Source organism: Syntrophothermus lipocalidus DSM 12680 (genome assembly GCF_000092405.1).
GTDB classification, from domain to species: domain Bacteria; phylum Bacillota; class Syntrophomonadia; order Syntrophomonadales; family Syntrophothermaceae; genus Syntrophothermus; species Syntrophothermus lipocalidus.
The window spans coordinates 1727171-1784709 of record NC_014220.1 but is presented as its reverse complement, the minus strand read 5'-3'; the positions used below and the strand labels follow the sequence as shown (position 1 = coordinate 1784709).

The following is a 57539-nucleotide window of genomic DNA, read 5'->3' as shown; positions in this document are numbered from 1 at the left end:
ACTTACCGAACGTATTTCTACAGCTACGAAGGCAAGGTTATCTGGGGAATGACAGCCAGGATACTGGTGAGTTTTTTGGAACTTCTCAAGAAGTCTGAGACGGAAGGTTTGAAATAGGGTTGGGCGGCGTGTTTCCCAAGGGGATCCGCACATTTTCGATGGTGTGTAATAAGGGAAGGATGAACGGGAATCATCGGGGGGAGGTAAATGCTGGTTTGCCGTGTCGAGGCGCGAGGAGAGTCAAGGGAAAGACCCGTTCTTGATTCCGAGCTCAAGGATCTGATAGCTTTCTGCTGTAGCGGCTTGGAAACGAAGCTGGAGCTTCTTAAGAATGAGGACAGTACGGTAGTGATCAAAAGTATTGATCACAACAGATCATCTGAAGAGGAATTTTACTTTCGTTTTAAACTGGAGGAGGATTCGATTTTTCTCGCCAATCTGAAGGTACCGGCTAGCCGACGGAGAGAGGGAATAGGGACTTTCTGTGTCGAGTGGCTTAAGGGCTTGGCCCGGGCCCTCGGATTCAAACGCGTTGTTCTCGAGTCCTATCCATCTGCTGTAGGTTTTTGGGCAAAAATGGGCTTTGTACGTCAACAAGAGGAAGAAGATTTTTGATGAATAGGGCTAGTCACGGAAACAAATACAGACAAGAAAGGGAAGAAGGCTATTGCTAAGATGGGGCAGGTCAGTTCTGATTTCCGTTCAGTTTCTTACGAGACTCCCTGTGAAGATTAAAGACGAGGTGAAAGCGGGGGAGTTAGCCGGGGCGGCGGCTGTTTTTCCCTTAACCGGCTTGCTGATAGGAGCGGCCTTGCTCCTCATTTACTACTTGAGCCGGGTAATTTGGTCTCATGAAGTGGCGGTACTGTTGGCGTTGGCCGGATTGATAGGGTTAACCGGAGGGTTGCACCTGGACGGGTTGATGGATACTGCCGACGGTATCATGAGCGGCAAGAGCCGGGATAAGATGTTAGAGATAATGAAGGACAGCCGGGTAGGAGCGATGGGGGTTATTGCCTGTTTTGTGGTTCTGGCCTTCAAACTGGTTGCCTTAATTTTGCTTGAACCTGCTCATGTTTGCCGCGTCCTCATAGTCTTCACAGTGATTGGCCGGTGCTCGATGGTTTGGGCTCTGGCCTGTTTCCCTTACGCGCGGTCAGGACCGGGAACAGGACGTCCTTTTGCCGAAAACGTGACGGCAAAACACGCGATACTGGCGACGGTGATAGCATTGACTGTGGTGTGCGGAATCGCGGGTGTAACGGGATTAGCTCTGATCGGGGCCGGGGTTTTTTGTGGACTAGCCGTTGCCTGGTATCTGAACCGGCGGTTGAACGGTCTGACGGGGGATACTTACGGGGCAATAAATGAAGTGGCCGAGACGGCAGTGGTTCTTGCGGCCTTGGCTCTAGCAGAACACGGGTGGTTATCCTGGTTGTTATAAAAAGTGGCGGTTTTTGCAGGAAAAGTGTAAGGGTTTCTCTAATATATTAGTCATAGGGTGTACGATTCCGAGGGACGGTTTTGGACATGTTTGGGAAAGGGGTGGAGATTAGTTATGAAAAGTCTGAACATTTTCACCGTATCCGATTCCCTGGGGGAAACAGCAGAACGCATCGCTGTAGCATCGGCTTTGCAGTTTGACATCGAGCGAAAATTGACCCGTTTTGCCAGGATAGTCAAAAAGGAACAGGTAGACAACCTCATAAGGAGGGCGAGGGAGGCAGATGCGATCATCGTCTATACCATCGTCATTCCCGAGATTTCCCAGTATATGAAACAGCAGAGTCGTGAAATGGGGGTAGTCGCAATAGACGTGTTGCAGCCGTTGCTCCAGGCTATAAGCGACAAAACAGGTCTTCAACCAGCCTGCATCACCGGGTTAACGCACCAGATGGACGATGCTTACTTCCACCGCATGACGGCTATCCAGTACACATTAGAGCATGATGATGGGCAGAACCTCGATACCATTGGCGAGGCTGATCTTATTATTTTAGGGCTACCCCGGACTTCCAAAACTCCCTTGTCTATGTTCCTGGCTAACCTCGGTCTGAAGGTCGCCAACTATACTATAACCCGTGATTTTCACATTCCGAAAGAAATATTGGACCTACGCGGGGTTAAGCCGATGGTAGGCTTAGACCTGGACATCGACGCGCTTATCGAGATGAAGCGGGATCTGGTTCACCGCTTTGACCCGCCTCTGAACCTGGAAAGCGTCGATGAGGAACTGGAGCAGATTTTAGAAAACGCCTACCTTATCTTCTCCAAGTTAAAGTGTGAGGTCATAAACGTCACTTCGCGCAACATAGAGGAAACCGCGCACATTATAATGCAGAAGTTTAATTTCCGCATCAAGTGGTCTCACGCCAAGTTCGAAGATTAGACGCGGAGAATGTGAATTGTAAGCGAATAGCCCACCTTTGCGAAGGTGGGCTGTCTTATTAGTGCGCTATTTATTAAGTCAAGCTAACCGGTATCTATTTAACCCAGGGGCCGAAGGGCTTGCCGACCGGTAATACCACCTGGTTGTAGTGAGTGTTCAGTACAGAGGCTGCTGAACCGTAGAATGAGAAGATGGAGATCAAGAGTTCGGACCATGCTGCTAGCTTGTGCCAAGTTTCTCCTCCCCAACCCAGCGTGCTCATAAAGAGACCCAGGAACAACAGGTCGATAAGGAAGAAGATGATGAAGAGCACCTTGTTGGTCCCCATGGAGCCAATGGTCATATACACGGTGAAAATGAAGTAGCCGAGGAAAGCAAACCCCAGTTGCCTGATGTCACCGGTGGCAGCTACAGCTTGCCCGAACATGCCCATCTTTATCATCCAGGTCATGGCTACTCCGAACCAGAAGAAACCGTAACCGCAGAACGCGGTGGCTCCGAACGTGTTGTTGTGTTTGAAGTCGTATAAGCCGGCTACAAATTGGGCCAGTGCTCCTAGAAATATGGCCCAGGGCAGAACATAAGCAACGCTTCCAGTAGGCCCGCCGGTAAGGCCTAGCTTTTGGCTAGAGGCAACCAGAGTAACCATGGCAAGCCCTAGGAGTCCCAGGGCAGAGGGGTTACCGACTAATTCTTGGACATGACCTACTACTTTTACTTCTTTAACATCGTTGTTTTTCATTCGTGCTAGCGAACCTCCTTGCAAAGTTTAGGCTGAAATGGGCTTCCGTGGCTAATCGATATCACCACCTCCTAGTTAAACGCCCCCATAAAACCAATGGCCAAAGAGGCCTGGAAAATTAAGGGCATGAGAATCATTTCACAGCGGGATAATTTCGCCATAAGCGGAGAAAATCCTGCTCGATATTTTCCAATCTTTTGGGTATGGTTAACGGTAGGTGGTGGAAATGCGGGTAAACTCGTCCAAAATGTGTTTGATGGTAGCCAATTCTTCACTGATAAAGCTGACAAACTGAAGGGACTTGTCACCGGTTTCGGTGATAAACTGACAAAAGCCTAAAGCTGCGGTAAGAGGGTTTCTGATCTCGGTGAGGGCGTTTATAGCCAGCTGTCCGACCACCGTCAGGGTTTCGGCTTTGAGGAGAGTACGTTCTAAACGATGAGCCGGGGTTTCATCGGCGACGGTTACGATTATTTCCTTATATCCTTCATCAAGGCTCTGGGCTGTTACCGCATATGTGAGGTATTGGTTGTGGGTTTCGAAAAACAGAAACCTGGTCTTAGGAGCAGACTGAATACGGCTTTGCCGGGCTAGCTCTTTGATTTCATCGTAAAGCAGGCCCGGTGTTTCTAACTTCGATGCTAAGACGCTGCTGGTCCGGTTGCTGTACCTTATTTCCAAGTTGTCACCGTAGACTAGGACCCCAATGCATATGTTGTCGAGGACTCTAAACAGGTCCAACATCAGTGTTCCCCCGCCAAACCGCAGTCTTGTTCTTCAGAAGTGGAATAAGATACTCTCAGGCGGTAAACGGATTGTTGCCCATGGCCAGACTTGGTAATGATACCCAAACTGACCAGGTCTTCCAGGACCGATCTTACAGGTTCCGCATCGAGCCAAAGCCGACGAGTGAGCCCTTCCAAGGTGTCTCTCGTATGTGGATATTGCCTGAAAAGCGACAAAATTTCGATCTTAGCTATAGCTCTAGATAAAGAGTCGTTTTTTCCGACCTGCATGTCCAAACATCCTGCCTTTACTCTAGATATTTACTGCAAGAGACAGCAGACGCACACACCGAAAATTATTATACACCATCTGTCCAGTTCCTGCTAGGTTCTCCTAAAATTTATATAATTACTACAAAAAGTACTTCTAGTAGCAAAGTAATAACTCCAGCCTTAAGAAAGGAAACTCAAACAGATCCGGTTTAATGGATGGCGATGACCCTCCTAAGGACCCTTTAGTATACACTGCCTTGTATTCGGGAAAGACTACCTCATGAATATAAACCGAAGGAGGAAGGAAAATGGCCAGAAAAGGTCAGGTAGTAAGCAAGAGAGAGTTCTTAGGGGGAAAGGAGTTTGCCAAAGAACAGTACGAAGGATTGTTGGTAACCGCTGATCCTCGAAGTGGTAACCTGCAAATTGGGGTCGAGTTAGATGAAGACAGAGTTGTGGTAATAGACGAGGCCACAGAGCGGAATATCCGCGAACGTATTCAGAGCTTGGTTCCGCAGGTCCAGGATATCCAAAACAAATACCGGGCGGGTGCGGCAAGCAACAACTACCAGGAGTTATGGCTCGGTGAAGAGTAACGCCTCTGCCAGGCAGCGGTGCTACACGGTCCTCAAACCTGATTCGGCAGGAGCAAGAGTATTATACTCAAGATTAGATTTTACGGTAAACGAATTCTGGACTTAACCCCAGCTGAGACCCCGGAAGCAGTGTTGGCATTTGTTTCGCAAGTACGGACAGGCGGGGTAGATCGTGTGCTGGTGTGTACCAGAGGCGCAATTGAGACGGAAAAAATAAAGGACTTCTATGATTGAAGTCCTTTGTTTCCATGGTCGGGATGACTGGATTTGAACCAGCGACCTCCTGGTCCCGAACCAGGCGCTCTACCAAGCTGAGCCACATCCCGGTGACCATATATACGTTGTGAAACTGACACCTAAAATCTTATCACCGGGATTGAAGAAAATCAAGGGTGTTCACAAGGGTGGCAACCTGAGCACCCGATACCTTAGGGAAGCAATGAGGTTCTTAGGGGGATGGCTTATACGGTTAACGCCGAATTCTGGGACTGAAGGCGGAGCCTTCCCACGCGACCTGATGATTAATTTTGCAAGAATGGGGCTATCGTTATTGCCCTGTTTTGGTGCTACAGAAGCATCTTCGATACAGGCCACTTGCGCCGTTGCCCGGGTAAGGTCATTTTGGATGAAGTGAATGGTGGCGGTTAACTGGTTTTCCATCCTCTCTTGGCTCCCCCGGAGTTGCTGCCAGGTTATTTCAGTTTCGTACAGGTTTATGCATTCCTGCACGGTTGAAGCCCGTCCGGTTTCTAAGTAGGACTTGAACTTCTCGAGGGTTTCGGGTTGCCTGTATGCGGGGTGTATTTGGGAATTTTCAATGACTTCCAGGTACATTTTCAGCAGTCTGCTCGCTTTTTTGAGGTTTTTCCTGGCCAGCTTAATGTCTTCCTGGCTCTGGGTGAGCAGGGCCTCTCTATCAGTCTCCCACCTTTGCAAAGCTTCTTTATAACGGTCACACGCCTTTTCGTATTCCTTGTAGGCAATGTAGTATTCTTTGAGCCTGTGGTTATACTCTTCGCAGGCCTTTTCGTACTCCAGCTTTTTACGCCTGGTTACCAGTGGAATGTAATTTAGGATACGTCGTTCAGGCGGAGAAGGCTTGTCCGGTTTTTCTCCCGGTGGCTCCGGCTCTTTAGGGGTTATGTCCGGGTGACGAATAAATTTCATTCTTTCCCGTATGAGAGCTTTGTAATAACTCACCTTGTCTGACAATATTTTGAATTCATGGTGAGCGAGCAGGCACATTTCAATGTTCACCAAAGGTTCAGGCTTAGGCTTCATTATTGACTCCTCCCGCTAATCACGTTAATTTCTTGATGGATTGGTAGTGTTTGACCACTTTATCGTTGGGCAAGGGGGGCTCGGCTAGTGAACACAGGTACTGAAGGTCTGTCGCGTTCACACATTCGGTTGCAGGCGTGTAGGAGGTAAAGAAAACGGTGGTATTAGTCCTGGGGTAATAGTATGGACCAAGAACGGGTAGGAAACTGTTGTCCAAATTCATTTCAAGGTCTTCTTTTGCTTTCAGAACCTCGTCGAAAAACGAGACCCACGATGCGACAACCGGGTTTTCTGATTCCTGACAAGAAGCTTTTTCTTTGAGCAGGCGGTAGGTTTGAAATTCGATTTCTAGATCCCGATGATGGTGGTACTCTAGGATGGCCTCAGGAGGGTAGTTTTCAAAAACCGAAATATCATAACGTTTGAGCGGCTTGCCAATCAGGTGGCTGAACAAAGGTAATACCTCCTTTCTCCAGGTTAGGCATGTAAAGTATTTCTACAGATAACAAAAAATACCTGCAAGCAATGAAAAAATTTTTCGGCACAGGGGGACGGTTCTGTTGTGATCACTAAAAGTGATCACAACAGAACCGTCCCCCTGATCGCAGGTTTATAGAGGGAGAAACTTCCTTTATAATGGTTTCAGGATAACGATTTTGCAGTTGTGAGTTGAGGCCGATAGTTTCGAAAGGCAACATTTTTGTGACAAGGGGAGGCGAGCTTTTGCCATGGAGGTAAGGATACCCTGGTTTGTAGAGAAAATGAGAGATATCGATCCTGTGTTTTATCAACAGTTAAAAGCGGTTGTAGAACTGGCCATGACTCCCGGTGCCCTTGATGCTAAGACGAAATACCTGATTACCTTGGCCCTGGATGCGTACAAGGGGGCTCAGGAAGGGGTAAAAGTACTGGCGGCTCAGGCACGGGGAGCCGGTGCCACGGACATGGAGATCTGCGAGGCCCTGCGGTTAGCTTATTACGTTGCGGGGATGGATGCGGTCAAGACTTCGTTAGCTGCATTTCAAGATTAAGGTTGCTGGTTCCTGGGCAAAGCTATTACCGGAGGAGATAGGGATGAACAAAAACAGGAACACGGGTAAGGGCCCAGGTGCTAAGGCAAAACTGACTCCGGTAGAGAAGCTTAAACTCGAGATACTCGCGGAACTCGGTCTCCTGGAGAAAGTGGAACGTGAAGGCTGGAAGGCTTTGACTTTGGCTGAGTGCGGCCGGGTAGGAGGAATTCTGAACAGCCGTTTGAGAAGGATTTGACTAAAAAAAGCGAAACACAAAAATAACGAAACACAGGTGGTTCCATGCAAGGATTTGTGCATCTTCACACCCATTCCGAATACAGTCTCTTGGACGGGGCGGTACGTGTATCGTCACTGGTTAAAAGGGCCAAAGAGTTGGGTATGCCTGCATTGGCCATAACGGATCACGGTGTTCTCTACGGGGTAATCGATTTCTACAAACAAGCTAGAAAAGCCGGAATTAAACCTATTATTGGTTGCGAGGTATACGTTGCTCCGCGGCACAGATTCGACCGGACACCCAAGGTGGATGATGCTCTGTACCATTTGACTCTTCTCTGCGAGAACCAGGACGGATACCGTAACCTGGTGCAGATGGTAAGCAAGGCTTTTCTGGAGGGGTTCTATTACAAACCGCGGGTGGACAAGGAATTGTTAGAGCAGCACGGCCGAGGGCTCATAGCGCTCTCTGGGTGCATCGCCGGCGAGGTACCTGAACTGCTTCTGGCTGGCAATTATGAGGAGGCCAGGGCGGTTGCCGGCTATTTTCGAGAGGTTTTTGGTGAGAACAACTTTTTCCTAGAGGTCCAAGATCACGGTTTGAGCGAACAGCGGGTGGTTAATGAGGCTATGTGTCATTTGAGCCGGGAACTGGATGTGCCCCTAGTGGCGACCAATGACGTTCACTACCTCAACCGGGACGACGCTTTTATCCACGATGTCCTGCTCTGCATCCAGACCGGAAAGGTTCTTACGGACGAATCGCGGATGAGGTTCCCTTGTCCGGAGTTTTATTTTAAGTCAGGGGAAGAAATGAGCAGCTTGTTCGCTCATATACCCGAAGCGGTTACCAACACTGTGACCATTGCAGAAAGGTGTTCAGTTGATTTCGGATTTGATAGTTTTTGTCTGCCGGAATTCCCTTTACCGGAAGGAGCTACCGCCGAATCGTACCTCGAAGACCTTGCCTGGAAGAAATTGCGGGAAAGGTTTGCTCATCCCGGTACGAAAGTTATAGACCGTCTGAGGCTTGAGCTGGATGTCATCAACCGAATGGGGTTTGCAGGTTATTTCCTCATCGTACAAGACCTGGTGCACTGGGCTAAGAACAGGGGAATAAGGGTGGGGCCCGGAAGGGGATCGGCTGCAGGCAGCCTGGTATCGTATGTGCTGGGCATCACCGACATCAATCCCCTGGAGTATGGACTGCTGTTTGAACGTTTCTTAAACCCGGAGAGAATAACCATGCCGGATATCGACATCGATTTTTGTTTCGAGAAACGGGACCAGGTCATAAACTACGTTATCGAAAAGTACGGCAGCGATCGGGTGGCTCAGATCATTACATTCGGTACTATGGCAGCCCGAGCGGCCATACGTGATGTAGGGAGGGTTTTGGAGTACCCGTACAGCGAGGTTGACCGCATTGCCAAAATGGTACCGGCAGAACTGGGTATAAGTTTGGACCGGGCTCTTGAGGTCTCGGGCGACCTGGCAGAAGCCTACAAGAACGATTTTCGGGTGCGAAGGCTAGTGGATACTGCCCGGGCTCTCGAAGGTTTCCCACGGCACGCTTCGGTTCACGCCGCTGGTGTGGTTATCGGGCGAGAAAGCCTGAGCCGTGTGCTACCCCTGCAGAGGACCGCAGACGGGCATGTAGTAACCCAGTTTACCAAGGAGACGGTGGAAGAGATAGGACTTCTCAAGATGGACATCCTGGGATTGAGAACCCTGACCGTGATCGACCGCTGCCTCGATATCATCAGAAAGACCCGTGGCTACGAAATCGACATCGATCATATTTCTCTAGATGATCCTGATACCTACAGACTCCTATCGGAAGGCGATACCGTGGGGGTCTTCCAACTGGAAAGCGAGGGTTTGAGGCGGCTTTTGCAGGAGGTTCGGCCCTCCAGTTTTGAGGATCTCATCGCCATTATAGCTCTCTACCGCCCTGGACCCTTGGGAAGCGGTATGGTAGAGGACTTTGTTAACCGTAAACACGGGCGGCAACCGATAGAATACCTACACCCTAAACTGGAGCCGATTCTTCGCGAAACCTACGGGGTAATTCTTTACCAGGAACAGGTCATGAGGATTGCCAGCGAACTCGCCGACTTTAGCATGGGGGAAGCCGATGTGCTCCGCAGGGCTATGGGGAAAAAGAAACCGGACGAACTGGCAGCCCAGAGGAATAAGTTCGTGGAAGGAGCTTACCGCAACGGGATTGACAGAGAAACGGCATCATCCCTGTTTGAATTGATGGAGCATTTTGCCGGCTACGGGTTCAACAAATCCCACTCGGCGGCGTACGCGCTTGTCTCTTATCAGACCGCTTATCTCAAGGCGCACTACCCGGTTGAATACATGTGCGCCTTTCTCACCAGCGTCATCGATAACCAGGACCGGGTGGTCTACTATTTGAAGGAATGCAGGCGCATGGGGATGGATATCTTACCTCCGGACATCAACGAGAGTTTTGAGAATTTTACCGTAGCCGGAGGTAGGATCAGGTTTGGGTTGGGTGCGATAAAAAACGTAGGTATTAACGCGGTCAGATCCATAATCGAAGCCCGTAAAGAAGGAAGATTCTCTTCTCTCCTCGAGTTCTGCCTGCGGGTGGACCTGCGGCAGTTGAATAAGCGGGTCATGGAAAACTTGATTCTGGCGGGTGCTTTTGACTCGTTAGGACTCAAACGAAAGGAGGCCTTATCTCTACTGGACGAGTGTTTGGCCTTGGCTGTTGAGGTGAGGGCTGCTATGGACAGTGCACAGCCTTCTCTGTTTGTTGACGATGCCGCGGCCACGGTGGTTCAGGATCCTGTTCCCCGTTCGAAAGGGGAATTCAGTGTACAGGAGAAACTGAAGAAAGAAAAAGAAGTATTAGGCTTCTATGTTTCTCAGAACCCGTTGGAGGAATACCGCGAGGTGATTCCATATCTGATGTCACATGAGATCAGTGAACTTTCCAAACTCGATGAAGGCCAAGTGGTCCGGATCGTGGCTACGGTAACTGCTATGAAGAGGAGCCGAAGCAAAAAGGGGGAGCCTTGGGCTCGTCTGGTACTCGAGGATTTCACGGGGAAAGTCGAAGCAGTTGTTTTTCCTGCGGTTTACCGGCAGCATTACAGGCAGATAAAACTGGATACGGCTTTGGTCATTGAAGGGAAGGTTATCCACCGGGATGATTCGGTTGAGGTTGCCGTCAACCAGGTGTATCCCGTTTCTCACGAACTGAAGGAGCTGCACATCCAGGTATCGAACGCGGCTGGCACCGGGAACTCGAAGTCAGAATTGGTCAGGATTCTGGGAGGTTACTCGGGAGAAATACCAGTATACCTTCGGCTTTCAGCCAATAAAGTTATTCGTTTAGACAAGAACTTATGGGTACAGCCCAGTTTGGCTTTGAAACAGCAGCTATCTTCACTCTACGGCAGAGGAAACGTGTGGTTCAGATGAGAGGAGGCGAACGTATGGAGAGGGATTACGTTGGGGAAGATTATGTGATAATCAAGGCTTTGGAAAACGGCGTCACTATAATCGGTCTGACTCGGGGAAAGGAAACCAAGTTTCACCATACTGAAAAGCTTGACAAGGGTGAGGTAATGATCGCCCAGTTTACCGAGCATACTTCAGCCATCAAAGTCAGAGGGAAGGCAGAAATACTGACTCGTTTCGGTTTGGTTACCACAGAACTGTAGTTTGGGAAAAGAAATCAATCCAACCTCGGAAAGGGCCCCAAAGAAAGGCCAAGGAGGTGATGGGATGAAGAAGATCGCGATATTGACGAGCGGCGGCGATGCCCCGGGGATGAACGCAGCGGTGAGGGCTGTGGTTAGGGCGGGCATATACGCGGGATACCAGGTTTTCGGTGTTACCCGCGGTTTTCAGGGTCTGATAAACGGGGACTTCGTTGAGATGACCCTGGGGTCGGTAGCGGATATAATTCACCGGGGCGGGACTATCTTGAGAACCTCGCGTTGTGAAGAGTTTATGGAAGAAAAAGGGAGACTCCGGGGTTTAGAGGCTTTAAGGGATGCAGGCATTCAGGATGTCATCGGTATCGGCGGCAATGGCACGATAAGAGGACTTTATGAGTTCTCGAAACTGGGAGTAAATACCGTTGCCATTCCCGGAAGCATTGACAACGATATCCCCTACTGCGACATGTCCATCGGGTTTGACACCGCGGTAAACACGGTGGTGAGTGCCATCAATCGAATCCGGGACACGGCAACAGCCCACGAGCGCATTTTCATCGTCGAGGTGATGGGACGGGAATCCGGACACATAGCATTGACCGCCGGGCTGGCCGGCGGGGCCGAAAGCATACTTATCCCGGAGGTTCCATTTGACTTGGACCAGGTCGTGGAGAGGCTTAAGCAGGGGATGAAAAGAGGCAAGCTGCACAGCATAATCGTAGTAGCCGAAGGCTGTTGCGGCGCTTACCCGTTGGCTAGAGAAATCCAGGCCAAAACCGGCATGGATACAAAGGTTACAGTTCTCGGGCATACCCAACGGGGGGGTATGCCGAGTGCCATGGACAGGAACCTGGCGTCACGCATGGGTAAACGAGCAGTTGACCTTATCGTAGAAGGCAAAGGAAATATGATGACCGGCTACCAAGGGATGAAGATTGTTGATGTGCCTTTGGCTCAGGTCATCGAGGGCAAGAAGGATATTGACCTCGACATCTGCGAGATCGCTCGGATATTGTCTATCTAGTTTTGGAGCTTGAGAGAAACAGGTCTGGACAGGACCTTACGAAGTAAAAGGGGGGGACCCGCCTTGCGGAAGACCAAAATCATCTGTACCCTGGGACCTTCCACCGATGATTATGAGCGGCTAAGAGCTTTGATCACCAACGGCATGAACGTGGCCCGTTTGAATTTTTCACACGGCACTTATGATGAGCATGAGCGCCGCATCCGCATGGTGCGTGAGGTGGCGCGGGAACTGAATGCGGAAGTAGGGTTGATGCTTGATACCAAAGGGCCGGAGATCAGGACCGGGCCCTTGAAAGAAGGTAAGATAGAGCTGCGTCCTGGTCAAAAGTTCGTTCTCACCAACCGTCCGGTTGAAGGTAACGAAGACGAGGTCCAGATAAGTTACCATGAGTTACCTTCGCAGGTAAAAGCGGGTGACTGCATATTGATCGCTGACGGCGTCATCCAGCTGTCTGTTTTAGAGGCGAACGACACCGACATCGTCTGCCAGGTGGTTGCGGGAGGAGTACTCGGTGAAAGGAAAGGCATAAACCTGCCGGGTGTGAGAACCAACCTGCCTTTTTTGAGCCAGAAAGACATCGAAGACATTAACTTCGGCATCCAGCAGAATATGGATTTCATTGCTGCCTCGTTCGTAAGGACGGCCGATGATGTTTTGGATATCAGACGCATATTAGAGGAAAAGGGAGCCGACATCGATATAATCGCTAAGATTGAGAGCCAGGAGGGGCTGGACAACCTGGATGACATAATAAAGGTTGCTGATGGCGTCATGGTCGCCCGGGGAGACCTGGGGGTTGAAATACCTACCGAAGAAGTACCTCTGGTGCAAAAGGTTATAATCGAGAAATGCCGGGCTCAGGGTAAGCCGGTGATAATTGCCACCCAGATGCTCGAATCGATGGTAAACGTGCCGCGCCCCACCCGGGCCGAAGCGTCAGACGTGGCTAATGCCATATTTGAGGGGGCAGACGCCATTATGCTGTCGGCAGAGACCGCAGCCGGTAAATATCCGGTAGTTGCGGTGGAAACCATGGCGCGAATAGCCCGGCGGACGGAGATGGCTTTGCCCTATGAGAACATGCTGGCGGCAAGACGATTCGAAGGCAGGCGTACCGTGACCGATGCCATCAGTTATGCCACCTGTGCTACCGCTACCGACCTGGGGGCCTCGGCCATTGTTACTGCTACAAAATCGGGCCATACGGCGAGAATGGTGGCCAAGTACCGTCCCCGGGCTCCGATCGTGGCTACTACGCCTTCACCCGAAGTGGTACGCAAGCTAACTTTGGTATGGGGGGTATACGCGCTCACGGTCCCGGAAACCCACGGAACTGACCAGATGATAGAAACAGCCCTGGATGCCGCAGTCAGGCGAGGGCTAATCTCCCCCGGTGACCTGGTAGTCATAACCGCAGGTACTCCTGGAATCCCTGGGACTACCAATCTACTGAGAGTTCAAGTAGTAGGCAAGGTGCTGGTTAAGGGAACGGGTATAGGTAGCCGGGCCGTTACCAGTAAGGCGCGGGTGATACTGGATCCGGGCAAACCGGGCTCGTTTGCTCCGGGAGATATAGTGGTGGCAGTCGGAACAGACAAGGACTATATGCCGTTGTTGGAAAAGGCCGGGGGGATTATCACGGAACAGGGAGGCCTGACTTCTCATGCAGCCATAGTAGGTATTAACTTGGATATTCCTGTCATCGTTGGAGCCGCCGAGGCAACCCGTGTCATCCAAGACGGAGAAACCATAACCATGGATACGGCTAGGGGACAAATCTACCGCGGCCAAGCCCAAGTGCGGTAAACGGCGTTATTATTTAGACGCTGATTAACGCAGACTTTGATGAGTTTAACAAAAAGCTTAGCTTAAGGCCTTAGTTTGGTCACCTTTTGTCTCAGCACCTGGGTGATAATGGACGTTAAAGTCTCGGTGTCGAGATAACCAGTAGCCGCTAAGTGGTTTTTTTCTTGGAACTGCTTCACTGCCTCGGGTAAACTAGATGCATCGTAACCGAGATTTTGCAACATAGCCTTGACCTCTTTGACTTCATTTTCAGTCAGGACCAAAAGCTTAGTCGAGGCAAAGGCGTCGCTGGAACGCAGTGAATTCACGGTTTGTGGTTGGCCGTACCGGGATAGAGCAGAATACGAGGCCTTTTCTGCTATCGAGGAGGCGTTCGGGTCAGGCACCGAAGGTGCTTGATTTTCATCGGAATCTGCCGAATTGGTTTTAGCCGTGCCGGTGTCCGTGTAAGTCTTGCTTAGGTGAGGGACCAGGTACTCGCGAGTACTTATGAACCCCAGGGTTGTCCCTATGATCAGAGCAGAACAAATCATCAAGACCAAAAAAACGACTGTTCCCTTTTGCACCTCTCATCCCCTCCCGGTTTGACATCATTTTACTTGATTGGTTGAAAGCTTGGCAAACCTTTTCCTCATTCAACCTCTACCGCGAAGGCTAGGTGGTTGACTATTGCTTGCAGGTCAAACCGGTGGGGAGGAGTGGTGTGAAGAATGATTTTTCCTTCTTTTGGGTTGACTTGGGCGGGAAAAGCCAAGTGAGAGTATCCTTCCATGATCGCCATGAGAAAGTGAACGTTATCGGGGCTCACCCTCAGTTTAAGGGTATGCCCTGGCGAAGGATTAGGCTCGACCCTTGCTAGCCTGCTGTCTCCGCGATAACGCTTAGCCATTGCCAACCTCCCCGTGGTTTTGTCCCTATTCTATATTTAGCACCGGTACGATTTCAAGTATCTGGATTTCATTCAACCTTGGCTCACACACCGTAGCCCCGTTCTCACTTGGTGTCTTTTATCAACATCACCGAAGTGGCGTTGAACATGGCAAAAACTTCATCACCGGGACGCAGGCTCAGAGCATCGGCCGCGCCCGCCGTGATTACGGCTGTTACCGGTTGGTCGCCTATATCTATTACAACTTCTGTCATGCCTGAGCTTTCCTTTATGCTGGCCACTTTCCCGACTAGCTTGTTCGGGGCGCTGATTCTCACCAATATCTCCTCCTTCGTGAGTTTTCCCAGCATCATATCCGCCGGCAGCATGTCTTCGCCTATTATTTTTTGCAAATGCTCCAGTATATATTTCTTCTTTAACCGGGGAACGCCCGGCACAATTTGTCACGTGAAACCAGAGCGGGAGGGAAAGTAGGCCGTTATTGTGACCTGTAGGTACTAAGTATGGCATAATAATGCTGTGAAGTTTACGAAAAAGGTTACTTTGACGGAGGAGAACATTTCATAATATGAACCACAGAAAAAGAGTACTGGCTTCCATAAGACATCAGGCACTGGACCGGATTCCATTAGGGGAACTGGTTATTCCGGACGGGTTAGTGGAGAGGGCCTTTGGGGTAAAGCCTCGGGGCGATAGGGCCAGGCTTTGTTTGAGAAAAGAGTTTTTGGAAGAGTTGGGAATGGATCTGGTGGTGGTGGATGCTTCAAGGCAGATGACAGGAGATAGCATAGGTAGCAAGTCTTGCGCAGTCAGTGAGGTTGAGTTCTGGGCCCGTGAAAGCGACTTTTTTGTTTTCGTGCTTTTTGAGGGTGGTTTTACTAGGGCTTTGAATCTGTTCGGGTGGCAAGACTTTTTCCGGGTTCTGGCCAAATCGCCCGGGGACGTTGTGTCGGTCATCGGGGAAACCTGCCAGAGCTTGGAGGGCACGGCATTGGAGATGCTGCAGGCTGGGGCCGACGGTATTATCATCGGTGATGACATCGCTTATGGAAAGGGGCTTTTCGTAAGTCCCGAGCTTTTACGGGAGGTGTTGTGGGGACCTTTGGCCAGGATGATGGAGAGGATTAAGGTGAGGGTGGGGGCCCCGGTGTTCTTCCATTCGGAAGGCAACATTTGGCAGGCCTTGCCCGATATCGTTGGTGCAGGCTTTGACGGGGTACATTCTCTGGAGCCGAGTTCGGGCATGGACTTGGGGGAGGTACGAAGGGTTTTTGGGGAGACTTTGTGCCTGATGGGTAATTTAGAAGTTCAATACCTGTTGTGCCAGGAGGAATCCGATTTGGTTCGAGAGGTGACCGGCATATTGGAAGTGGTGGGTAACGGAGCCGGGTTCATCTTTAGTACAACCGGGGGGCTTATCGATGAGGTGGATCTGGTAAAGCTCAAGAGAATGTGCGAATTGGTTACGAGCTGGCGACCGAGCTGGTGAGGGCAGAATGGCAAAATACTACATAACCGAAGCTATAGTTTTAAAAAATCAGGATTTCATAGAAACCGACAAAATAGTAACGTTCTTTGCCCGTCGGGAAGGAAAATTGAGGGCGGTAGCCAAAGGCATTAAGAAACCGAACAGTTCTCTGCGAGGAGCGGTACAGCCTTTTTGTTTTTCATGCCTGCACCTTAGCCGCGGGCGCGAGTTGGATCTGATTACTCAAGGAAGGATCATCGAGTTTTTTGGGTATGTACGGGATGACATGGTTAAAACGTTACACAGCCTGTATTTGATGGAGCTGCTGGATAAAAGCCTGGCCGAGGCCGACCCGCACCCGGAGGTTTTCGATGCCACATTGACTGTTCTCCGTTGTCTGGAGGATGGACCGTTTTCTCCTCTGGCTGTTCGCTGGTTTGAACTGAAGCTAGCCCGAGAATTAGGATATGCGCTCGGTTTGCAGAAGTGTATACTTTGCGGTCGCGGAAAGGCGGTTGTTCTCAGCATCAAAGACGGGGGTGTTCTCTGCGACCGGTGTAATCGGGCGAGCACGGATAACCTTATTTTCGCATTGGATGGTGAGCTTTGGGCTTTGTTACGCGACCTGGAGCAGAAGGATGTTTCTTTCTTGCAAAGGGTGAAGCCGTCTGCTCGAGCTTTGCGGGTGGCTGAACAGATACTGGAAAGGCACCTCGAATACCACCTCGGGCACAGGTTTAACACCAAAAGCGTTATAAGAAACCTACTGGAGGATAAATAAAAAAGGGGTGCATACAACCCCTCAAGTTTGGCTATGGTGGCCGAGGTGGGATTCGAACCCACACGAGGGTTGACCTCACTTGATTTTGAGTCAAGCACGTCTGCCAGTTCCATCACTCGGCCGTCTGTCGATGATATAATTTGCGGCTTTTGCAACGACTATTATACCACAGCACCGCGTTTTTGCAAGGGCAAAGAAGGGAGATGCCAGAATGAAGGAAATGCGGAGGCTGAAGTAGAAAGCTTTGTTCGGCCCCGTAAATGAGCAGGCGTCGTGAGCGTCTGTGTGATTCAAATCTCAACAAAAGGTGGTTTAAGAACATTGGGTCAAGAACGTGTGATGATTATAGACGGGAACAGTTTGCTTTATCGAGCTTTTTATGCTTTGCCGCTGTTGCGTAATCGGCGCGGTACTTTTACCAATGCGGTCTACGGTTTTCTCAACATGCTGTCTAAAGTGCTATCGGAATACCAGCCTTCACATATCATAGTAGCTTTTGACAAGGACCGGAAGACGTTGCGCTCAGAAGAATATGGCGAGTACAAAATTCACCGACCGCCGGCTCCGCCTGAACTTAGAGAACAGTTCGGGATTTTGAGAGAGGTGTTAGAAGCTCTGAACGTTTCCTACATCGAAATGAGCGGTTATGAGGCAGATGACATCATTGGGACCTTGAGCGTCAGGGCTGGGGAGCAGGGTTTACCCTGTATTATCGTGACCGGGGACCAGGATGAACTGCAGCTGGTTTCACCGGGAATCGAAGTTTTGGTAACGAAAAAGGGAATAAGCGAAATGGAAAGGTACGATTTACAGGCTGTACACGGGAAATGGGAGGTCTCTCCTTACCAGTTGCCGGACGTAAAAGGTTTAATGGGAGACGCTTCCGACAACATTCCGGGTGTGCCTGGCATTGGCCGAAAGACCGCAATCAAACTGGTAAAGCAGTACGGCTCGCTGGAAGGAATCTACGCCAACCTGAATGAGATTACGCCCGTTAGGTTGCGGGAACTACTCACGGCCCACAAAGACCAGGCTTTTCTCAGCCGCAAGCTGGCAACTATTGTTAAGGATGTGCCTTTAGAAGTTGAATTCGAAAAACTGAGACGGCGACCTCCGCAGCGGGAACGGTTGGTGAGGGTTTACCAGGAGCTCGAGTTCAATTCTTTACTGAAAGATTTGGACAAGGATAAGCCGCCCGCCGAATCGCCTACAGGACCAGTAATCGTGGGGGATGCTGGCCAGGTACTCGACATAACCCGGGATCTAAGACCGGATGAAGAAGTTAGCCTGTATTTATTAGCCGACTATCACCACCCGATGTGGGCTAAGCCCAAGAGCCTTTTTGTCGCCAATGGCGAAGATGTTTATGTGTTCGAAATGGAGCAGGACCCGCGGGCTGCCTTGGAAAAACTGCGGGCGTTTTTGGAAAACGAAGAGATTGGGAAACTGGTGCACAACGGTAAGTTCATAGAAGTTGTACTCAAGAGGTACGGGTTGAAATTCGATGGCGTGCGTGGCGATACCTTGTTGTTGTCGTACGTGCTGGATCCGGGTTTTTCTGGGGAGACGCTCAGCGAACATCTTTTTCATTATCTGGGTGAAGTGGTCGATGAAAAGATGGATCCGGGCCTCGCCGTTCGTGGGCTGAAAAAACTACACCAAGTTCTGGAGGAAAAACTGGGGAGCCAGGATCTTGTAAACCTTTACAAGGTCGTTGAATTGCCGCTGTCTCCAGTTTTAGCCGATATGGAGTTTACCGGGATTAAGGTGGATCCGAGAATTCTAGCGGAGATTTCCCAGGAGTTAGCTCTCCGCATAGCCGAAGACCAGGCCCGCATTTACCAGGTGGCCGGGCAGGAATTCAACATCAACTCTACTCGCCAGCTGGGCAAGGTATTGTTTGAAGATCTGGGCCTGCCTCCGGTGAAGAAGACCAAGACCGGGTACTCGACCAGTGCCGAGGTGCTGGAAGAACTGTATGGATCCCACGAGATAATCGAACACATCGTCGAATACCGGACTTTGGCCAAACTCAAATCCACCTACGTCGATACGTTCCCCGGGTACATTCATCCCGAAACAGGAAGGGTCCATACGGTTTTCAAACAAGCGGTTACTGCTACAGGGCGTTTATCCAGTGTTGAGCCTAATTTACAGAACATCCCGATTCGCATGGAAGAAGGCAGACGTATCAGGAAGGCGTTCGTGCCGGGTGACGAAAACCATATCCTGCTCTCGTGCGATTACTCCCAGATCGACCTGCGTTCACTGGCTCATATGAGCGGCGACGAGAATTTAATCGAAACTTTTCGCCAGGGGATTGACATTCACCACCGAACTGCTTCCGAAATATTCAAGGTCCCCCTGGATCAGGTGACTCCGGATCTGCGGCGGAAGGCCAAGGCGGTGAACTTCGGCATAGTTTACGGGATAAGTGATTTCGGGTTAGCCAGGGGGACAGGGGTTACCAGGGAAGAGGCCAAGGCTTACATCGAGAGATATCTGGACAGCTACCCCGGGGTTCGCAGGTACATGCAGGAAGTAGTGGCCATGGGGCGAGAAAAGGGTTATGTTTCGACCGTACTGGGACGGCGGCGGTATCTTCCTGACCTTTTAAGCAGTAACCGAACGGTGAGGAGTATGGCGGAAAGAATGGCATTAAACGCTCCGATTCAAGGAACATCGGCTGATATAATCAAGCTGGCTATGCTGTCAGTATACAGGGAATTGAAGCGGCGTAACCTGCGTTCGAGGATGTTGCTGCAGGTTCACGATGACCTGGTTTTCGAAGTGCCGTTGGAGGAGCTTGAGGAAGTGGCCTTGCTGGTGCGAGACTGCATGGAAAACGCCTTTGAACTGAAGGTGCCACTGGAGGTAGAGGTCAAGGTGGGAGCCAACTGGTATGACATGAAACGGTGGGAAATCAGCAATGCCTGAATTGCCTGAGGTCGAAACCATCAAAAGATCGCTTGCGCCCATAGTTGGCAAGACGGTCACCGGTTTGATGGTGTTGAGATCGGACATAGTGAAACGATGCGATTTCGGGGTCAAAAATGCTGTCGGTTCCGAGATCATCGATGTTACCCGCCGGGGCAAGTACCTGGTAATAAAGTTAAGCTGTGCCCGCCACTTGGTGGTGCACCTGGGAATGACCGGGCGCTTATTGATGGTGGCGAGCAGCGAGCCAATAGCAGCTCACACCCACATGGTCATAAATCTAGAAGGGGAAAAAGACGTGCGTTACCAAGACCCTAGGCGCTTTGGCAACATTAGTTTTGTAAAGGATACAGGAGGTTTTTTTTCTTCCTTGGGACCTGAACCTCTAGACCCGTCATTTGGACCAGAAGAACTGGCTCGCCGGCTAAAGCGGCGGTCCGCTTCCATCAAGCCGGTTCTGCTGGACCAAGGGGTAGTAGCTGGCATCGGCAATATCTACGCCGACGAAATCCTTTTTGCCGCCGGCCTTCATCCAGCTCGGGGGGCTTCCGAGTTAAACGAGTATGAGATCAGCCGTCTTCATGCCGCGATAAAGGAGGTAATAACCCGGGCTATCGAATGCCGGGGGACGACTTTCCGCGATTACCGCGATGGGTTCAATCAGCCCGGGCAGTTTCAGACTCATTTGGCGGTGTATGGCCGATACGGTCAACCCTGTCCCAAATGCGGCCAGCCTGTGCAAAAGACCGTGATCGGAGGCCGTACCACCCATTACTGTGCGATATGCCAAGAGTAGCCTTCGCCCAACTACGTGCTGAAGGACACGCACCTGTTCATACTCCGGCCCATATAGTAACTGTAGCTGTTAACGGTTTACGGAACACGGGAGAGGGGTATGAGCGGGAATGGAATGGATGGCCATGACAATGTTCGCCTTAGCTTTGAGTTTAGATGGATTTGGGGCGGGAGTGGCTTACGGGCTAAGAAACATAGCTATACCCTGGCTTTCTTTAACAGTAATATGCTTGGCCTCGATGACGCTTGTCGCTTCTTCTATGGTACTGGGGCGTGGTATTGCTGTTTATTTGAGCCCCCATGTTGCAGGAGCCGTCGGAGCTGCTATTCTTGTCATAATAGGTGTGGGAATTATTATAGGAGCACTGAAACCGGTCAGGGACGAACGTAAGCAGAAAGATTATACTCTTCTTTGTTTGAACATCCGGCCTCTCGGTATCATTATACAGATAATGAAAGAACCTGGCTGCGCTGACTTCGATGCTTCAGGGGAAATAAGTGCGCGGGAGGCCTTTTTTCTGGGTTTAGCCTTGGCTATGGATGCGATGGCTGCGGGACTAGGGGTAGCGATGACCGGCTATAACATCGTCATCACAGCTCTTATGGTTGGTATCGCTGAGTTCTTGATGGTAAAGACAGGGCTTGTAGTAGGCAAAACCGTCACCAACGGGTTCTTGAAAAAAACGTCCACGGTGGTCGCCGGCTTGATACTTGTGTCTTTAGGTCTGTTGAAAATAGTCTAGGAAAGAGTGGTAGACATGAGGGTCATTGGGCTTACCGGGGGGATAGCTTCCGGTAAGAGTACCGTTTCCTACATACTCAAGAGTTTGGGCGCCGTGATCATCGATGCGGATAAAGTGGCCCGCAAAGTGGTGGAGCCGGGGCAACCGGCATGGCAAGACATAGTGAAAGAGTTCGGGCAACAGGTTCTTAACGAAGATATGACTATCAATCGCGAGGTCTTGGGAAAACTGGTTTTCAGCGACCAGAGTTTGCTGGCGAAGCTCAACCGTATAACTCATCCCAGGGTCATCGAGTATTTTAGAGAAGAACTGGCACGTATGGCGCGAGAAAACCCCGAGGCGGTGGTGGTATTGGACGTGCCGCTCCTTTTTGAATCAGGTATGTACCGGTTGGCGGACGAGATTTGGGTGGTTTGGGCGGATGAAAAGGTTCAACTGGAACGACTGATGGAAAGAGAGGGTTTTACCCCGGAAGAAGCCTGGCAACGAATAAGAGCCCAAATGCCTCTCGAAGAGAAAGCGAGAAGGGCTGATAGGGTCATAAATAATTCAGGAACATTGGATGAAACGGTTGAGCAGACCACCAGATTTTTCTACGAAACAATCTCTGCCCATGACGATAAGATTAAAGAAAAGAAAAGGTAGTGGTCGCGTGCCGAGGTTGCGTGCTATCCCCGGCCACAGGGTTGTCTTGCTATTGTGGCTGGTATTGTTTTTGTTTCTGATAATGGTCCTGTCTTTCCCTCAATGGGTTACTTTCTTTTATCCCTTACCTCACCGGGAATACGTGTTCAATTATGCCAACCAGTTCGGGGTTGACCCGTATTTGGTTTTTGCCATCATACGGGCAGAAAGCGAATTCAAAACCCAAGCCCAGTCGGCAAGGGGAGCCCGGGGCCTGATGCAAATAATGCCCGAAACCGCGAGATGGATCTCGGAACAGATGAACCGGACCGATTTTGAGGAAGAGGAGCTCGACAACCCCCAGGTTAACATCGAAATGGGGTGTTGGTACATCGCGGATTTGATACAGGAATTCGGGGGGCGTTTGCCACTGGCGGTTGCTGCATACAACGCTGGCCGTGGTAACGTGAGGAAATGGCTGGTAGAGGGTATCTGGGACGGGCGTAAAGAAACGGTAGACGACATTCCGTTTGCCGAGACGAAAAGGTACGTCAAAGTAGTGCTGACCGATTACGAAATATACCGCACGATATATTCAAGTCAGGGTTACAGATAAAGCGGAGACAGGGCAGGGCTTTTGGCGGCTTTATGTCACTAGGAATATATGGTAACCTCCTTTAATATAAATGGGTTAGGATTACGAGGGGGGTTATCCAGTTGTACGTTTCAAGCCGCCGGCTGTCAGTTGTTGGGGCGTTGTTAGGGCTTTTTCTCCTCTTGAGTTGGACATACTGGTCACGCAGCACTTACACGGTCAGTCTTCAGTCTAGACCTTTCATGGTGGGGATTGTTGGATATATCAAGACGTTAGACCCCGCTTTGGTAACTACTCACCAAGAAAAACTGGCGGCATCCACGATTTACGAAGGTTTGGTCAGGTACGATGAAAGCACGGGGACCATAAGGCCAAATTTAGCCCAAGACTGGAAGATATCTAGTGACGGGAAGGAAATCAGTATTACTCTTAAGAGAAATGTACGGTTTCATAACGGTAAAAGGCTCAAAGCCAGCGATGTTAAGGACTCCTGGGAACTGTCTTTTGACAAAACCAAGTGGGACAGGAAGTGGCTCTTCTTCCCTATAGCGGGGGCGAAAGAGAGACTTAACGGGAAAGCTAAGGAACTTGCAGGGGTCAGGGTAGTCGATGAAGATACCTTAAAAATCACCCTTGACCGTCCGGATGCTGCTTTTGTTTCTTCTCTGACAAATACGGTTTTTTGGATAAGGGATACCAAGGATCGAGGGCAAGTTCTGGCCGGAACCGGGCCTTTTAAATTCCAAGAATTAGCCAACGGTAAGGTGACGGTGACCAGGTACGACCGCTATCATCGGGGAAGGGCTAAACTGGGCGAAATCCAATTCATCAGTTATTCCGACGTAGAAAAGGCTTGGGCGGATTACACGGCGAAGAAGCTGGACTACCTGGATGAGGTGCCGCTAGCTAAAGTCAAAGAGATACGGACCAGTACCTATTACCACGGTCTGTTTACAGTGAAGCCCGTGCAAGCCATTTATGCTCTAGGGTTTAACGTTAATCGCGAACCGTTTGCCGATAACCACTATCTGCGGAGAGCGTTGAATTACGCTGTGGACCGCCAAACGATTATCGATAACATTAATGGTGGCCTGGGGGTACCGATGAAAGGAGCATACCCTATGGGGCTTGCGGGGTATGACCGGGGAATGTCTGGGTACGACTACGATCCGGAACGAGCCAGGGAGCTCTTGGAGGAGGCGGGATATCCAGACGGGCAGGGGTTACCTACTTTAACTTTGGTTTTCAATGAAAGCCCAGGCCACCGGAGGGTAGCAGAAGCGGTGGCGGCCCAGCTTGCTAACGTTGGCATCAGTGTGAAGTTGCAGGGCGTTACCTGGGAACAGTACCTGAAGGGCTTGACCAACTGTTCCTACCCGTTTTTCCGGTTGGGATGGGAGGCAGATTATCCGGATATCGACGGTTTTCTATATCCTTTGTACTACAGTCAAAACGTGGGAATCGGCAATTTTACTGGCTATTCTAACCCCCAAGTAGATAAGATAATCGACACCGCTCGGTCGGAAACGGTTAGCAGTCGGGAACGCCTGAACCTTATGAGGAGAGCAGAAGCCGTCATCGTGGACGATGCACCGATGTTGTGGCTTTACCAGCGGGAGGCTTTTAAGATGATAGGGAAGGAAGTGCGAGGCTTTAAACTGAATACCATGGAGATGGTAGATTGGCTGACTTTGGAACTCGAAACGGCTGGGAGCTAAACCGTCGTGCCAGCTCGAAAATACGGCCAGGCGCAAAGCCTGGCCGCTGTAACATTTGGGCGATCTAATCAAGTTCGAATCGGGGACACGTTAAGCTGGCTGGCCGTACTCGTATACAGGCACTTGAATAACTCTTTGAGCCTTTAGAGGTTTCTTTTTCATTTCGTCCAGTTCTTTAATAACTTCTGCGTCAAAGTATTGTTCTCCGCAGTTCTCGCAAACCCATGCCGGAACGTTTTCTACCAGGGTAAACGTATCACCCCACCAGTTCTCGACGGTAACAAGTTTTTTAACAGTTGGACTTCCGCATTGGAAGCACGTTGTCACCATTCTAATCCCCCTTTCTACGGGTACGCTCATCAATCCACTTTGAAGGTTCAGGGAAATATACCGTAATAATTATTAGTGTGCCCGATGGATCAAGCCCGCAAATGGCGTGCACCGGCTTACCCGGATCAATATACCCTAAGACTAGGCAGCTGTGTCCCCTGGCGTCCTGAGGGTAATCTTCAATAATGTCACCATGCGCGATGGCCATCACTACCTCGAGGTCCTTAACTTTTCTTTGGCCCGCCCGCACACGCGCATGTTTGGACATGGCCCAGTTTCCGCTTAATATTTTCTCCCTGATAAGGTTGCTGTCCATGAGCCTACCTTCGGTCTCTGCTAGCAAGGAGCAGAAATTATTTGCCCTACTTTTTTGCTCGATCATATCACGTCCGAGTGGCTAAAGTAAACAACACCACAAAAAGCGCCAGACGATGGCAGATGGTGGGGGCCAGGGAAACTTTGGAATGCCGAAAGTAGTGTTGAGCGACACAATCAGGTTAGATAACGGACCCATATATAAACAGTCGATATTATGATAGAAACCAGCATTAAGGGAAATCCGTACTTAAAGTATTCCTTAAAAGTGATTGTCAGCCCTTGCCTGGCCGCGATGCCCGCTACCACCAGGTTGGCGGAGGCCCCAATCAGGGTTCCGTTACCACCCAGGCAGGCTCCCAACGACAAGGCCCACCAGAGAGGGCCGAGGTCGGCACCGGAGAGTGTTCCCACGGATTTTAGCAGGGGAATCATGGTCGCCGTAAATGGGATGTTGTCCACAAATGAGGAAAACAGGGCCGATGTCCAGAGGACGGTCATGGCCATCACGTGGGGTTTGCCCCCAGTGAGCGCTATAGCTTGGTGAGCCAGAAACCGTATCACCCCTACTTTTTCCAATGCTCCTACGACGATGAACAACCCGATGAAAAAGAAGATGGTAGGCCATTCTACCGTAAGCAGGGCTTCTTCTGGTTCAAAGTCGGGCATGATCAACATCAGAAGAGCCGCTCCACCCAAAGCGATTGTAGCGGATTCTAAACCTAGCCATTGATGCAGAACAAAGGCGACTATAACCAGGCCCAACACCGTAAGGCTTCTTTTGAGCAATAAATAGTCTTTTATGTAATCGTGAGCGTCGCGCGAACCGAACTCCAAAACGGTCTGTTTCTTTTCCTCTGCCAGTTGGAGGTCTTTGCGAAAGATTACAGCACAGAGACCTAGGGTACACAGGAACACCACAACTATGACGGGGGTTAGGTTAAAAAGGAAATCCAGGAACCCCAGCCCCGCCCCGCTGCCTATCATTATATTCGGTGGATCTCCAATTAGGGTGGCGGTTCCGCCTATGTTGGAGGCCAAGACTTCACTGAATAGAAAAGGAAAAGGGTTCAGCCCCAGTTCATCGGTTATGGCGAAAGTAACAGGCACTATCAGCAATACCGTGGTTACATTGTCGAGAAAAGCAGAGGCGATGGCGGTGAGTGATGACAATGCAATCAATATTCGTACGGGATTACCTTTCGTTTTCTGAGCAGACCAGATAGCGAGGAACTCGAACAAACCGCTACGTTTGGTGATGCCGACGATAATCATCATCCCGACTAAGAGGCCAATAGTATTGAAGTCTATACTTCTCACTGCTTCGGCTTGGGTGACAATACCTAACCAGATAACTGCGCCTGCTCCGAGTAGAGCGGCGACGGCACGGTGGATCTTTTCAGAAACAATCAAGAAGTATACAGTGAAGAATATAACAACAGCTGCTCCTGTTTCCCAGTTCACGATGTTCGTCACCTTCAAGGTCATGATGCCATACCATGATGTCTATAGTATGTGAAAAATACGAAAAAGAAAAAGTGGCCATACCCTACACGGATAGCCACCGTCCTTGGCTGGTTATCGCAAAGCTCCTCTCATGGAGCTGGTATGTTCATGGTGTCGGAGGCGGGACTTGAACCCGCACGGTTGCCCATACGCCCCTCAAACGTACGTGTCTGCCAGTTCCACCACTCCGACACGATTTACTCAAGACTGGTTTCTGTACAAGTGTAATTTTAGACATCAAGCACTGCATTGTCAAGCGTAACCCGAGGCAGAAAAGATAAATCTCAATTCGATTAAATCTCAAATACCTCTGGTCACTCATGTTTTTAGTGTGTATAATTATAGCAAATGTAGGTTTCGCTGATGGACTGTAGCGAGTGAATATTCGACGATGTGACTTGGGTTTTGACCGAAAGGAGACAATCGCAGGATGGAGAGGGTGGTAGGCGATACCTGAAGTAGAGAATTCAACTTTTCTGCTGGAAGGTTGAATTTTTTCTTTTTTTACAGGATTTTTGAACTTCGGTAGGGAGGTTGTGAGACTGTGCCTATAACGGAGATGTTGTCCCGGAATGCCCGGATGTACCCGAATGATATAAGTTTAATCGAGCGGGATCCCGGTGTAGGGCTTCGACGCGAGATAACCTGGCTGCAGTTCGAACATATGGCCAACAAGCTGGCTCATGTTCTGCTGGCCGAAGGCGTCCGTAAGGGAGATAGGGTAGCTATTTTGATGATGAACTGTCTTGAATGGCTGCCCATTTACTTCGGGGTGCTAAAAACGGGGGCTTTGGCCGTACCTTTAAATTTTCGTTATACGGCGGCGGAGATCAAAAGAAGCATTGAGGCTGTAGAGGCGAGAGTCCTGATTTTTGGCCCTGAGTTTATAGAAAGAGTGGAGGCTATCCGGAATGAAGTTGGCTGGGTGGAGAAAATGATTTTTGTGGGAGAAGACTGCCCGGCTTACGCCTCGGATTACCGGGAGTTGTTGGAGAAGGCACCGGAAACCGATCCCGGAGTGATTATCGAGGACAGTGATGAGGCGGCCTTGTATTTCTCATCAGGGACGACTGGGATACCCAAGGCTATTATTCATCCCCATTCCAATCTGGTTTCAGCCTGTATAACCGAAAACAGACATCATCTGCAGACAAAGGAAGACACCTTTCTTTGCATACCTCCCCTTTATCATACGGGTGCTAAGATGCATTGGTTTGGTAGTCTGATCGTAGGGGGTAAAGCGGTTATCCTGCGCGGGGTGGAGCCTCGCTGGATATTGGAGGCTGTCTCAGAAGAAGAGGCAACAATCGTATGGCTTTTGGTTCCATGGGCACAGGATATTCTGGACGCCATTGAGAGCCACGAGGTTAACCTTCGCGATTACAGGCTTGACCAGTGGCGGTTGATGCATATCGGGGCTCAGCCAGTACCTCCCAGCCTTATCTATCGGTGGAAAAAGTATTTCCCCAACCAACAGTATGACACCAACTACGGTTTGAGCGAATCGACCGGACCCGGCTGCGTTCATCTCGGTATCGAAAACATCCATAAGGTTGGGGCCATCGGTATTCCTGGATTTAACTGGGAAGCCAGGATTGTGGATGAAAACGGGCGCCTTGTACCTCGTGGTAAAGTCGGCGAGTTGATAGTGAGGGGGCCCGGAGTGATGAAAGGGTATTATAAGGATCCGGAAGCCACGAAGAGTACCCTCAAAGATGGTTGGCTTTACACGGGTGACATGGCACGCCAGGACAAGGACGGTTTTATCTACCTGGTTGACCGCAAGAAAGATGTGGTTATCTCAGGGGGAGAGAATATCTACCCGGTCGAAATCGAAGATTTTCTGCGCACCCATGACGACATAAAAGACGCAGCGGTGATAGGAATGCCTGACCGCAGGCTAGGCGAGATCCCGGTGGCTGTCATCGAAGTGAAGCCGGGACGAGATTTGACAGAAGACTCTATACTTGCCTTTTGCGAAGCATTGCCTAGATACAAACGGCCACGACAGGTATTTTTCGATAAGATCCCGCGTAACCCGACGGGCAAGATTGAAAAGCCCAAACTACGGGAGAAATACTCCCAGGATGGCATCGCCCAGGTTATATGAAAGCTGGTACCACCGTTGATCTGAAGGAAAGAGCTGCCACAGGATCGGTTCCGTGGCAGCTCTTTCGTGTCTTGCGGTTTTTGAAGAGGAGTGTTAAGTGTTAAAATAAAGCAACGACCTTCGAAGGTTAAGGACCGGCAGAAGTCTTGGAAAGGGGTGTTCGTATTTTCATGAAAATGCAATTGTACGAAATGGGGAGAAAAGCGAGGGAAGCGGCCCGCATCTTGGCCACAGCTTCGACTTCTCAGAAGAACAAGGCCTTGATGGCCATGGCCCGGGCCCTCAGAGAGGAAAAAAGCGAGATCCTGGCTGCTAACGCCGTCGATATGGAAAACGGTCGCAAACAAGGATTAACTGCCGCGCTGCTGGATCGCTTGTTGTTGACCGAGGCCAGGATCGAGGATATGGCTGCGGGAGTGGAAGATGTAGCTTCGCTGCCTGACCCGATCGGCGAGGTTATAAAGATGTGGAGGCGGCCAAATGGGCTGGAGATCGGGCGGATGAGGGTACCTTTAGGGGTCATCGGAATAATCTACGAGTCACGTCCCAATGTGACCGCGGATGCAGCCAGCCTGTGTCTGAAAACGGGGAATGCGATTCTGCTTAGGGGTGGAGAAGAGGCTATCAATTCCAACCGGGCTATAGCTCGCATCATCGCCGGGGCAGCCCAGAATTGCGGAATTCCGGAAGGAGCTATTCAGTTCGTGGATAGTGCGAGCCGCGAAGATGCCATCGAGCTGATGCGCATGAATGAGTTTCTCGATGTTTTGATTCCGCGGGGCGGCAAAGGACTTAAAGAGGCGGTGCAGGCCAACGCGACGGTACCGGTCATTATGACGGGAATGGGCAACTGCCATACATATGTGGACGAGTTTGCCGATGTAGAAATGGCGACCCGAATAATCATAAACGCCAAGACCCAGCGCCCTTCAGTCTGCAATGCTACCGAAACCCTACTTGTACATGAGAAAATTGCGGAAAAGTTTCTGCCGGGGGCGTGCGCGGAATTGCTCCAGCGAGGGGTAGAGTTGCGGGGTTGTGAACGGACCCGGGCTATCGTACCGGGGGTAAAGCCGGCTACCGAACAAGACTGGGAGACCGAGTATTTGGACCTGATACTGGCCATTCGCGTGGTTAACAGCCTGGAAGAGGCGATAAGTCATATTAACCGCTACGGCACCATGCATACAGAAGCCATCGTTACCAAGGATTATGACAACGCTAGGCGGTTCTTGGCTGCAGTGGATGCCGCCTGCGTTTTCGTGAACGCCTCCACCCGATTCACCGACGGTTTCCAATTCGGCTTTGGGGCTGAGATGGGGATAAGCACCCAGAAGCTGCACGCGCGGGGGCCGATGGGGCTGGAAGAGCTGACAAGCACGAAATTCATAGTCTTTGGCAGCGGGCAGATAAGGGAATGAGCACGCGGATTTAAGGTGCTCTGCTGGCGTATGAAGAATATAGGAGGTGGATGTCGTGTTTCTTAATTCTGTGGCCCAGTACATCGCCGAGCACCAGGCGGTTCTTTGGGCTGTCATCGTTTGGAGTGTTGTCTGGAAGGGTATTGCCCTGTGGCACGCCGCCAGGGGACGGCAACTCGCCTGGTACATCGCGCTGCTGGTTCTCAATACCGTCGGTGTCTTGGAAATAATTTACTTGCTGTTCTTCCGCAGGAAAGAGAGCGAGTTTTTAAGGTAGAGCCCAGGCGTATGTTTGAACCAGACGCTGATTAACGCAGATAAAACGTTATTATGTTAAAACGGTCTGCGTAAATCAGCGTCTTTTTTTCGAGTTCTCAGTTCTCACCTTATTATGGTCAAGTTGCGGCTTTTAATCCGAATCCAATCTTCGTCCGATACCTTATATTCCCTGTCCAGGGGTGGCTGGGTGCGGGGAACCCCGCATAGCTCGGTAGAGAAGTAACGCAAGCCGTTGTCGTTTATCACCGTAACAATACACCGGGCGTCAGGGAATACCTTGGCGGCCTTCAGCGCAGCAGCCACGTTACATCCTGAGGAGATGCCGCAGAACATGCCTTCCTTGCTCGCAAGATCGCGGGCAACGGCTATGGCCTCGTCTGATGGGACCTGGATGATGCCGTCGATGTATTCGAAATCCAGGATCGGTGGTATCAGACCGTCGGCTATGCCCTGGATCTTGTGCTGGCCAATCCTGCCCTCGGCCAGAATAGGGGATTCTATAGGCTCGGAGATAAACACCTTTACGTTTGGATTTTTCTCTTTTAGGAACTTGGCAGTACCGGTAACCGTGCCTCCGGTGCCTTGGCACATTATGAAGACATCGACCGTTCCCCCTGTTTGTTCCCAGATCTCAGGCCCAGTAGTCTCGTAGTGGCTTTCTACGTTTTGACTTCTCACGAACTGACCGACCTCAAACACCCGCCCGGGATACTTCTGTTTCTGCCGTTCTACTTCTTCCAAAACCAGATCCACATCGGTTTCGGCTCCTGGAGTCAAGACAAGTTCAGCCCCGTAGGCTAGGATTGTTTTCTTCCTCTCTTCACTCATACCCTCCGGCATGACGATGATGACCTTGTAGCCTTTGGCAGCCCCGACCATGCAGGTGGCGATGCCGGTATTGCCGGTCGTCCCTTCCAGAAGGATCATACCCGGTTTCAGCTCGCCTCTTTTTTCCGCATCTTCGACGATTTGATATACTACCCGGTCTTTGAGGCTACCGCTGGGGTTAGTGTATTCCAGCTTGACGGCTATGACCGGCTTTAAGCCTTCGGCCAAACGATTCAGCCTGACGAGCGGCGTCAAACCTATGCATTGAAGGACGTTATCTAACATTTTTTGATTGCGGTTCCAGTTCACGAAAACGACACCTCCATATTAATCGAAAGCTACAGACACCAATCCTTACCAAACGATAACCGACGCCGGAGAACCACCTTTTCCCGGTCTGGGCACAGGGAGAAAAAACCGGGTTTTGCTTCGGTTTCTTTCTTAAATAGAGGCATTAGCTCCCGATAAAAGGTAGGGCGGAGTTCGGGCACCCGTAAGGTCAACCCCCGCCGTTTCAATTCGCCGGATATACGGTTGTTGACTGCTATTTCATATTCTGCGAGCTGGTCAAAGAAGAGTTTCCAATGGGATAGGGACTCTTCTTCCCACCAGCCTATCCCGGGACAAACGAAATGGCGGCAAACCGATTCGCGCAGCATCATCGGGAGAAGACACCCGGTTTGACGGGAATGAAATTGGCAGCGGTAACCGTCATCGTCAACCAGGCTGTTAACCGTTACCGAAGCGTCCAAGATTGTCAGGTGTGGTAGGCTGAAGATATGATCTACCAGCCCGGGCCGATTAAGAATAATATAGGCCAGGTCTGTAGGATAAAATACGGGCGAGTAATAACCGCAACACCCTTTATCGTTAAGCCGGGGGCACTGCGGGCATAGGTCAACTTCGATGTAGCTGCGAAGTCCCTGGTTATGAAATACTAATACGATGTCCCGTTCCATGGTGAATTTCCTTCCGGAGCGTTATCCTTTACATTATAATTAATTTCAGTATTCGGGGGAAGAAAGATATAGCGCTTTTTGATTTCTCTATCACTGGTGCAGACTCTTTACCAATAATTAGAGGATAGTCCTAATGTGACAAATCCGAGGTTAGGATGAGGAGACTTGAGCCAGCAGCAAGCAAGCATTTTCAAGCGAATAGGGCTATTCGGGGGCACCTTTGATCCTGTGCATTACGGGCACCTGGTTCTGGCTGAATGCGCCCGGTATGAGTGCGAATTGGACCGGGTCATTTTTATTCCTTCAGCCCGGCCCCCCCACAAGCACAGGGAAACGGTTTTGGGTGAGAACTACCGCTACGAGATGGTGCGACTGGCAATCAAGGACAATCCTTTTTTTGAGGTTTCGAAGGCAGAAATAGACCGGCCAGGTTATTCATATGCCATTGATACGGTGCGCTACTTTCGTTTCGAATACCCGGAGGCAGAGATCTACTTTATCACCGGTCTCGATGCCCTGTTAGATCTAAAATCTTGGAAAGATGTCGGTGAACTAATTAAACTCTGCCGGTTTATAACCGCGGTTCGTCCGGGGTTTGAGCTCAAGGAAGACGACGAAAGGCTCAAAGGTTTGCCTGCAGAGTTCTGGAGGAACCTTCGAGTCATTGAAGTGCCTGGACTGCATATTTCTTCCACCGATCTTCGATATCGCATTGCTACCGGCAAGCCGGTGAGGTATCTCTTGCCGAGGCCGGTGGAGGATTATATTCGGGAACATGGGTTCTACCGGGAGTGATATGAATCATGATAGGACTTACCCCTGAACAAGCCGAAAAAGAGATAAAGAACAAGCTTTCACCCCGACGCTACGAACACTCTTTGGGTGTGGCCCGGGTAGCGCGAGAAATGGCTGAGAGGTTTGGAACCGATCCATTTCAGGCTTACATGGCAGGCATCTTACACGATTACGCTAAAGGCATATCGGGGGCAGAATTGCTGGCGATTGCTGTTCGAAATGGCCTGCTTACCGACGAGGTTGAGAAGCTGGTTCCGGATCTTCTGCACGCGCCGGTCGGAGCGTTTCTTTTGAGAGAACGATTGGGGATCGAAGACGAGGAGTTACTTTCAGCTGTTGCCAAGCACACTCTCGGGGATTTAGAAATGACCGTTTTAGACAAGATAATCTTCTTGGCCGATATGCTTGAGCCCGGGAGGGACTACCCGGGACTGGAGCGTCTCAAGTGCTTGGCGGAGCGGAATTTGGATAGGGCGATGGTATACGGGCTTGACCTCACCTTGCGTTACTGTTTGGAACAGGGCAGGCTTATTCACCCCCGAACGGTGAAGGTTCGGAACCGTTTTCTGCGAGCTTTGCGCGAGTTAGACAGTATGGTAGAATAACCATTAGGTATAGAGGTTTTTCGAGATCTTGCACCCCGTTGGGGGAGGCGTGAGGGGGCTAGGTTTTTGACAGACTGGGAGTTGGCGAAGAGGATTGCCGACGTTGCTTCGGAGGAAAAGGCCGTTGACGTGGTGGTGTTAGATGTTAGAGAGATGACGGTGCTGGCAGATTACTTTGTAATAGCGAGCGGTCGGAGTACCATCCAGGTCAAGATGATTGCCGAAAATATAGAGGACATGCTCTTGGAAGAGGGATACCGTGCGTTGAGGCGGGAGGGTTTCAATGAGGGGCGATGGATTGTGCTGGACTACGGCTCGGTAATTGTACACGTTTTTCGCCAGCAAGAGAGGGAATACTACCAGTTGGAAAAACTCTGGGCGAGTTGATGCTATCAGGCAGGTAGCAGGCACCAAAACCGGCGGGGTGGTATAAACTGTAGTGAAATAGGCCTCGGCCGGTTTCCAAGTTTTTTAACGTCTAATCATGAGCGGGAAGAGAAGGTGCGGAAAGAGGGGTGCCTGTTGTGAGGATCGAGAAACTGTGGTTGACTGTGGGTAAGGGCGGTCGCCCCGGCCGCAATATAACCCCCAAGGGGCTGGTCATTCACTGGACCGCTAACCGTTCGTATGGAGCTAATGCTAGGCGTAACCGGGATTACTTTGAGAATCATCCGGAAAAGAAGGTGGCGGCTCATTACACAGTTGATGATTCAGAAGTAGTGCAGTGTGTGCCGGAGAACGAGATGGCCTATCACGTAGGAGGCCAGAAGTACACCGAAAAGGCCCTGCGGATACTCGGTTCGTACCCGAATTCCACTACCATCGGGATCGAGATGTGCGTGAACCGAGATGGGGATTTTGCCAAAACATATAAACAAACGGTTCAACTGGCGGCAGAGGTGTTGAAACGGCACAACCTGGGGACCGGTGACCTATGGAGACACTATGACGTTACCGGGAAGGACTGTCCTCGTTATTTTGTCGACGATAATACGGCTCGGGAATTCGGGTTCACCGACGCTGCTTCTGGTTGGCGGGGATTCATCGCGGATGTGAAAGCCGAGCTCGCGCGTCTGACTGATTCCGGTTCGTTGACTGCCAAGGATATAAAAGGACACTGGGCGGAGCAGGACATCAAACAGGCTCTTGAGGAAGGCATAGTCTCTGTGGATGAGTCGGGCTTGTTCTACCCCGACCGACCAGCGACCCGGGCCGAGGTAGTGGCTATGTTGATGAGGCTTGACGATCGAATTCTCGGCAAAATTAAGCAGTGACAATATCACATATTCTCATCTCCTTGATAGCTGTTGCGGACCACTGTTCAAAACCAATTCATTCAGGCAATCCATATCTGCACCGCCGACTTTAGAGCATAACTGTGTAACCCCGGCAGTAAATAGTTTACTCCAAAGAACGTGAACAGTATTAGGACGAATCCGACTACTACTAATATATTTGCATTTTTACCTTTCCACCCCCTTCGCCAGCGCAGGTGGAGATATAGTGCATAAACAATCCAGGTTGCAAGAGACCAGGTTTCCTTAGGGTCCCAAGACCAATAGTTGCCCCAGACCTGCTCTGCCCAGACGGCACCCGACACTATTGACAAGGATAGCAAAGCGAAAGCGGTAGCTACGACTTTGTATACGTTGTCTTCTTCCCCAAATGAATTTGTTCTTGTTAGTTGAAATAAGGCTAGCCCGGCCGCCAACGTGAAACCGCTGTATGCAGTGACTGCGCTTAATACATGTATTGCTAACCAAGGACTTTTCAAAGCGGGAAGAAGGGGGCTTACGTATTCAAGTTGGTCGGGAGTCAAAATTGCTACTGACAGGAGCAATAGCGAGGCCATGAGCGTGACCATTCCTCCTACGTTTCCCGTCTTAGTTTTCATCTGATATATTAAGTACATCAATACCGTAGTACAGACAAAACCTAGTAAAAACTCGCTTCCGTTAGCCAGCGGCAGTCTGCCAGCTTCAATGGCGCGAATTACTAACACCGACAGGTTGAAAACGAAAGCGATGACAGAAAGAGCAAAAGCCGTCTGAACTATCCGTTTATTCCTAGAACCCTTAAAGTAACAAATCGAAGCAGATAGATACAGTATTGGCGTGACGTATAAAAGTAGCCGACTCAATGCATTCATCTAAAAGCACCTCGCGTTTTTTATTGTAGACCCAAGCGACTGGGTTTACTGCGGGTTATCTACGATGCTATCGACTGATTCTGAGTCTGCTTTCAAAGATGCTGACAGTTCTTTTCTCCTGTCGGCCTTCCTCGGATATCCTGACAGGCATACCCCTACTATCAACATTACTCCACCTATAGCGGCTAGGGGTAGCCCCGGGTCCGACTTGACTTTGAGTATCGTAAACGGTTGCACCCCTCGAAATCTTACATGCGCTGGGCTATCGTCAACACTTATCTTTTCATCCTGTGACGCTACTCCCACTCCTACAAGCGTCCCACCTTCATATACGGAGAACAACATCCTTGGGTTGTCGGGTCTGAGCGTTTTTGAGATCATGCCATAGGCAGGGTCGAAATTGGGAATATATTTGTACATTTTTACTGTTCTTCCTGTACCAGGTACCTGTAAAGATTGCCCTTCATACAACAACTTCTCCACTTTTTCTCCTGTACAAGATTCAGCTTCAACTTTAACCAGGTACCCAAAACTCTGCTGATAGATTTTAATTTTCCCATAATTAAGGGGATGGTTGACGCTCAGACAATAATGCCCTTGTACGCTGTTTTTGTCCAATACAGTCACATATGAATAATACTGAGAAGGCGAGCCATCGATATTAAACTCAATTTTGAAGGTATCCAGCATAAGAAATAACTGTTTTTCGGTTGGTATTACTTTAGCAATGTTTTCCTTACTTCCTTGAACAATTCGCAGCTCCCCACTGTATCCGAAATAGGAGTTAACGACCATACTAACTAAAACTAACGCCACTCCGCCGTGCAGTAACAGCAATGCCAATTGTCTGGAGAGATTTGCCGTTCGGCCCTTTACACCGGCTTTTAGGCATCTAGCAAGCTGATTAAGACTGCATAAGCCTATGTTGAAAGACAAGAACAACAGTAACATCTTAAAAAAAAAGGTGCGAGAAAAACCATCAGGTGCGTACAAGGTGCCTATAATGGAGGTTAGCCCAATCAGTGCCAGCAGTCCTAACCCTATTTTCATTGACGAGAGCAAACGATGCATTTTTTTTGTTCTTAACATTTTATTCATCCTAGCTAAGTACTCCAACGTTTGTTCGCAAGACGGTCAAAAGTCCACGTTTCATGTTTCAACAGTTGGATTAGCCAGTTTGGAACGTTACTGCACCCAACTCGCGTCTAGTTTGTTTTCCCATTGGAATACGTGACACTGGGCACACATCAGCTTTGATTGCTGGTGCACACTATGGCAGACATTGCAGTCTTGTTCGCCATTATGAGAATCATGGGGGTTGGATTCGGCAAAGGCTGTCTTGGCTTTGATGCTGTTGAAATCATCATGACATTTCAGGCAAAAATCTCGGGGGAATTGCCGCTTTTCCAGCGGAGTCTTATAATTCCCAGTGACGTATCTAACACCATCATTGAACAGCGTCGAAAAGGACGCTTCATGGCAATCGTGGCACTTTACATTGTGATCGGCATGTTTCTTGGCCAGTAAGCTGCTGTTCTTCCATGAATCGTAATAGGGTTTCATAACATGACAGCTAGCGCAAAAGGCCGGATTATCGCTACCTTTCATTAAACCAACGCCAATTCCGAGGCCAAGCACTATTACGAGGAAGGTAACAATGAGAAATATTCTTTTTCTAGATAGTCCTTTGAGAATACCCCTTTGAGACCCGCTGTCTTGTTCCATTAAAAACAGACCTCCAATACTCGCAATAAGAAATTTGTTTACGGTAATTCTTTCAGGTTACACCTGCATCCGCTTACCAAACTAATTCAAGTCTGTCAATTTCATTTTTAATTGTATGGATCGCTGAGTGGTCTTAGCATCGGACAAACATACAGTATTAGACGTCGAAAATTGTGTGAACTGTTCAATTAACCTTTGGACAGGCAATGATACAGTTCGTCCTTTACTGGGTGGTTGTAAGCGGTTAAGTACTTTCCACAAAATTTGGCCAACAATTTTGCGCACATTTTGGAAGAAAAGTTCCAATAAAGAGGTGCGGTTTACCAGCCACAGCTACTTTAGTATCGTATCCCTGTGCTTTAGTGTTATTTTTCACACTCCGTAGGCCTTAATCCGGGGGACTGTTTGCAGATTAGTTGACCGGAGAAGTAAGTACTTATCCTTTTCAATCTGCTAAAATGTTGGCAGTTTATTTGGGGAGATTAGAGGTCCTTTGCAGATTATTTGGAGCTTTCCGGGCAAAATATCAAAGTATGCCAAAGAACGAAACTCGGTCATGTTTCCCGTCATCGAAAAATGCCCCATATGCGGGGCTGGTGCAAAACTGGTGCGCCGTCGACCGGCTGATAATTACCATAACCAGCCCAAGCAGGCACTCCAACCGGATTCTGACCAACTTTATGGCAAATTCATTTTACCACTGAAGTAACCCCCAAAGGGCAAGTTTTATTTACCCACAAACCTTTTGCGTAGCGGTTTTAAAGCTTTTGAGGTCACAATCTTTCCATCGAGGTTAACCGGTTATCCTCCAATGGCCAGCACCGAGTTCTTAAGCGATCTGCATCTGCTCTTTAATTTCTCGATGGATTCGGTTAACCCGTTTGTGCTGGTCCTGTGCGGGCTCCCTTACCTGGCTACCAAGCTGTCAATCAGTCACCAGCAGCCCTTGAACCAGAGACTAATCATGCGTTACAAGATGCAGCCGCTGACGAGGGATGAGGTTAAGAGTTACCTCGAACACCAGATGGACCTTGCCGGAGCCAATCGCCCGATCTTCAGTGAGGGAGCTAGGGAAGCCATCTCCGCTGTTAGCAGAGGCTGGCCCCGGTTGATCAATAACCTGGCCGTTACCAGCCTCATCTACGGCTGTCAGTTGGAGTTGAAGTACATAGATGAAGAGGCGGTTCGCCAGGCTGCGGCCGAGTTAGGAATGTAGCCCGTTTTGACTTATTCCTGTAAGGGCTCAGGGTTTTTAATCCTGAGTCCTTTTTTTGACCCGCCCAATTTGCAAGCCATGGAATATGGTAATGTGCAAATACCCCGGACGAATAGCCTGCAATATTTGCACTTCCACTGGAATTTTAGGCTAATTTACCTTGCAAATGCTGCGGACTAATATTGTGCAAGTCTACATGCAGACATGTCTGGATATTCCATCAACCACCCCACAATTCTTCGTTCGTACCTATCGAGTCCTTTCTCCCTCCGTTTTGCCTTTTGTCTCAGTTGGGCGAATTCGTCTGGCGTCACCTCCCAGTACTTGCTTACCGTCCGCCGGTCAATTCCGAGCTTACGAACTGCTTGCGATTTGTTCAACCCGAGCTCTCTTAGCTGCTGTATCTCCTGGTACATCGCCCACCCCTTCACAATTCCCACTCCCTGGCACTGATCTCTTACGGACCATTCTACCAGGTTTTTCTTATGGAAATTGTCTGGTGTTTTCTGTGCATTTTTGTTGGCCATTTCTTGTGTATTTTATTTTACCGGTTACAGTGGTCAATCTTTGGGGCACGAATACAATAGGGAGCGCCGGAAATTGTACTTACGCACCAATGAAAACCCTAATACTCTATGATAAATTCCTCTTAGGCTCTTTGGGTTCTTGTCCCCGTACATAAGCGTAGATACTATTTGAGAGATATGTCTTGAATTCTAGCCGCTCTTGGCATAAGGAATGACGTCGGATAACAATGCGCCGCAGACTGTGCGGCAGTGACTGAGAGCACAGTCGGAAGTCATTCCGTAGCCTTGGAAAACGTTTTGTAACTGAATGGTATCTATGACGCGTGATCGCTGAATAGCAGGTTGAAATGTCTTCTCGCCTTCCAGAATTACAGAAGTGGTTCTTTACAATTAGAACGGCACAATGAAGCTCTAATCGAAGGCGGAGACACATGGATACCACTTATCTCTGTGCAACCAATAACCAATAAGCTGAAAGGGGAGAGGATCGTGAGTGCTGAAAACGAAAAGCCGACGGGAATAACACGAAGGAGATTCCTAAAAGGGGCGGCGATTGGAGCGGCTGGAATTGCGTCTGCGGGGCTTTTGGCGGGTTGTGGGCAAGAAGAGCCTAAAACGCAGACGCCGGAAGCCGGGAAAGAGGGTGAGGCAAGTTTTGAGGTGCCGCCTGAGCCTATTCCAGACAGCGAGATAAAGAAGACTGTGACTGCGGACGTAATTGTAATTGGCGCGGGAACCGGTGGAATGATCGCAGCCATATCTGCTGCGGAGGCAGGGGCTAGGACCATCTTGCTGGAGAAGGGGACACAATTTACCAAGGGTGCCATGTGGATGGCTGCCATTGATAGCAGTTTACAAAAGAAGTTGGGAATTAAAATCGACAAGGACGAGGCCGTAGAGGAAATATGCAGGTATGGAGGACATTTAGTTGATGAGCGGTTAGTAAGGCTGTGGGCTGATAAGAGCGGTGAATTCATGGACTGGTTTATGCCGATCGTGGAAGCTGCTGGCTATGAAACTATGCTGGAAACGGACCTTAAAGTAGGGTTCTACAAATCCTATCCGGTTGGTCACGTGGTAATTAAACCACCGAAGCAAGCTATTGGGCACTTGGGCGAATACGGGAGCCCACTCTACATGCCTGTACTGGAAAACAAGGCGAAAGGAATGGGAGTAGATATTCGTTACAACAGCCCAGCAGTTCAGTTGGAGCGTAACAATAAGGGAAGAGTTACCGGCGTCATAACAGGAAGCCCGTCTAACTATACTAAGTTTGTTGCCAAAAAGGGGATCATATTATGCACCGGAGGTTATGCTAGAAACGAGGAAATGATTAATAAGTGGTGCCCCACAGCCCGGTATGCCGGTAGTTCGATAGCTCCGGCAGGTAACACGGGGGACGGAATCAAGATGGCTTTGTGGGTTGGTGCAGACGTGGATCCGATTCAAGCAATGATGGTGTTTAATCGCGGACTAATTGGTAAAGATGGGAAGCTTGGAGCCCCGTGGAACGGAGCATACTTACGAACTGGCAGTCAACCATTTCTATGCGTGAACGTTCGAGGAGAACGATTTGTAAATGAAGATCTCCCCTATGATTACGCTTGTAATGCCGCTGTTATGCAGCCAGAACATGTGTGGTGGCAGGTGTGGGATGAAAACTGGAGGGATGACATAACCAGATTCCACACTACTATTTGTTCGCGCATAGTACCTCACCCTCAAGCTCCTCCAAGGGATGGACTGGATTACGTGGCACAGGAATTTGATAAGTTCATCAAACAAGGGCTGATAATTACTGCAAACACCATTGATGAACTGGCACGCAAGATGGGGGTGCCAGCAGAAACCTTTAAGGCTACAGTGGCAAGGTATAATGAACTGGCGAAAAAGGGTAAGGACGAGGACTTCGGTAAGATAGCTTTTCGGCTCTCAACCTTGGAGAAGCCTCCGTTCTACGCCGCTAAACTCTCAGCTGCCCTCCTCTGTAATATTACAGGGTTAAGAATAAACACGAAAATGCAAGTACTTGACAAGGAGACGAATCCAATTCCAGGCCTTTACGCAGCTGGAAACGACAGCGGATCCTTTTTCGCGTACAGCTATCCCCAAATGTTCGGTGGCCTTGCCCTTGGACGAACTGCCACTTTTGCTCGTCTTGCCGGACAGTATGCTGCCGCGGAAAAGGCTTAAAGTCAAGCCTCTCAAGCGTAACCTTATTATCCACAACGTTAGATTCTTACCGTTCAAGAGAACCCGACGATTCGGGTTCTCTTTGTAGGTATCCCTAGGGCGTAGGCGCTGGCTATAGGAACGAAGTGACGGGGGCAGCGTAGGTAGCAGTAGCCGTTAGCTTAAGGTACGGGTGCCCGCGAAGACGCGGGATCCAAAGGAAGCCAGCAGCGAACCTTCCGGCCCGACGAACAGGAACCGCACCAGGCTGGGGATAGTTGCATGAGCTTACTAAGCAAAGCGAAATCCGTTCTGCCGCAGGCTATAAGCACGTCGGGTAGATGGAGTGAGAGCCAGCGTTCTCGCCCGAGGGGGCCCGTCGGGAGCCGAGTCACTTGGCACCTGCATCGAGAGGCGGGCTGAGCGGGCAGGAGTCAGCAGAGGTCATAGTATCTTATGAACCGTCGTATCTCCAACGGTACGTACGGTGATGTCAAAGCAAGGTGGTTAATCGGTCGATGCCCGTTGATTGACACTGTTCTCGTGTGAAGGACATACACTTGTTAGCCGTTACTATGACTATATCTTAGTCTTTATTTCATCAAGAAGTGCATACTCCTTTATTTTTCTGTACAGCGTGGATCTACTCATTCCCAACATGTTTGCAGCTTCGGATATGTTGTTTCCCGTTTGCAGCAGAGCTTGGACAATCATTATAATTTCCATCTCTTTAATAGTAAGATTGTTTTGAACACTCTTTGTTGGTTTGAATCTCAACATCGTGTCGACTTCATCATCACTTACAGGCATTCCACTAATTTCCTGTGGGAGATCTTCTGGTTTGATAATCCCTTCACGCGACATATTAACCGCATAAAGCATCGCATTTTCCAACTGTCTTACATTTCCAGGCCAGCTATACCTCAGTAAATAGAAAATTGCAGCGTTGCTCAGAGCAGGAGCAGCTATGCGTTGTCTTTTGGAAATGGTCGCAATGAAGGTTTTGGCCAGTTTTATAATGTCCGAACCTCTCTCCCGTAAGGGAGGTATGTTTATCTGTAAAGTTGCCAAACGATAGTATAGGTCTCGGCGGAATAGGTTTTTGTCTATCAATTCTAGCAAGTTTTTGTTTGTAGCTGCAATTAACCTGAAATTGACCGGAATGTACCGACGGCCCCCAATGCGCATGACCTTTTTTTCTTCAAGCACTCGGAGAAATACCGGCTGTAGCTCTAAGGGTAGGTCTCCAATCTCATCCAAAAAAAGGGTTCCTTCGTTAGCCAATTCAATTTTCCCCGGTCGACCTCGACGATCAGCACCTGTAAATGTTCCGCCTTCGTACCCAAACAGCTCACTTTCAATCAGAGCTTTAGGAATAGCTGAGCAGTTTATGGCAACAAAAGGACCGTCAGGTCTGCTTTCGTTATGAATCGCTTGGGCGAACATTTCTTTGCCTGTGCCACTTTCTCCGTGGATAAGTATATTGGCGTCCAAGCGAGCGAACTTCCTAGCCATATCTACAGACTTAACCAGTTTAGCAGAGGTGCCTATAATATTATCAAAGGTACAATTGGCTTCCAGGCCGTTAACCTGTTTGACAATTTTTCGGCTCTGTTCGACTTTGTCCAGTGTTACCACGCAAGCTAGAGTCTTTCGGCAGTGGTCTTTTATAGGCTGGACCGAACGGAGTTGTAACCTTTGATCTGATTTCAGAATTTCTATATCGGCATCGAACACTGGTTCGCCCGTTTCCAAAACAGAGGTAATCATATTTTGACGCCCAAGAACAGCTTCAATGTTCATGCCGACGATTTCTTTGTCCGAGCAATCGAGTGTTTCCCTAGCCTTCATATTCGCTCTAGCTATAACACCATTCTTATTCACAATAAGAATGGCTTGATCGATTGCTTCAAAAGTAACGTTTATCAACTGTCTATGAAGTGCTATTTGCATTTCATTTTGGATATTCAAAACAGAGGAAACTGCCAAAGCCAGTGAGTGTGGATTATGGTGGCATGAGAATGGACTAACTATGGTGAGACTTCCTGCCAGGTTACCGTATACATCTAAAATCGGAGCTGATGAGCAGGCGGCGTCGTAAAAGACTTCGGAATAAAATTCCGGGCCGCATAATTGAATGGGACTCCGCAACAAACGACACATAACATGTGAACAGGTGCCTACCGTCTGTTCCGCCCAGACGACCCCCGGAGCAAGATAAAACTTCTTGTTTACATGCGCTAATACTTTAGGATTTCCTACGATTACGCGAAGGGAAACTCCGTGTTCATCGGTTAGCAGGATCAGATAGTCTGTGTCCGAAAGCGCTGTTCTAAGTTTATTAATATACGGATCCGCCGCCTTAACGAGAGAGCCTTCTTTACTAACAACTTCCTCAAACTCAGGTTTATCCAAGACCGGTCCATCTCTAAACTTGAAAGGATCAAGGCCATAATAATGTGATCTGATCCATGACTCCACTATTTCTGGACGAAGCGATTCAAATAGCGACTTGTCAATTCGCCCGCTTAAGATTTGTTGTTTTTGTCTTTTTATTCTTTCAGTTAATAAGCTCTCCTTATTGCCAAGTATTTCTTCAAGTATCTCTTCTCGTTTTTTTACGATGGAGCTTAGCATTTTTTCCATAGGCTTCATCACCACTGTACTAATCAGATCTGTATGATGGCGTAAAAACGGTAAGCTTGGACCAAGACATCGAGCAAAACGGTACTAAGGTATAACCCTAGAGGTTGTCGCGCAACGGTTTAATACTATATTACAACTGATACCAAATTATCCGGGTGTTATATCGGACGCCTAGACAGTAAGCAGAAACAAATTGTTCCATTCAGTGCGTGGTTCCGGAGATTGATAACACATACACGACTATTGCCGCTTAAACGTGAATGACTCACATTTTCATAATAGCACACAACTTGTTAATTTTCATATTGATTCGCGTTGAAATGATTCATTTTGGGAATCAACGTTTGCCGGCAATCGCTGAAAAATGCAATGTGCAGCCTGATGCGCACCTTGGCATGGGTTTTGCTAACAACAATGGTATGATAGTAAATCTACGAGAGGTGATGTGACATGTCGCAAGTGCTGAAAGACGCATATCAGCTGGTGGACGGCGTACTTGAGCAAGGATTACCTTTTGTAGGTTCATACTTGGAGAAAAGGATTAGGCGTCCTATTCTTATTACAGACGATAAGGGACAGATACACTATCCGGACGCAGCCGACGACCTCTATGAGCTCGACGATATGTTTATTCAATTGCCAACAAACATACCGAATAATAAGTACTTTTACCAGGAGGCAGATAAGTCCCTTTACTATCGCGTTGGGCTTGGAGGTTCAAGCGCATACGTAGTAGCAAGAAGTCTTCCTGCAGAAATGATTGGACAGGCTGTTTGTGTTCTTATGGAGTCGAAACTAGCTATAAAATGTTATTTTGCCAAGATTAATAAGCGTAAGAACGAGTTTGAGGCGCAAATAGCGGAATACTTGTCCTTCAAAAGTAATGTCAGTATGACAGACATAATTCAGTTAAGTGAGAAACCCCTAGACATTAACAGGCCTTATGTCGTCTTATTGCTCCAACTAGAAGAAGCAAGCCAGGTAGTCGACCGGCGAATAATTCGTTCATATCTACACGAGTACCTGAAAAGGCAAAAAGGAATAGAGGTTATTTCTATTCTCTTACCAGAATATCTGACGTTTATTATGCCGGCCCATCTCAAAAACAATTCTTTGGAGGTTGATCTTCTGTGGCCCATTGCAGATGACCTTTTGAAATATAAGGAAATCATTGAAACTAGGTTTAACACAAGAATAGCACTAGGTATAGGATCGCCATATCCTTTGTCAGAGTTGTGCAGGAGCTACAATGAAGCTCGCATTGCGCTAACTTTGCCCAGGCTTATGGGGAAGGATAATTTTATTCAGAAATTCACTGATCTTGGAGTGTTTGCTTTTATTTTTTCGAAAGACACAGAGGTTTTGAAAGAATACTGTCTCAAGACTTTCGGCAAATTGCTGGAAGAGGACAAGAAGAAGAATTCTGAATTAATGCCAACTCTTAGATCACTAATTGAGAACAACTTTAATCGGAAAACCACCGCTGATAGGCTTTTTATTCATATTAATACACTACATTATCGGCTAGCCAAGATAGAACAAATCCTTGATATTGACTTATCAAGGATCGACATAAGGCTCGGTCTCTTTACTGCTATTAAGGTATACGATACTCTCCAGTTCAATGGATTATGGACTTAAACAGTTAAGGGTGTTTTTGAGGGTATCTAGAACGGTGGGAAACCTCGAAGAATTGGAAGAGCGGGTACAGCACCCAGTGCAGCAGGCTACGGCAGTGTTGCTGAAGACCAGGGTTAGAAGAAATAGACAATCTGAACTTTGACCCAGAACCCAACTATTACAAGGTGACAATATCACAGAACGATAACATAGGGCGAATTCGAGTTGACTAACTCTTACAAGTATCATATAATTGCTCTTGCAAGTCGAAAAAAGGACAGGCTGTGAACCGGAGTAGTAGGCCTTGGTACCTGTTACAGAGAGCTGGCGGAAGGTGCAAGGCAGCACAGACCAGAGCCGAACTCGCCGGGGAGCTGTGCGGGTGAGCTGAGGGTAGCCTGCACCGGAGGGATTCCGTTATCAGCTGTAAGCGGGCAAAAGATGGGGCTGTGGCGCAGAGGGAGCGCGCCTCCTTGGCATGGAGGAGGTCGCGGGTTCGATTCCCGCCAGCTCCACCATTTATTTTGTCAATGAGGGTGGTACCGCGGGAGCAAACCTCTCGTCCCTTTCACCGGGGCGGGGGGTTTTGTAGTTATTACAACCTCAAGCTTTAAGGAGGTTTTTATGGAGAGCAAGTACAACTTCAAAACCGTTGAGGCCAAGTGGCAGAACTTCTGGGAAGAAAACGGGTTTTACATTGTTACCGAAGACAAGACCAAGCCCAAGTATTACGACCTCGAGATGTTTCCTTACCCTTCTGGAAACCTACATATGGGGCATGTGCGTAATTACGCCATAGGCGATGTTGTGGCCCGCTTCAAGACCATGAACGGCTACAACGTACTGCACCCTATGGGTTGGGATGCTTTTGGGCTGCCTGCCGAAAATGCAGCCATCAAACACGGAATACACCCTTCCATCTGGACCGATTCCAACATAGAAAACATGAAGCGGCAGTTGAAGTCGCTGGGCATCAGCTACGATTGGACCCGAGAGTTTGCTACCTGCAAGCCCGAGTACTACAGGTTTACCCAGTGGCTGTTTTTGAAGTTGTACGAAAACGGGCTGGCTTACAAAAAGAAAGCCGCTGTAAACTGGTGCCCGTCCTGTGCCACCGTGCTGGCCAACGAGCAGGTAGTGGACGGGGATTGCGAGCGGTGTGGCACCAGGGTAGAGAAGAAATCGTTAGAACAGTGGTTTTTTAAGATTACCGATTATGCAGAGCGCCTTCTTAACGACCTTGACAAGTTGCCGGGCTGGCCGGAAAAAGTCAAGATAATGCAGAAGAACTGGATCGGACGCAGCGAAGGCTGCGAGTTTTCTTTGGCTATCGACGGCTCGGCTGAAACCGTCTCGGTCTTTACTACCAGGCCCGACACCGTTTTCGGGATAACTTATATGGTGCTTGCTCCTGAGCATCCCTTGGTGGAAAAGCTTACTCGCGACACCCCTTACCAGCAAGCGGTCGATGAGTTTATACATCGGATGAAATTTTTGAACGAGATCGACCGCACTTCCACGGAAACTGAAAAAGAAGGGGTTTTTGCTGGGGCCTACGCAGTAAACCCGGTCAACGGGGAAAAGGTGCCGATCTGGATAGCCAACTACGTCCTGATGGAATACGGGACCGGGGCTATAATGGCAGTTCCCGCCCATGATCAAAGGGACTTTGAATTTGCACGCAAGTATGGTCTTCCGGTTCGGGTGGTAATCGAGCCCGAGGGGATGTCACTGGATCCCGATGTCATGACCGCCGCCTATGAGGGAGGTGGGGTCATGGTTAACTCGGGCCAGTTTGACGGGCTGGGCAATGAGGACGGCAAGCAGAAAGTCATCGAATGGATGGAGGATCGGGGTATTGGGAGACGAGCTGTGAACTACCGGTTGCGGGACTGGCTCATTTCCCGCCAGCGGTACTGGGGAGCACCTATCCCCATCGTTTACTGTGATAACTGCGGTCCCCAGTCGGTGCCGTACGAGCAGCTGCCGGTAATGCTTCCTCTCAACGTCGAGTTTCGGCCGACGGGAGAGTCCCCTTTGACCTACGTAGATGAATTTGTGAACACCGAGTGTCCTAGCTGTGGGGGCCCGGCCAAAAGGGAGACCGACACCATGGATACCTTTGTATGCTCCTCATGGTACTATTTCCGGTACTGTAGTCCTCACGTTCAAGACAGACCTTGGGACAAGGAGGCTGTGGATTACTGGATGCCGGTCGACCAGTACATCGGGGGGGTTGAGCACGCTATCTTGCACCTGATGTACTCGCGGTTTTTTACCAAGGTACTTTATGACCTGGGGCTGGTCTCTTGTGAGGAGCCGTTTACTAACCTTCTCACTCAAGGAATGGTATTGAAGGACGGGGCCAAGATGTCGAAATCTAAGGGAAATACAGTGAGCCCAGAAGATATTATCAACACCTACGGTGCAGATACCGCCCGGCTATTCATTCTCTTCGCTTCACCTCCGGAAAAAGACCTGGAGTGGAGCGACCAGGGGGTGGAAGGTTGCTACCGGTTTTTGAACCGGGTATGGCGCTTGGTAGCCGAGTATTCGAACCAGGTACGGGGGGTCGAAGCTTATGGTGGCGGTTCGAATCTGAGTGCAGCCGACCGCGAGCTGCGGTATCGAACCCATTTCACCATCAAGAAAGTGACCGAGGACATCGAAAAAAGGTTTAATTTTAACACTGCCATCAGCGCCATTATGGAACTGGTCAATGCCCTTTACCAGTATAAAGATAACGAGCATCAGAACCTGGCGGTGGTCAAGGAGGCCTTGAAGGCGCTGGTTTTGGTTTTGTCTCCGTTTTCTCCTCATATAGCGGAAGAACTGTGGGAGGCGATAGGCGGCGAGGGAAGCGTCCATCAACAGCAGTGGCCGAAGTACGATGAAGAAGCTTTGGTTAAAGACGAGATTGAGATAGTAGTCCAGATTAACGGCAAGGTGAGAGAAAGGGCGATGGTTCCTTCGGGTGCGGGTCCGGACGAAATGAAAACCGTTGCCATGTCTTTGGACCGTATCCAAGAAATGTTAGCAGGGAAAACCGTGCGTAAAGTCATCGCGGTGCCTGGTAAACTGGTCAACATAGTGGTGAACTGAAACAAGAAGGGGTAGTAGTTGGATTAAGAAGAGGACAGAGGTTCTGTAAACGGTGTTCGTGAGGGAAGGGCGGGGGCAAGATGCGGTACAGCGTTTTCGAAACCGCGTGGGGTTGGGTTGGTTTAGCAGGGCATAGTGCGCGCATCAGTTTCTTAGTGCTTCCTTTACCTTCGCCGGAGGCGGTGGTCACCCAGATTATCGAGAAAACAGGCCCTGATCTGGTTCGGGATCAGGGCTTGTTTGTTTCGGTGACGGAAAAAGTAGAGGGATACTTTGCAGGGACAGTTGTCGAAGATTGGGGTATCCAGGTCGATTTTTCCTTGTACCCGGAGTTTACCCGCAGGGTGCTCCAGCAGGTTAGCTGTATACCTTACGGACAAACCAGAACCTACTCGGATATAGCTCGGGCTGTGGGACAGCCGGGTGCAGCAAGGGCCGTAGGGCAGGCGTTGAAGCGTAATCTTTGTCCCCTGATAATACCGTGTCACCGGGTAGTGGCGCGGCACGGGTTCGGCGGTTTCACAGCTCCGGGAGGAGTGGAATTAAAGAAAAGGCTATTGGAAATGGAACGGGCAACCGCTAGATGAAAAATTTCTTATCAGCAAAATGAAATATCAGGGATAAGGGGAGGATTTTGTCAACGTATGGAGAATTAAAGTTGACAGTATTGGGGACTAGACCTGGGAAATTGGCGAGGTCAAGTGCTTCGATATCTAAGTATTGCCGGTGAATCTTTTTTCGTGACTGTCATCGGGGGTTATAATCGTGTTGGGAGAAGATGCTCGGGTTAAGAAAGCACTGGCGGTAGTTGCGGCTGTTGTTATTTTCTTTATCGGTTTCAAGTATGCCGATTACAGGCATAACCGGGCCGGCGGCGAAGAATTGCAGACGGAAGAAGTGGTGGTAGAGGAAACCGCGCAAAAGACGGTCGAAGAAAAAGAGGAGCCGGTTCCCATATTTGTGCACGTAACCGGGGCGGTCGAGAACCCCGGGGTGTTTCAAATGAATTCAGGCGACAGGGTGTTTCAGGTGCTGGAGAAGGCACATCCTACAGCCCAAGCAGATATCAACCAGCTCAATCTCGCACAAACCCTGGTTGATGGGGGCAAGGTAGTGGTTCCTAAGCTGGGGGAACAACTACCTGAAACCGCAACCGCTGCGAACAGTTTGGGTTTTGATACAGGTGGTAAGGTCAATATAAATACTGCTTCTGTGAACGAATTAGATCAGCGGTTACCGGGGATAGGCCCGTCTTTGGCCCAGCGGATTGTAGATTACCGGCAAAGAAACGGAGGGTTTAAGGCACCCGAGGAAATAATGGAAGTGTCGGGCATTGGCGATAAGCGGTACGAGCAGATCAAAGACCTGATAACCGTGCGCTAAAAGCCGGTCTAGCTATTAACGTTGTTTTCTGGGGAGAAGCATCGTGAACCAGCCTAACGTTCTGCTCTTCATCGGATTTGCCCTGGGACTGTTTGTAGCCGGCACCGATGACAGCTCCTGGTTTTGGGCAGGGGCCGGCATGATTTTAGTTGTCCTTGTTTACACCGGTAAGTGGCGGGAAGGTTTGCTCCTTGCGGGAGCAGTCGCTTTCGGCCTTTTTTATTGGAGTGTCAGGGTGCCGGAGGTCCCTCCCTTAATGGCTACGCCTAAAAGGGTCGAAGTTACGGGAACAGTATCGGATTTTCCGGCGGTTAAGCCGGATAGAACCAGCTTTTACTTGCACGTCAATTCCGGGCAACCTGGGATGAATCGGCTACGTGTTGTAGTGCGTTCTGCGGTGCCGGTGCAGAAAGGGGATTATCTATCTTTAAAAGGCCAGCTTGAAACGGTTAGGGAGCCAGGCAATCCTGGAGAGTTCAACTACAAAAAGTACCTGGAGCGTCGCCAAGTTTACTACATTCTGACGGTGAAGAAGCCGGACGACCTGCGGGTAATCGGTCGTAGTTCTAGTTTTATTCAGTACTTAATGTTGTCAGCCCGCGCTAAAGGGGAAGCGGCAATCGAACGTTATTTGCCCAAGACCACAGCAGCCATTGCCAAGGGGATCGTTTTGGGTACCAGCGACGAGATTGATCCCCAGGACTATGGCGATTTTCAGAAGACGGGACTGGCCCACATCCTGGCAGCGTCCGGGATGAACGTGGGGTTTGTAATGCTTATGGGGGTATGGACCGGTGAAGTGCTGAAGCTCAGAAGGAGAACCAAAGGGGTATTGGCAGCCGTGTTGGTTCTAGGATACGGGTGTTTAACTGGGTGGCCGGTTTCGTTGTTACGGGCAGCCCTGATGGCATGGCTGGGATTACTCGCTTATTATGGAGGGCGAGAGCCCAACTTGCCCAATGCCCTCGCGGTATCAGGTTTAATCATGCTTGTCTTAAATCCGGTATGGCTTTTCGAGCTTTCTTTTCAGTTATCGTTTCTTGCGACCTGGGGCTTGATCTGGCTCTACCCGGCCTGGCGTCAGATGATACCTTACCAGGGTAAGGTGGTAGACGCGATTCTCATCCCGCTGGCGGCACAAGCGGCGACGCTTCCGATAATCGTCCACAGTTTTTCTTTGTTTTCGTTTTCGTCCCTTTTTGCCAATATTTTCGGGGCTTACCTTTCGGGAGCGGCTTTGATTTTGGGCCTAATCGGATTTTTGGTGAGTACGGTGTTTGCTCCGCTGGCAGCGGTTTTTCTTCTCCCGGCTGGACTCGCAGTCGATGTTATCACGGAAATGTCGAGATGGCTGTCGTATTTGCCTGGCAGTTACTTATGGGTGGCTGCTCCGCCTTTTTGGTCGGTGATAGGCTTTTACGCGGGGTTAGTTTGTTTGAGTTCGACCCGGGTCAAGACCGACAAAAGACTGTTAGCGTTAAGTTGCTTCCTCCTTGTGGTTTATCTGGGGCTACTATTGGTGACACCGGGGTTCAGAGACAAGGGATGGCTGGAGGTAACTTTTCTGGACGTAGGGCAGGGGGATTCGATTCTGGTGAAGACCCCTCAGGGCCGTTTCATGTTGGTCGACTGCGGCGGTAACCAGCTGTACGACGTAGGGGAAAAGGTTGTTGTTCCGGCTCTGGCCAGAAAAGGCTTGAGGAGCCTCGATATGTTAGTGATAACGCACCCTGATATTGACCATATCGGTGGGGCATCGACCGTGATAAGGGAAATGCGACCACGGGTTTTAGGAGTAAGCGATACAACCTGGCCTGGATACAACTACCAGGAACTGCAAACAGGTACACAGGTGAAGACGCTGAAGGTGGTTGAACTTTCACAGGGGCAGGCGGTTAGGCTGGACCCCGACCTGGCGATCGACGTTCTCTACCCTGAACCGAGCGACGAGGGCCGGATCTCCAACCAAGGTGGCACATACAACAGCGATTCGGTCGTGATGCGGTTGCGGTACGGACGCATCAGTTTCCTTTTGACCGGGGACATTGATGGGAAAGTTATGGACCGGTTGGTTGCCAAGAAGCTGATCGAACCGACGACAGTGGTCAAAGCGCCTCATCACGGCAGCCGCGGGTCCTTAAGCGAGGCTTTTTATAAGGCCGCATCCCCAAAGGTGGCGGTCATATCTGTGGGTGAAGGCAACCCATTTGGACACCCGTCTCTGCAGACTCTGGAATTGTTGAATGATTCAGGAGTAAAAATCTACCGGACGGACTTAGATGGAGCCCTCACGTTTAAAACTGACGGGGGCAGGCTCTTTGTGCAGACTACCAAGAAACACAAAACATTTTCTTCTTCAACCGGTGTTTTTAGAAAACTTGGCACTGTCGCCTGTAGGATATCTGGGGGTAGCGCCTCGCCCGGCTAACACTCCTCCACAGTCGCATTTTCATTCTCTAGTGGTGACCCGGAGGAGAGCCATAGATGTCTGCCTCAATCAGCCTCAAATCTCTTAAAGCAGCCTTGCTAGTATATCCCGGGCCGCTACCACTCCGGAAACGCTGGCTTGAACCAGCCCGCGGGTGACGCCTGCCCCGTCGCCTACGGCGTACAGCCCTTCTATTTTGGTTCGGAGCCCTGAATCTAACTCTGGACGGGCGGAATAAAACTTTACCTCGATCCCATACAACAGCGTGTGGTCAGAAGCGATCCCGGGAATAAACCGGTCGAGGGCTTCCAGGGTTTCCTGTATGCCTACCATGTAGCGGTGAGGCAGAACTAAAGACAGGTCGCCGGGAACTGCGGCTCGCAAGGTTGGGCAAACTACCCCACGTTCTAGTCGGCTGTAGGTCGAACGGCGTCCTTTTTTCAGGTCTCCGTATCTTTGGACCATTACTCCTCCTGACAACATGTTGGCCAAACAAGCGATGTAGCGGCCGTAGACAATAGGTTTGTCAAAGGGTTCAGTAAAATGCTGACTGACAAGCAGGGCGAAATTGGTGTTATCCGTCCGGCGATCCGCCCAGGAGTGACCGTTTACGGTTACCAGCCCATTGGTGTTTTCCAGAACTACTTCGCCATGGGGGTTAACACAAAAGGTGCGGATCTGGTCATCGAAACTCTTGGAATAGTAGATGATCTTCGGTTCCCATATGTGATCGGTAATTTCCTGCATCGTGCTGGCCGGTATCTCTACCCGCACACCGATGTCGACCTGGTTGTTCCTGAAAACTAAACCTAGTTTCCGAGCTTCATTGACGAACCATTGAGCCCCTTCCCTTCCCGGAGCGCACACCACTACTGGGGCGCGGTAATCTCTTTGTGCAGTGTGGACACCGGCAACCTTTTCTCCGTTCATCAGTATCGTTTCTACCGGTTCGTTGAGATGGATTTCACAGCTTTTTTCTAGGCCTTGTCTAAAATTGACCAGGACACGGTGAGTGTTTTCGGTTCCCATGTGGCGGATGCGAGCTGGAACCAGACGCAGGTCGGCACGCGCAGCCCGGTGTTTGAGGTCTTCAAAGTAATCATCGTCGCAGCCGAAAACCCGGTCAGGGGCGCCATTCTCCACATAAACTCCGTCTACGTACTCGATTAACTCGGCCAGCTTGTCTTTCCCGATATAGTTATCCAACCAGCCGCCAAACTCGGTAGTCAAAGTCAGTTTGCCGTCAGAAAAGGCTCCGGCCCCGCCCCAACCGCTCATGATGGAACAAGGCTGGCAGTGACGGCAGCTTTCAGCTATATCCATGAGGCATTTTCGTTGTTCGACATCTCTTCCCTTTTCTAACATAAGGACCTTTAAGCCGGAGTTCCTGGTTAATTCCCTCGCACAGAAGATACCGGCGGGGCCGGAGCCAATTATAATGACATCGAAGTCTCTATTCAAAAATCTTTCCTCCTTCAAATGGCACCTTTATATAAAATTATACCATCGGCAAGAACTTCGGGAATTTACACTAATAGATATATGACATTATTGCAGGGCTTTTGCCGAGCGGGAATATGTGCGTTTTTTGACACCTCTTGCCCACAAGAATATCATTGTTGTTAGAAACCGGTATTGACCATCGGTGATTGAAATTTACTGGATAGGGGAGCACCTGTATGCAAGGGGGAGAAATTCGGGTTCTCTGCGGGGATGAGCCGTATCTGATAGAAAACCGGTTAAAGCAAATAATCGAAGAAATTCGGAACCAAATAGGAGAGGAACCTGAGTGTGTTTTTAAAGACGGGGACGAGTTGGGAGAGGACGAGCTCTTCGACTTGCTGCATTTTGCTCCGCTATTCGGCTATGTTCGCGTGTTGGTACTGCACTGGCTGCCGTGCCTCGTTTCAGGAGGTCCTAAGAGGTCACGAAAGCCGAGCAATGTTGAACAGATACTGCTCCAATACGTCGGAGCCCCTAACCCTCTTCAGGTTTTGATTTTGATTACACCGTCATTACCCACCGAAAGCGAGTTTGCAAAGCTTTTGAAAAAGCAGAAAATGGTAGAAGAGATTAAGAGGCTGAACAAGCGGGAGCTACAGTCGTGGGTAAAATCCGAGTTCGCCCAAAGGGGTGTCGAACCGGAGGACAAGCTAGTGGAAGAGATTGCCGGCAGCGGCTGGGACATGTCGGCTTTAGAAAACCAGGTAGAAAAACTGTGTCTGGCCAGTGAGAAGAGGAGACTGAGTTCGGCCGAGGCCCAAGAGCTATTGGACCTGCGAGAGGATGTAAAAATATTTGCTTTGAGCGATGCTCTCCTCAACCGTGATCTAGCCGCTGCATACGGAACGGTTTCACGGCTGTTTGCTCAGGGAGAGCCTCCCGGATTGATTCTTTATACCCTGACCAAGCAATTCCTGCTTATGGCTGAGGCCAAGGCTCTCAAACAGCAGGGAACGACCGCGTCGGAAATAACCGATGTGTTAAACCTTAAACACGGTTTTGTTGCCAAAAAGCTGCTTCAGGCCGCGGAGAAATTCGGGTGGAGGGAGATAGAGGCTGTTTTTAACTATCTCTTGGAGACGGATAAGGCCTTGAAGGGGTCCGGGGCCTCGAACGAGAAAATGCTGTTCGAGGTTCTGGCGGCTGAGATATGCAGGGTGTAGCGGTGGCCAGTAAATTCTTAAACGGTAGGTGATATGATGGACCAGGGGATGCGAGAGTTCAAGATTTACCGGTGCGACGAAGGTACCAGGGAGGTTGTTATTGACCAGTTGGTAGAAGAGGTGCCGCTCGGCATTTACCTCAACGACGAAGAAATCGTGACTCTTATGTGTACCCCGGAACATGTGGAGGAACTGGCGGTAGGTTTTTTGGTTTCAGAAGGTTTTCTTCGGGAAAGAGACCACCTCATCGGGGTTAAGGTTGACGATTCCCGTAACAGCGCCTATGTTACGGTGAAAAGCAACGGCGTTCAAGCATCGACATTTCTGAAACGGTTCGTTACTACCGGTTGTGGGAAAGGGTCTTCGTTTCACAATCCTGAGGCCGTATGGGGGTTGAAGGTCAAAGACGACGGGTTTAGAGTAACGGGTTCGGTTATTCTAGACTTAATGAGGCAGGCGGAGAGGGAATCAGAACTGTTCGTTAAGACCGGGGCTGTTCACGGGGTGGCTCTGTGTACCCCCTCAGACATCCTGTTATTCAGGGAGGATATCGGTAGGCACAACGCCACCGACAAGATAGTTGGCAGGTGCTTTATAGATGGCATACCTTTGGCAGATAAGATGCTCGTTACTACAGGCCGGGTATCTTCCGAGATAATTATCAAGGCCGCCAAGCTGGGGATAGGGATATTGGTTTCACGTTCGGCTCCTACGGCCTTAGCGGTGGACATCGCACATAAAACAGGGGTAACGGTGATCGGGTTTGCTCGAGGCAGCCGATTCAATATTTACAGCTTCCCAGAGCGCGTTCTGGAAGGCTGAAACAGGCTGGAAGGGCAGTTCGGAAAAGTGGAGGTGAGGGGATGGACCGGGTTACCTTCAAAGTCAAGGGAATGAGCTGTGCGGCTTGTGCCGCCCGCATAGAAAAGGGATTGGCCCGCCTTCCCGGGGTAAGTGAGGCCCGAGTCAACCTGGCGACAGAAGAAGCCTGGGTGGAATTCGAGCCGAGTCAAGTGGACTTTGAAGATATAGTTAAGAGGGTCGAAAAGCTGGGTTACTCGGTTAGTGCCAGCAACAAAGGGGCTACTTATCTCGCTGCAGACGATGAATCGGAATTGGAAGAATACAAGAGGCGACTTGTTTTCGCGGCTGTTCTATCACTGCCCTTTCTGGTGATAATGGCCGGCCACCTGCTAGGGTTAAGGTTGCCAGGGCTGTTGACTTCGTGGTTGACCCAAGCGGTGCTGGCGACTCCCATCCAGTTCGGGGCCGGTTTTCCTTTTTATCGAGGCGCATATCTGGCCTTGAGGGGACGGGCGGCCAACATGGATGTGCTGGTGGCATTGGGGACCAGCACAGCGTATCTGTACAGCTTGGTTTCGTCGTGGCTTATTCCCGGTTCCCATGTTTATTTCGAGGTCAGTGCACTGCTCATCACCTTGGTCCTGTTAGGGAAATACCTGGAGAGAAGAGCCAAAGGGCGTACTTCAGAAGCCATCAGCAAGTTGGCCAGCCTGCAGCCGAACATGGCCAGGGTTATAAGGGACGGCAGGGAAATCGAGGTTCCTGTAGCCGGACTGAAAGCAGGTGATGTGGCTGTCGTGCGCCCGGGTGAGCGTATTCCCGCTGACGGGGTTGTGATCGAGGGTTATTCGACCGTTAACGAGTCCATGCTCACAGGTGAAAGCGTTCCCGTGGACAAACAGGTAGGGGATACGGTAGTAGGCGGAACGGTGAACGAATTTGGACACCTGCGGGTGCAGGTAGTTCATGCTGGTGAAGATACGGTTCTGGCCCGGATTATACGGGCGGTAAAGGAAGCCCAGGCTTCGAAGGCTCCTATCCAGCGTTTGGCCGACGTGGTGGCCGGGTACTTTGTTCCGGTGGTTATAACCATTGCGGTTGTGACTTTTGCAGGCTGGTTTTGGTGGGGAGATCCAGGTAACCTGGAACACGCTCTTGTGAACGCAACGGCAGTGCTGGTTATTGCCTGTCCTTGCGCCATGGGATTGGCAACCCCCACTTCGATCATGGTAGGAACGGGGAAAGCCGCGGAGATGGGTATACTGATTCGAGGAGGGGAGCCCCTGGAAAGAGCGAGCAAGGTTGACACCATCGTACTCGACAAAACCGGAACTGTTACCAAGGGTGTTCTTCAGGTTACCGATATCGAGATGGTGCCCGAGGTAGGGATAGAAGAAAAAACCCTTCTGGGAATGGCAGCGGCCTTGGAGGTGATGTCGGAGCACCCGGTGGCCCAAGCCATCGCCAGCGCTGTCATCGAGCGAACAAAACAGACGCTGGCGAGTGATATACGCGATTTCGTGGCGGTTCCCGGAAAGGGGGTTGTGGCCAAGGTAGACGGGAAAACGGTGATGATAGGAACCAGTCGTTTCTTGGCAGAAGCGGAAGTGGAC

55 protein-coding genes and 4 tRNA genes (2 of these 59 running past the window's edge) are annotated in these 57539 nt (G+C 49.9%); 37 read left to right on the top strand and 22 right to left on the bottom strand.

Annotated elements, in window-relative coordinates; genetic code table 11:
• The 4 genes from SLIP_RS08550 to SLIP_RS08535 form a co-directional block, all read left to right on the top strand.
• Positions 1–117, top strand: partial view of an NUDIX hydrolase gene (locus SLIP_RS08550; RefSeq protein ID WP_013175876.1) — the 3' portion only. 516 nt of this gene lie to the left of the window's left edge; only the last 117 of its 633 coding nucleotides appear in the window; its start codon lies off the left edge, out of view; it ends in the stop codon at positions 115–117.
• A gap of 90 nt (positions 118–207) precedes the next feature.
• Entirely contained in the window at positions 208–615 is a 408-nt protein-coding gene (locus SLIP_RS08545) for a GNAT family N-acetyltransferase (protein WP_013175875.1), read from the top strand.
• A 52-nt stretch (positions 616–667) separates the two neighbouring features.
• Positions 668–1444: an adenosylcobinamide-GDP ribazoletransferase gene (gene cobS / locus SLIP_RS08540; protein WP_013175874.1), complete on the top strand. Its 777-nt coding sequence runs from the start codon at positions 668–670 to the stop codon at positions 1442–1444.
• A gap of 114 nt (positions 1445–1558) precedes the next feature.
• Complete coding sequence (locus tag SLIP_RS08535; RefSeq protein WP_013175873.1) at positions 1559–2389, top strand: pyruvate, water dikinase regulatory protein; 831 nt, start codon at positions 1559–1561, stop codon at positions 2387–2389.
• Between the two features lie 94 nt (positions 2390–2483).
• Here the strand turns inward: SLIP_RS08535 and SLIP_RS08530 are convergent, their stop codons facing one another.
• The 3 genes from SLIP_RS08530 to SLIP_RS08520 form a co-directional block, all read right to left on the bottom strand.
• Positions 2484–3131 carry an acetate uptake transporter gene (locus SLIP_RS08530; protein ID WP_013175872.1) on the bottom strand — a complete coding sequence of 216 codons (648 nt, stop codon included), beginning with the start codon at positions 3129–3131 and terminating at the stop codon, positions 2484–2486.
• A gap of 207 nt (positions 3132–3338) precedes the next feature.
• Positions 3339–3875, bottom strand: a complete 537-nt coding sequence (locus tag SLIP_RS08525) for a hypothetical protein (protein WP_013175871.1) — start codon at positions 3873–3875, stop codon at positions 3339–3341.
• The gene (locus tag SLIP_RS08520; RefSeq protein ID WP_013175870.1) at positions 3875–4147 is read right to left on the bottom strand and encodes a hypothetical protein; all 273 of its coding nucleotides are present in this window, start codon (positions 4145–4147) and stop codon (positions 3875–3877) included. The genes SLIP_RS08525 and SLIP_RS08520 overlap by 1 nt, the downstream gene beginning before the upstream one ends.
• A 290-nt stretch (positions 4148–4437) precedes the next feature.
• Between SLIP_RS08520 and SLIP_RS08515 the strand changes: the two genes are divergently transcribed.
• Positions 4438–4725 carry a hypothetical protein gene (locus tag SLIP_RS08515; RefSeq protein WP_013175869.1) on the top strand — a complete coding sequence of 96 codons (288 nt, stop codon included), beginning with the start codon at positions 4438–4440 and terminating at the stop codon, positions 4723–4725.
• 249 nt (positions 4726–4974) lie between these two features.
• On the opposite strand, the gene SLIP_RS08510 is transcribed toward SLIP_RS08515, so the two are convergent.
• From SLIP_RS08510 to SLIP_RS08500, 3 genes are all read right to left on the bottom strand, one after another.
• A tRNA-Pro gene (locus SLIP_RS08510) sits at positions 4975–5051 on the bottom strand.
• A 70-nt stretch (positions 5052–5121) separates the two neighbouring features.
• On the bottom strand, positions 5122–6006 hold the full coding sequence (locus tag SLIP_RS08505; protein WP_013175868.1) for a hypothetical protein: 885 nt from the start codon (positions 6004–6006) through the stop codon (positions 5122–5124).
• 19 nt (positions 6007–6025) lie between these two features.
• Positions 6026–6460, bottom strand: coding sequence for a hypothetical protein (locus SLIP_RS08500; protein WP_013175867.1), 435 nt, complete (start codon positions 6458–6460; stop codon positions 6026–6028).
• 274 nt (positions 6461–6734) lie between these two features.
• On the opposite strand from SLIP_RS08500, the gene SLIP_RS08495 reads away from it, so the two are divergent.
• From SLIP_RS08495 to pyk, 6 genes are all read left to right on the top strand, one after another.
• Positions 6735–7037 carry a carboxymuconolactone decarboxylase family protein gene (locus SLIP_RS08495; RefSeq protein WP_013175866.1) on the top strand — a complete coding sequence of 101 codons (303 nt, stop codon included), beginning with the start codon at positions 6735–6737 and terminating at the stop codon, positions 7035–7037.
• A gap of 43 nt (positions 7038–7080) precedes the next feature.
• Positions 7081–7275 (top strand): alpha/beta-type small acid-soluble spore protein, encoded by a 195-nt coding sequence (locus SLIP_RS08490; RefSeq protein ID WP_013175865.1) that lies wholly within the window; start codon positions 7081–7083, stop codon positions 7273–7275.
• A 44-nt stretch (positions 7276–7319) separates the two neighbouring features.
• Entirely contained in the window at positions 7320–10715 is a 3396-nt protein-coding gene (locus SLIP_RS08485) for a DNA polymerase III subunit alpha (RefSeq protein ID WP_013175864.1), read from the top strand.
• Positions 10716–10729: 14 nt separating this feature from the next.
• Positions 10730–10957, top strand: coding sequence for a trp RNA-binding attenuation protein MtrB (gene mtrB / locus SLIP_RS08480; RefSeq protein ID WP_013175863.1), 228 nt, complete (start codon positions 10730–10732; stop codon positions 10955–10957).
• Between the two features lie 64 nt (positions 10958–11021).
• On the top strand, positions 11022–11981 hold the full coding sequence (gene pfkA / locus SLIP_RS08475; RefSeq protein ID WP_013175862.1) for a 6-phosphofructokinase: 960 nt from the start codon (positions 11022–11024) through the stop codon (positions 11979–11981).
• A 63-nt stretch (positions 11982–12044) separates the two neighbouring features.
• Positions 12045–13790: a pyruvate kinase gene (gene pyk, locus SLIP_RS08470; protein WP_013175861.1), complete on the top strand. Its 1746-nt coding sequence runs from the start codon at positions 12045–12047 to the stop codon at positions 13788–13790.
• Between the two features lie 62 nt (positions 13791–13852).
• Here pyk and SLIP_RS08465 read toward each other — a convergent pair whose 3' ends face one another.
• The 3 genes from SLIP_RS08465 to SLIP_RS08455 all read right to left on the bottom strand — a co-directional run bounded on the left by SLIP_RS08465 (position 13853) and on the right by SLIP_RS08455 (position 14996).
• Positions 13853–14356 (bottom strand): peptidoglycan-binding domain-containing protein, encoded by a 504-nt coding sequence (locus SLIP_RS08465; RefSeq protein WP_013175860.1) that lies wholly within the window; start codon positions 14354–14356, stop codon positions 13853–13855.
• 65 nt (positions 14357–14421) lie between these two features.
• Positions 14422–14679 carry a DUF4911 domain-containing protein gene (locus SLIP_RS08460; protein ID WP_013175859.1) on the bottom strand — a complete coding sequence of 86 codons (258 nt, stop codon included), beginning with the start codon at positions 14677–14679 and terminating at the stop codon, positions 14422–14424.
• Between the two features lie 104 nt (positions 14680–14783).
• Positions 14784–14996, bottom strand: coding sequence for a TOBE domain-containing protein (locus tag SLIP_RS08455; protein WP_041433553.1), 213 nt, complete (start codon positions 14994–14996; stop codon positions 14784–14786).
• A 251-nt stretch (positions 14997–15247) separates the two neighbouring features.
• On the opposite strand from SLIP_RS08455, the gene SLIP_RS08450 reads away from it, so the two are divergent.
• Positions 15248–16168, top strand: coding sequence for a uroporphyrinogen III decarboxylase (locus SLIP_RS08450; protein WP_013175857.1), 921 nt, complete (start codon positions 15248–15250; stop codon positions 16166–16168).
• Between the two features lie 7 nt (positions 16169–16175).
• Positions 16176–16928, top strand: coding sequence for a DNA repair protein RecO (recO, locus tag SLIP_RS12135; protein ID WP_013175856.1), 753 nt, complete (start codon positions 16176–16178; stop codon positions 16926–16928).
• Positions 16929–16962: 34 nt separating this feature from the next.
• Here recO and SLIP_RS08440 read toward each other — a convergent pair.
• A tRNA-Leu gene (locus SLIP_RS08440) sits at positions 16963–17050 on the bottom strand.
• A gap of 199 nt (positions 17051–17249) precedes the next feature.
• On the opposite strand from SLIP_RS08440, the gene polA reads away from it, so the two are divergent.
• From polA to SLIP_RS08410, 6 genes are all read left to right on the top strand, one after another.
• Complete coding sequence (gene polA / locus SLIP_RS08435) at positions 17250–19865, top strand: DNA polymerase I (protein WP_013175855.1); 2616 nt, start codon at positions 17250–17252, stop codon at positions 19863–19865.
• Positions 19858–20661: a bifunctional DNA-formamidopyrimidine glycosylase/DNA-(apurinic or apyrimidinic site) lyase gene (gene mutM / locus SLIP_RS08430; protein ID WP_013175854.1), complete on the top strand. Its 804-nt coding sequence runs from the start codon at positions 19858–19860 to the stop codon at positions 20659–20661. The genes polA and mutM overlap by 8 nt, the downstream gene beginning before the upstream one ends.
• 109 nt (positions 20662–20770) lie before the next feature.
• Complete coding sequence (gene ytaF, locus SLIP_RS08425) at positions 20771–21403, top strand: sporulation membrane protein YtaF (protein ID WP_013175853.1); 633 nt, start codon at positions 20771–20773, stop codon at positions 21401–21403.
• A 15-nt stretch (positions 21404–21418) separates the two neighbouring features.
• The gene (gene coaE / locus SLIP_RS08420) at positions 21419–22048 is read left to right on the top strand and encodes a dephospho-CoA kinase (RefSeq protein WP_013175852.1); all 630 of its coding nucleotides are present in this window, start codon (positions 21419–21421) and stop codon (positions 22046–22048) included.
• A gap of 7 nt (positions 22049–22055) precedes the next feature.
• Complete coding sequence (locus tag SLIP_RS08415; RefSeq protein WP_013175851.1) at positions 22056–22643, top strand: lytic transglycosylase domain-containing protein; 588 nt, start codon at positions 22056–22058, stop codon at positions 22641–22643.
• A 101-nt stretch (positions 22644–22744) separates the two neighbouring features.
• Entirely contained in the window at positions 22745–24340 is a 1596-nt protein-coding gene (locus SLIP_RS08410) for an ABC transporter substrate-binding protein (RefSeq protein ID WP_013175850.1), read from the top strand.
• Between the two features lie 90 nt (positions 24341–24430).
• On the opposite strand, the gene SLIP_RS08405 is transcribed toward SLIP_RS08410, so the two are convergent.
• From SLIP_RS08405 to SLIP_RS08390, 4 genes are all read right to left on the bottom strand, one after another.
• Positions 24431–24670, bottom strand: a complete 240-nt coding sequence (locus tag SLIP_RS08405) for a type II toxin-antitoxin system MqsA family antitoxin (RefSeq protein ID WP_013175849.1) — start codon at positions 24668–24670, stop codon at positions 24431–24433.
• Between the two features lies 1 nt (position 24671).
• Positions 24672–24986 (bottom strand): DUF4258 domain-containing protein, encoded by a 315-nt coding sequence (locus tag SLIP_RS08400; protein ID WP_041432924.1) that lies wholly within the window; start codon positions 24984–24986, stop codon positions 24672–24674.
• Positions 24987–25162: 176 nt separating this feature from the next.
• The gene (locus SLIP_RS08395) at positions 25163–26473 is read right to left on the bottom strand and encodes an ArsB/NhaD family transporter (RefSeq protein WP_013175847.1); all 1311 of its coding nucleotides are present in this window, start codon (positions 26471–26473) and stop codon (positions 25163–25165) included.
• A 127-nt stretch (positions 26474–26600) separates the two neighbouring features.
• A tRNA-Leu gene (locus SLIP_RS08390) sits at positions 26601–26683 on the bottom strand.
• Between the two features lie 352 nt (positions 26684–27035).
• Here SLIP_RS08390 and SLIP_RS08385 point away from each other — a divergent pair.
• From SLIP_RS08385 to SLIP_RS08375, 3 genes are all read left to right on the top strand, one after another.
• Positions 27036–28601, top strand: coding sequence for a class I adenylate-forming enzyme family protein (locus SLIP_RS08385; RefSeq protein ID WP_013175846.1), 1566 nt, complete (start codon positions 27036–27038; stop codon positions 28599–28601).
• A gap of 176 nt (positions 28602–28777) precedes the next feature.
• Entirely contained in the window at positions 28778–30022 is a 1245-nt protein-coding gene (locus SLIP_RS08380; protein ID WP_148216646.1) for a glutamate-5-semialdehyde dehydrogenase, read from the top strand.
• A gap of 55 nt (positions 30023–30077) precedes the next feature.
• Positions 30078–30299, top strand: a complete 222-nt coding sequence (locus SLIP_RS08375; protein ID WP_013175844.1) for a DUF5652 family protein — start codon at positions 30078–30080, stop codon at positions 30297–30299.
• Positions 30300–30403: 104 nt separating this feature from the next.
• On the opposite strand, the gene SLIP_RS08370 is transcribed toward SLIP_RS08375, so the two are convergent.
• Both SLIP_RS08370 and SLIP_RS08365 read right to left on the bottom strand, forming a co-directional pair.
• Positions 30404–31438, bottom strand: a complete 1035-nt coding sequence (locus SLIP_RS08370; RefSeq protein ID WP_013175843.1) for a PLP-dependent cysteine synthase family protein — start codon at positions 31436–31438, stop codon at positions 30404–30406.
• A 29-nt stretch (positions 31439–31467) separates the two neighbouring features.
• Complete coding sequence (locus tag SLIP_RS08365) at positions 31468–32088, bottom strand: hypothetical protein (RefSeq protein WP_013175842.1); 621 nt, start codon at positions 32086–32088, stop codon at positions 31468–31470.
• 165 nt (positions 32089–32253) lie between these two features.
• Between SLIP_RS08365 and nadD the strand changes: the two genes are divergently transcribed.
• The 4 genes from nadD to SLIP_RS12130 all read left to right on the top strand — a co-directional run bounded on the left by nadD (position 32254) and on the right by SLIP_RS12130 (position 34762).
• Positions 32254–32883: a nicotinate-nucleotide adenylyltransferase gene (gene nadD, locus SLIP_RS08360; RefSeq protein WP_013175841.1), complete on the top strand. Its 630-nt coding sequence runs from the start codon at positions 32254–32256 to the stop codon at positions 32881–32883.
• An 8-nt stretch (positions 32884–32891) separates the two neighbouring features.
• Complete coding sequence (yqeK, locus tag SLIP_RS08355; RefSeq protein WP_013175840.1) at positions 32892–33488, top strand: bis(5'-nucleosyl)-tetraphosphatase (symmetrical) YqeK; 597 nt, start codon at positions 32892–32894, stop codon at positions 33486–33488.
• Between the two features lie 66 nt (positions 33489–33554).
• Positions 33555–33875, top strand: a complete 321-nt coding sequence (rsfS, locus tag SLIP_RS08350; protein ID WP_013175839.1) for a ribosome silencing factor — start codon at positions 33555–33557, stop codon at positions 33873–33875.
• A gap of 137 nt (positions 33876–34012) precedes the next feature.
• Positions 34013–34762, top strand: a complete 750-nt coding sequence (locus SLIP_RS12130; protein WP_013175838.1) for an N-acetylmuramoyl-L-alanine amidase — start codon at positions 34013–34015, stop codon at positions 34760–34762.
• 62 nt (positions 34763–34824) lie between these two features.
• On the opposite strand, the gene ccsA is transcribed toward SLIP_RS12130, so the two are convergent.
• The 3 genes from ccsA to SLIP_RS08330 all read right to left on the bottom strand — a co-directional run bounded on the left by ccsA (position 34825) and on the right by SLIP_RS08330 (position 37362).
• Positions 34825–35637, bottom strand: coding sequence for a cytochrome c biogenesis protein CcsA (ccsA, locus tag SLIP_RS08340; RefSeq protein WP_013175837.1), 813 nt, complete (start codon positions 35635–35637; stop codon positions 34825–34827).
• 45 nt (positions 35638–35682) lie between these two features.
• Complete coding sequence (locus tag SLIP_RS08335; RefSeq protein WP_041432919.1) at positions 35683–36735, bottom strand: cytochrome c biogenesis ResB family protein; 1053 nt, start codon at positions 36733–36735, stop codon at positions 35683–35685.
• Between the two features lie 87 nt (positions 36736–36822).
• Positions 36823–37362 carry a cytochrome c3 gene (locus SLIP_RS08330; protein WP_013175835.1) on the bottom strand — a complete coding sequence of 180 codons (540 nt, stop codon included), beginning with the start codon at positions 37360–37362 and terminating at the stop codon, positions 36823–36825.
• Between the two features lie 811 nt (positions 37363–38173).
• On the opposite strand from SLIP_RS08330, the gene SLIP_RS08320 reads away from it, so the two are divergent.
• Entirely contained in the window at positions 38174–38578 is a 405-nt protein-coding gene (locus SLIP_RS08320) for an ExeA family protein (protein WP_041432915.1), read from the top strand.
• Between the two features lie 176 nt (positions 38579–38754).
• Here the strand turns inward: SLIP_RS08320 and SLIP_RS08315 are convergent, their stop codons facing one another.
• Positions 38755–39009: a hypothetical protein gene (locus tag SLIP_RS08315; RefSeq protein WP_013175834.1), complete on the bottom strand. Its 255-nt coding sequence runs from the start codon at positions 39007–39009 to the stop codon at positions 38755–38757.
• A 585-nt stretch (positions 39010–39594) separates the two neighbouring features.
• Between SLIP_RS08315 and SLIP_RS08310 the strand changes: the two genes are divergently transcribed.
• Positions 39595–41298, top strand: a complete 1704-nt coding sequence (locus tag SLIP_RS08310) for an FAD-dependent oxidoreductase (protein WP_013175833.1) — start codon at positions 39595–39597, stop codon at positions 41296–41298.
• Positions 41299–41856: 558 nt separating this feature from the next.
• Here SLIP_RS08310 and SLIP_RS08305 read toward each other — a convergent pair.
• A complete protein-coding gene (locus tag SLIP_RS08305) occupies positions 41857–43923 on the bottom strand; it encodes a sigma-54-dependent Fis family transcriptional regulator (RefSeq protein ID WP_013175832.1) in 2067 nt (688 codons plus the stop codon).
• A 450-nt stretch (positions 43924–44373) separates the two neighbouring features.
• On the opposite strand from SLIP_RS08305, the gene SLIP_RS08300 reads away from it, so the two are divergent.
• The 6 genes from SLIP_RS08300 (at position 44374) to SLIP_RS08275 (ending at position 52456) form a co-directional block, all read left to right on the top strand.
• Complete coding sequence (locus SLIP_RS08300; RefSeq protein WP_013175831.1) at positions 44374–45564, top strand: PucR family transcriptional regulator; 1191 nt, start codon at positions 44374–44376, stop codon at positions 45562–45564.
• Positions 45565–45986: 422 nt separating this feature from the next.
• Positions 45987–46061: transfer RNA gene (locus tag SLIP_RS08295), tRNA-Ala, on the top strand.
• 106 nt (positions 46062–46167) lie between these two features.
• Positions 46168–48645, top strand: coding sequence for a leucine--tRNA ligase (gene leuS, locus SLIP_RS08290; protein WP_013175830.1), 2478 nt, complete (start codon positions 46168–46170; stop codon positions 48643–48645).
• Between the two features lie 80 nt (positions 48646–48725).
• A complete protein-coding gene (locus tag SLIP_RS08285; protein ID WP_013175829.1) occupies positions 48726–49232 on the top strand; it encodes a methylated-DNA--[protein]-cysteine S-methyltransferase in 507 nt (168 codons plus the stop codon).
• Positions 49233–49410: 178 nt separating this feature from the next.
• On the top strand, positions 49411–50028 hold the full coding sequence (locus SLIP_RS08280; RefSeq protein WP_013175828.1) for a helix-hairpin-helix domain-containing protein: 618 nt from the start codon (positions 49411–49413) through the stop codon (positions 50026–50028).
• A gap of 43 nt (positions 50029–50071) precedes the next feature.
• Positions 50072–52456: a DNA internalization-related competence protein ComEC/Rec2 gene (locus SLIP_RS08275; RefSeq protein ID WP_013175827.1), complete on the top strand. Its 2385-nt coding sequence runs from the start codon at positions 50072–50074 to the stop codon at positions 52454–52456.
• Positions 52457–52540: 84 nt separating this feature from the next.
• Here the strand turns inward: SLIP_RS08275 and SLIP_RS08270 are convergent, their stop codons facing one another.
• Positions 52541–53917, bottom strand: a complete 1377-nt coding sequence (locus SLIP_RS08270) for an NAD(P)/FAD-dependent oxidoreductase (RefSeq protein ID WP_013175826.1) — start codon at positions 53915–53917, stop codon at positions 52541–52543.
• Between the two features lie 218 nt (positions 53918–54135).
• Between SLIP_RS08270 and holA the strand changes: the two genes are divergently transcribed.
• The 3 genes in view from holA to SLIP_RS08255 are tightly spaced (at most 41 nt apart) and all read left to right on the top strand, a layout consistent with a single transcriptional unit that may run on beyond the window.
• The gene (gene holA / locus SLIP_RS08265; protein ID WP_013175825.1) at positions 54136–55122 is read left to right on the top strand and encodes a DNA polymerase III subunit delta; all 987 of its coding nucleotides are present in this window, start codon (positions 54136–54138) and stop codon (positions 55120–55122) included.
• Between the two features lie 33 nt (positions 55123–55155).
• Entirely contained in the window at positions 55156–55944 is a 789-nt protein-coding gene (gene fdhD, locus SLIP_RS08260) for a formate dehydrogenase accessory sulfurtransferase FdhD (protein ID WP_148216558.1), read from the top strand.
• 41 nt (positions 55945–55985) lie between these two features.
• Positions 55986–57539: the 5' portion of a heavy metal translocating P-type ATPase gene (locus SLIP_RS08255; protein ID WP_013175823.1), read on the top strand. The gene runs 645 nt beyond the window's last position; only the first 1554 of its 2199 coding nucleotides appear in the window; it begins with the start codon at positions 55986–55988; the stop codon falls past the right edge of the window.

What these genes read in the sequence shown, in the direction of transcription:
- SLIP_RS08545 (WP_013175875.1), top strand. Translation starts at nt 208, where the DNA reads ATGCTGGTTTGCCGTGTCGAGGCGCGAGGAGAGTCAAGGGAAAGACCC.
- SLIP_RS08535 (WP_013175873.1), top strand. Translation starts at nt 1,559, where the DNA reads ATGAAAAGTCTGAACATTTTCACCGTATCCGATTCCCTGGGGGAAACA.
- SLIP_RS08530 (WP_013175872.1), bottom strand. Translation starts at nt 3,131, where the DNA reads ATGAAAAACAACGATGTTAAAGAAGTAAAAGTAGTAGGTCATGTCCAA.
- SLIP_RS08525 (WP_013175871.1), bottom strand. Translation starts at nt 3,875, where the DNA reads ATGTTGGACCTGTTTAGAGTCCTCGACAACATATGCATTGGGGTCCTA.
- SLIP_RS08520 (WP_013175870.1), bottom strand. Translation starts at nt 4,147, where the DNA reads ATGCAGGTCGGAAAAAACGACTCTTTATCTAGAGCTATAGCTAAGATC.
- SLIP_RS08515 (WP_013175869.1), top strand. Translation starts at nt 4,438, where the DNA reads ATGGCCAGAAAAGGTCAGGTAGTAAGCAAGAGAGAGTTCTTAGGGGGA.
- SLIP_RS08505 (WP_013175868.1), bottom strand. Translation starts at nt 6,006, where the DNA reads ATGAAGCCTAAGCCTGAACCTTTGGTGAACATTGAAATGTGCCTGCTC.
- SLIP_RS08495 (WP_013175866.1), top strand. Translation starts at nt 6,735, where the DNA reads ATGGAGGTAAGGATACCCTGGTTTGTAGAGAAAATGAGAGATATCGAT.
- SLIP_RS08490 (WP_013175865.1), top strand. Translation starts at nt 7,081, where the DNA reads ATGAACAAAAACAGGAACACGGGTAAGGGCCCAGGTGCTAAGGCAAAA.
- SLIP_RS08485 (WP_013175864.1), top strand. Translation starts at nt 7,320, where the DNA reads ATGCAAGGATTTGTGCATCTTCACACCCATTCCGAATACAGTCTCTTG.
- mtrB (WP_013175863.1), top strand. Translation starts at nt 10,730, where the DNA reads ATGGAGAGGGATTACGTTGGGGAAGATTATGTGATAATCAAGGCTTTG.
- pfkA (WP_013175862.1), top strand. Translation starts at nt 11,022, where the DNA reads ATGAAGAAGATCGCGATATTGACGAGCGGCGGCGATGCCCCGGGGATG.
- SLIP_RS08460 (WP_013175859.1), bottom strand. Translation starts at nt 14,679, where the DNA reads ATGGCTAAGCGTTATCGCGGAGACAGCAGGCTAGCAAGGGTCGAGCCT.
- SLIP_RS08450 (WP_013175857.1), top strand. Translation starts at nt 15,248, where the DNA reads ATGAACCACAGAAAAAGAGTACTGGCTTCCATAAGACATCAGGCACTG.
- recO (WP_013175856.1), top strand. Translation starts at nt 16,176, where the DNA reads ATGGCAAAATACTACATAACCGAAGCTATAGTTTTAAAAAATCAGGAT.
- mutM (WP_013175854.1), top strand. Translation starts at nt 19,858, where the DNA reads ATGCCTGAATTGCCTGAGGTCGAAACCATCAAAAGATCGCTTGCGCCC.
- ytaF (WP_013175853.1), top strand. Translation starts at nt 20,771, where the DNA reads ATGGAATGGATGGCCATGACAATGTTCGCCTTAGCTTTGAGTTTAGAT.
- coaE (WP_013175852.1), top strand. Translation starts at nt 21,419, where the DNA reads ATGAGGGTCATTGGGCTTACCGGGGGGATAGCTTCCGGTAAGAGTACC.
- SLIP_RS08405 (WP_013175849.1), bottom strand. Translation starts at nt 24,670, where the DNA reads ATGGTGACAACGTGCTTCCAATGCGGAAGTCCAACTGTTAAAAAACTT.
- SLIP_RS08400 (WP_041432924.1), bottom strand. Translation starts at nt 24,986, where the DNA reads ATGGACAGCAACCTTATCAGGGAGAAAATATTAAGCGGAAACTGGGCC.
- SLIP_RS08395 (WP_013175847.1), bottom strand. Translation starts at nt 26,473, where the DNA reads ATGACCTTGAAGGTGACGAACATCGTGAACTGGGAAACAGGAGCAGCT.
- SLIP_RS08380 (WP_148216646.1), top strand. Translation starts at nt 28,778, where the DNA reads ATGCAATTGTACGAAATGGGGAGAAAAGCGAGGGAAGCGGCCCGCATC.
- SLIP_RS08365 (WP_013175842.1), bottom strand. Translation starts at nt 32,088, where the DNA reads ATGGAACGGGACATCGTATTAGTATTTCATAACCAGGGACTTCGCAGC.
- yqeK (WP_013175840.1), top strand. Translation starts at nt 32,892, where the DNA reads ATGATAGGACTTACCCCTGAACAAGCCGAAAAAGAGATAAAGAACAAG.
- ccsA (WP_013175837.1), bottom strand. Translation starts at nt 35,637, where the DNA reads ATGAATGCATTGAGTCGGCTACTTTTATACGTCACGCCAATACTGTAT.
- SLIP_RS08335 (WP_041432919.1), bottom strand. Translation starts at nt 36,735, where the DNA reads ATGAATAAAATGTTAAGAACAAAAAAAATGCATCGTTTGCTCTCGTCA.
- SLIP_RS08330 (WP_013175835.1), bottom strand. Translation starts at nt 37,362, where the DNA reads ATGGAACAAGACAGCGGGTCTCAAAGGGGTATTCTCAAAGGACTATCT.
- SLIP_RS08320 (WP_041432915.1), top strand. Translation starts at nt 38,174, where the DNA reads ATGGCCAGCACCGAGTTCTTAAGCGATCTGCATCTGCTCTTTAATTTC.
- SLIP_RS08305 (WP_013175832.1), bottom strand. Translation starts at nt 43,923, where the DNA reads ATGGAAAAAATGCTAAGCTCCATCGTAAAAAAACGAGAAGAGATACTT.
- SLIP_RS08300 (WP_013175831.1), top strand. Translation starts at nt 44,374, where the DNA reads ATGTCGCAAGTGCTGAAAGACGCATATCAGCTGGTGGACGGCGTACTT.
- leuS (WP_013175830.1), top strand. Translation starts at nt 46,168, where the DNA reads ATGGAGAGCAAGTACAACTTCAAAACCGTTGAGGCCAAGTGGCAGAAC.
- SLIP_RS08285 (WP_013175829.1), top strand. Translation starts at nt 48,726, where the DNA reads ATGCGGTACAGCGTTTTCGAAACCGCGTGGGGTTGGGTTGGTTTAGCA.
- holA (WP_013175825.1), top strand. Translation starts at nt 54,136, where the DNA reads ATGCAAGGGGGAGAAATTCGGGTTCTCTGCGGGGATGAGCCGTATCTG.
- fdhD (WP_148216558.1), top strand. Translation starts at nt 55,156, where the DNA reads ATGATGGACCAGGGGATGCGAGAGTTCAAGATTTACCGGTGCGACGAA.